Consider the following 56740-nt stretch of genomic DNA (forward strand, 5'->3'; position numbering starts at 1 on the left):
TTTTGTGGTTATGCAACCCCCGGGCGCGCGTCACCGCCCGGGGGGGTTGGCCCGGGCCCGTTCCCCCCCCCCCCGCCCCGGGGGGGGGGGGGGGGGGCGCCCACCCCCCCCCCCCACCACACACAACCGAAATAAATAAGAGAGAAATGATGAGCATGACCGACCGCGAACAGCAGGCCCTCGATGTCCTCGACGATGCCGGACGAAAGGTGCTGTTCACCGAGGCCCGCACCGCGAACACCTTCGCCGAGGTGGCCGTTGCCGACGACGAACTGGCCTTGATCTGGGAACTCGCCCGCTGGTCGCCGAGCGCCGCCAACGGCCAGCCACTGCGTGTGCTCTTCGTGCGCACCCACGAGGGCAAGGAGCGACTCGTCCGGCATCTCGACGAGGGCAACAGGGCCAAGACGCTCAGTGCACCGGCCGTCGCGATCCTGGCATACGACGTCGACTTCCACGAGCAGATGCCGACCGTCTTCCCGGCCCGCGGCGAGATGCTGCGAGCGGCGTTCGCCGACCAGATCGACAGGCGCGAGAGCCTTGCCGCCTACAACTCGGCACTGCAGACCGGGGTCTTCCTGCTCGCCGTCCGCGCGGCGGGGCTGGCGGCCGGTCCCATGGCGGGCTTCGACAAGGCCGGCGTGGACGAGGAGTTCTTCGCCGGTACCAGCTGGCGCTCGCAACTGGTGGTCAACATCGGTCACCCCGGAGCCGACCCGTGGTTCCCGCGGCTGCCCCGCGTGCCCGTCGAGGACGCCCTCGCCTGGGCCTGACGGCACTGCCGCCGCCCGGTAGGTGAGAGGCGTCATGCCGTGCGCGCCGGTGCTCTTCTGAGTACCGGCGCCCATTTTTCACCGAGCCGGCTGTGACGGATTTCCCGCAGAGGAGTCAGGACACGAGAACGAGGCCAGGGCGCCGACCGGCACCGTGACACTTCAGTGCTGGGCGTCGTTGTTGCTGCCGAAGTCGGGTACATCGGCGGACAGCAGGTGTTCGGCGCCGCCTTCGAGGGCCTTGGCCGTCTCGATGGAGCGGGGGAGCATGGTCTTCTCGTAGGTGCGGATCGCGTCGGCCACCGTGGCGGCGTTCGCGAGAGCGAGGGCGCGGGCGAGCCTGAAGAACTCGTCGAGCAGACCGGCTTCGCGCAGGGCGATCTGGCCGTTGTCGGCGTGCAGGTCGAGGGTGCCGCCCTGGTTGCGCGCATCCGGGCCCCCGTCCCGGTCGTAGACGGTGACCGCTATACCGCGCCGCTGAAGGATGCGGGCGCAGGTCAGTCCGCCGGGACCGGCACCGATGATGCTGATGCGGGCCCGGGCGGGTTCCGGGGAGTTCATGGCTGTCCCTTTCGGTCGGCGAAGAGAGGCGAGCAGACCGGGCGCCGTCGGCCTCGGCACCGGATGTGCCGCACAGAGGGGCCTCTCAGATGAACAGGCCGGCGCGGTACAGACGATGACCAGGCCGACAAAGACGTGCTGCTCAGTGCTCGCAACGCCCATAAAATCAGAGCGAGTAGAAAAGTGCAACGACTCTACTTAGCGACTGATTCGACTATCGGGTACGCTCCAGCCATGACCATGCCCCCCGCCGGCCGCCGCGACCGCAAGAAGGCGGCCACCCGGCAGGCGATCGCCGACGCCGCACTGCACCTCTTCCTGGAGCACGGCTACGACCAGGTGAGCATCCGCGACATCGCCGACGCCGCCGACGTATCGACCGCGACGGTGTTCAAGCACTTCAGCGGCAAGGAAGCGCTGGTCTTCGACCAGGACGAAGACCGAGAGGCACAGTTGACCGCCGCGGTGCGGCAGCGCCCCTCCGGCCAGAGCATCCTCGATGCCCTTCGACAGCACGTCCAGGACACCTGGCCGTCGATCGAGGCACATCCTCAAGCGGCCGAGTTCACCAACCTGGTGAACTCCACGCCGGTGCTGCGCGCCTACGCCGAACGCATGTGGACCCGGTACACCGACAGCCTCAGCGCAGCCATCGCTGACGAATTCGGCGTTGACCACGACAACCTCACATGCGTGGCGCTTGCCCGATTCGTACTCGAGATCCCGATGCTCGCTCGCGGCCGGCAGGACCGCCGGACCGCCGTCGACGCGATCTTCGACATCCTCACCCACGGCTGGAAGCCACCAAGCAAGCCACCCGCCCAGTAGCGCCTGGGCCGTTTCCCGGGCCCGACCTCGACCAGCCTCGGCCTGCCTACGCGCTTCGGTCGCAGTCACCCGCCGCGTGATCCCGGTCCTCAGCGAGCCCGCGCCAGGGCTGGCACACTGAATCTGTGGTTCCGCTGATGACCGCGACCGAGCAGGCCGCGTCCTCATCACTCACAGGCGCCGGCGTGGTGTCGGCCTGCGCACTGCTCTTCACCGTGGCGTCGTTCTGGTGGCTCAACGCCAGACAAGGGCACCTGAGGACGTGGGAGCCTCATGCCTTCGCAGCGATTGTCCACTCATCGACGACCCGTCTGCGGCTCCCGCTCGTCCTTCATAACACCGGCCCCAAGCCGATAGTCGTACAGGACCTCATCCTCACTTTCCCTGACGAACCCGCATCTCACCTGCCGCTCCTGTGGGTTTCCTCACCGTCTCGCCTCCAGCCGGGGCCGGACGAGGATGCGAAGCTGCCGGCCGGCTTCGTCGTGCCCGGCAGAGAGGCGCAACAACTCTTCCTCGAGTTCGAGGCACCGTTCTCCGGGTTCATGCCGGAAGCCCGTGACTACAAGGTCCAGCTGCAAGCCCGGGTCGGTCACCGCAAAGGGTGGCGCCGCCTGCTGACGTTCACCCTGCGGGCCGCCAACATCATCGATCCGAATCGCTACACCGTCTACAACAACGCACCGGTCGAGCTAACCAAGGAAGATCAAAAGAGGGCGGATGCCACACTCCTTGAACTGTTGGAAGAGCAAGGGGACGACTCCGCTCCGGGCGGCAGGAGACAGCGGGATTCTCCCGATGACGATGGCGATACCGGTACGAGCCGCTAATGCAGCACCAGCGACACCTGTCGCGCCGCGTCACCGGTTCGACGCATCTTCGGCGCGCAAGGCTGCCGCGTCAGTCGGTTACGAGCCGGTCTTTGTCCCGATGCCGTGGGCGAGGAGGCTCTCGGCGGTGTCCGCGATGGTGTCCTCGATGGGACGCGCTCGCCACCCGAGAAGCTTCTCCGCCTTGGTGCTGGTGGCGTCGAGGTCCCGGCCGAGCTGGTGTTTGAGCAGTCGTAGTTCCGGGTTCACGAGGCCCAGGGTGCGGGCGACCCAGACGGGCAGTTCACGGGTCGGGGCCTTCGCAGCGCGCTCCCCCAGGCGGTCATGCAGAATGCGTGCGATGTCGATGACGCGCAGGCTGTGCCCGGCGATTGCCAGGAAGCGTTCGCCGGCGGCTGCCGGATCGGTCATCGCGCGCAGATGCAGATCCGCGACGTCGCGCACGTCGACGAAGCCCATCCCGAAGGGAGGGCACGCAGGTACCTGTCCCTCAAGCATTCTGCGGACCAGACGCAGGGATGGCGGGTCGTCCAGACCGAGCAGTGGTCCAAGGACCCCCACGGGATGAACCGCTGCCAGTTCCAGACCACCACCCTCGTCTTGGACGAACTGCCAGGCCGCGCGTTCAGCGAGTGTCTTGGACCGCTGGTAGGGCGGGATATCGCTGTCGACGTTGGTCCAGTCCTCCTCGGTGAACGGGGTCGAGCGCGGGGGGTGTCCGATCCCGATGGCACCGAAGGCGCTGGTCAGGACGACCCGACGGACACCGGCGTCGCGGGCGGCGCGCAGCACCCGCAGGACGCCCTCGCGTGCCGGGACCACCAGGTCGTCGTCGTTGGCCGGCGTGTGGCGCAGGGTCGGCGAGGCGACGTGGAGGACGAATTCGCAGTCGGCGACGGCAGCGTCCCAGCCGTCGGAGTGTTCGAGGTCGGCGCGTACGACGGTGAGACGGTCGTCGTCGAACGGTGTGGCCGTGTGCAGCCAGGAGCGCAGTGCCGGCTCGCGTTGCAGGTCGCGGACCGTGGTGCGGACGGTGTGCCCGGCCTCCAGCAGAGCCTGGATGCACCAGCTCCCGATGAAGCCGGTTCCTCCGGTGACCAGTACTTGTGTCATCTGTCTCTCCTTCAGCTGTTGGCTCGTGCGGTCAGGGGTGCCAGCGGGTGCGTCGCACGGTGGCGCTGGGTGGCGGCCACGCTGCTTGCGAGGAGGGCGTGGCCGATCATGATCGGGTAGATGACGGCGCGTTCGAACAGGCCGATGTTCCACATCCAGCCGGTGAACACGTCGGTCATGAAGAGGGGGAACGCGATCAGTCCGGCGGTGCCGAGCGCGGTGCTCGCGATCGAGCGGCCCCTGGTGAGGCCGATGCGGGTTCCGCCGGCTCCGACGGCGATCGCCATGATGGTGCCGGCGAGCATGACGCCCTGCGCGCCGAAGGCGTGGAAGGCGATCAGGCCCTTGCCGACGTTGGCGTTGGAGCCCTGGAAGATGCCGACGAGTGAGACTCCGACGCCGGCGAGGACGGCGAGGATCATGATCCTGATCGGACGGGCGCCCTTGCGCGGGTCGAACAGGAGGAACGTGCCGATGATCAGGAGGGTGCCGTAGATCACCCAGCCGGTGTCCATGACGGCACCGAGGGCGGAGTTGGCGACCTGTCCGAACGCGGTCTGCGGCGGGCCGGTCAGGCCGAGGTGGCTGACCCAGTCGTACAGGGGCGAGTACGGCGGGTCCTGCCATGCGCCGGCGGTGATGAACTCGGCGCCCCAGGACACTCGGCGCCCCAGGACATGAGCGGGCCGAGGAGGATGAGGAGGGCTCCGGCGCGGGCAGCGGCGCCGGAGCGGACGACGGGGTTCAGGCAAGTGCCATTCCGGGCACGCGCTTGCGGATGGCCTCCATCTCGGCTTCGTCCGAGACGCCCTGCCAGTCGTAACGGGGGGTGTACGGGGATTCCAGGGCGCGCACTTCGTCGTCGGTGAGCTCGATGTCGAGGGAGGCCACGGCCTCGTCGATCTGCTGGACCGAGCCGGCGCCGACCAGCGGCGCGGTGACGACCGGCTGGCGTCGCAGCCAGGCGAGCGCGACCTGTGCGCGGCTGACGCCGTGTGCGGCGGCGACCTTCCCGACGGCGTCGATGATCGCGTGGTTGGATGCCTCCTGCTCGGGCGAGTAGAGAGTGTCCGCGTAGGCGCCGTCCGTCTCGGAGCGCGCCGTCGAGCGGGCGTCGTCCCACGCTCGGGCGAGGCGGCCGCGGGCCAACGGCGACCAGATGATCGTGCCCACGCCCTCGTCCAGGCACAGCGGGATCATCTCCCGCTCCTCCTCACGGGCGAGCAGGTTGTAGTGGTCCTGCATCGACACGAACCGCGCCCAGCCGTTCTCCTTCTGCAGGCGCAGCGCCTTCGCGAACTCCCACGCGTGCATGGACGAGGCGCCGAGGTAGCGGACCTTGCCGGCCTTCACGAGGTCGCTGAGCGCTTCGAGGGTCTCCTCCCAGGGGGTGGAGTGGTCGTTGCGGTGGATCTGGTAGAGGTCGATGTAGTCGGTGCCGAGGCGGCGCAGCGAATGGTCGACCTCGGTCATGATCGCCTTGCGCGACAGTCCCCGTCCGTTGGGTCCCAGCCGCATCGGATGGCGCAGCTTGGTCGCGATCACCACGGCGTCGCGGTCGGCGAAGTCCTTGAGCGCGCGGCCGAGGATCTCCTCGCTGGAACCGTTGGAGTACATGTTCGCGGTGTCGAAGAAGTTGATCCCCGCCTCCAGCGCGTGCTTGATGAGCGGGCGCGCGTCCTGTTCGCCCTTCGACCAGACGGGGTGGCCCCGGTCGGGTTCGCCGTAGGTCATCGCGCCGATCGCGATCGGGGATACGTCGAGGCCGGTCGTGCCGAGCTTGATGTAATGCATGACGCTCCTTAAAGTATGTGGAGAGCTCTCCGGATAACGTAGTGGAGAACTCTCCACTTAGCAAGGTGAGGTCCCGTGGTCCGTTCAGACGCCCGTGAGAACAGGGCGCGCATCCTCGCCGCCGCACGTGAAGCGCTCGCGGCGGACGGCAGTACGTCGATGAACCAGATCGGCCAGCGCGCGGGAGTGGGCGCGGGCACCCTGTACCGCAACTTCCCCACCCGCGAATCACTGGTCCTGGCCGTCTACCAGGACGAAGTGGCACGCATCACCGGCACCGTGCCCGACCTGCTGGCCCAGATGCCGCCACTGGAAGCGCTCCGCCACTGGACGACCGACCTCGTCGAGGCCATGCGCAGAAAACACGGCCTCGGCGACGCCCTCGGCCCGGGCGCGCACCAGGCGATCAGCGAGCAGAGCTACGGGCCGGTCATCGCCGCGATCACCCAGCTCCTCGACGCCGGCAAGAAGGACGGAAGCATCCGCCCGGACGCCGACCCAGGCGACTTCCTCCAACTCACCGGCGCCTTGTGGCGCGCCGCGTCCAGCCCCGAGGACCGGGCACCCCACATGCTCGCGCTCATCCTCGACGGACTCCGCCCGCACCGGTGAACGACGCGCACGCGGCAGGGCCCGCCAGATGAACGACTTTTCTGTGGAGTCGGATTTATCATGCTTGCGCCGCTTTGCCCCGTCGGACGTCGACGATCGGTAGGAGCTGAGCCGAGCCGAGTGCCGTGATCTGCCGGGGTGTTGGCCCGGCCGGGGTCGGGGTATCGGCGAGTCTGCCGAGGAGTTCGTCGATCGCGGTCTGACCGTCGGTGAGCGGGATCGAGGCGGCCATCTTCTGCAGGTTGCCTTTGGCATCGAGGAGTTGGGCTCTCGTGGAGTCCTTTGGCGAGTAGAGGTCGCAGCGGGCGCAGGCCATGCGGTGCTGGCACTGTTCGAAGAAGGTGTAGGTGCAGTAGCCGTGTCCGAGGTCGTAGTGCCGCTGGAGACGGTGCGTGCGCGGTGGGAGAACAGGAAGTCGACCTGTTCTCCGGTGCGTTTGTCGGTGCGTTTGGGCTGGCTGGGGCGGAGTGCCTGCCAGGCGTTGATGGCTTGTCCGAGCAGTGGGTCGACGGGCTTCGTGAACGCCGTGCCGGTCTTGTGAGCGGGCACGTCCAGGAGACAGACGGCGTCCCGCGCGAGGATCTGCGTGGAGTCGCCGGCCACGGGGTCCCCAGTTGTGCTGCCATCGGATGCAGCCTAGGCGCAGGCGCGCGATCTCGTTGCTGCGCTGACCGGAGAAGAGCCAGGTCAGTGTGACGGCACGGACCAGTTCCACGGGGTAGAGAGGACCGCCTTTGCCGCTTGGGACGTCGTCGGCCTCCAGGTTGAGCCCGGCCCACAGCAGCTTCGCCCAGACGTCGTCGGCGATCACGCACGGTCGGGGGCCGATGAGTGCGTTGATGCTGCGGGGCAGGGCGAGAGCGCGCTGCGGGTCGAACCGGCGCGGCAGCCACTCCCAGTCCTGGGTATCTCGGAAGAAGACTCGTACGGCACGCACAAGGCCGGCTTTCGATTCGGCTTGCAGCGGCTGGCCGTGGCGCTCCTGGTAGCTACTGGTGCGCAGGACGTAGTCGCCGATCTTCATGCGGTCGACGGCCGCGATCCAGGCCGCGCAGGTCTGCCGCGTCCACGCGGCCGGATCAGCGGCTTCCGGCTGCTGCGCCGCGACCCACCGACCGGCTTTCAAGAGTGCGGCCCGGCTGTTGAGACGGGGGCGGTGCGTCATGGTCGTCGTGACCGTCCACCGTTCCACCCACTCACCCCACATCGGTGGGACCCCGGCGTGGCTGGCGGCGTCGAGTGTCCGGGCAAGCCCTGTGTCTGGACGGTCAGGTCGGTCTGTGTCCACGCCCCGATCGCTTCACAGCCCGGTTCGCCCTCGGCGTGCCCCTGCCACCGCAGAGCTGACACCTCGCCGCACGCCGCAAAGCTTAAATATAGGGAGCGCATGCTGTGGACACGTCACCGCTGGAGGTGGGGCGACGTCCGCCGCCGGTTCACCACCCCCGCCGGTCGGTGGCGATCATCACGGCAGACGGGATCGAACTGTTCCGCATCGCCTCGGTCACGGTCAGCCGCTACCGATACCGGGCCAGCACGATCCTGTGCTGCTCTACTCGCCGGTGACACCGTCGGCGAGTTCGCGGACTATGTCGAGTTGGCCGACGTGGCGGGCGTACTCCTGCAGCATGTGGAACAGGATCCAGATCAGGGCCGGGTGGTGGTCAGGGGGGTTGAAGCCGCCACCACTGCGTGCGGGTTCCTGCAGTTCGGCGCCCGACACGATCTTGCGGGACCGTGCGCACTCGTCCAGGAAGAGGGCTCGGATCGCCTCTGTCGACTCGTCGGCTCCGATCTCCCACTTTTGGGTGTCAGGATCTTCCTCGCCCCAGATGGGATCCACTTGTTCGGCGGCGAACCCCCAGCGGAACCATCGCCGTTCCACGAACGCGAGGTGCTTGAGCAGGGCGAGTGGGACCCAGCCGGACGGGAGCCTGCTGTTGCGCAGGTCCTCCTCGGACATGCCGTCGAGCTTGCGCAGCAGCGCGGCACGGTAGTAGTCGAGGTAGGCGAGCACCAGCTCGCGGGGGTCGGTCAAGTTGTCCGGCGGCTCAACTGCGGGCTCAGGGGAAGCGACCATGCGTCGGACGGTAACGCCGGGCGAGCTCGGCGGACCACCCGATATCGCCGAGACGGCGGGCTTCCCACGGTACCGTGATCTTCACTGGGTTGTTTCAGGCTGCCCCGGCGAGCAGGCGGCCGCCCCAGCGGATGCCCTTCTCGCTGCGGATACGGGCGCGCTCCTTGCGCTGGGCGGCCAGCACGTCGAGGTGGCGGGCGTTGGCGTTGCGCCAGCGCAGGTACCGCTGGAGCTCGCGGGTCTGAACGGTGTGGTTGGGGTGGTGGGAGTTGGCCAGGGTGAACTGCCGCAGCGGCCCGAAGCGCGCCTCGATGGGATTGGCCCAGGAGGCGTTGGTCGGGGTGAAGCACAGCTCGACCTTGTGCTTCTTCGCCCAGCGGCGGATGTCCGCGCCGGTGTGGGCGGAGAGGTTGTCCAGAATGATGTAGATCGGGGCACCGTCCGGGCGGGCGGCCCGGATCGTCTTCAGGGCCGCGAGCCCAGGTCGTTGACCTCCTCGGCGGCCTGCCAGTCCAAGCGCTGGCGCAGGCTGCGGCGCATGAGGACGAGGACCGAGGCTGTCCAGGCCGCGTTGCCAATCCGAGGCGTCGACAGCCACCCTCGCAGCCGTCCGAAGAACAGCGCGCTGCCCCTGCCGTCCGGAACGACGACCACGGATGCCCAACCGGACGATCAGAAGCGGCCCTTGACCGATGAGTACAGGGTTTCCACACTGCGCCGGGTGCCGTCACTCCCGCCGATGAAGTTCGTACGAGGGTTCAGACGAAACGTGCTGCCGTCCGCGCGACGTATGCGGACGTACGTATTCCCGGTGTAGGCGCCGCTCATATGAAGCTCAATGGGCCTGCCGCCCAGCGCCACCTCGTCGAGCGGATCCGCCCACAGGAGCCCTTTGCCGCGGGTCGACCAATAGGCGCTCCTGACCAGGAGAACCCGGCGGTCCGTCACCCCGAGGACGGCACGCCGGAGACCGGCACCGAGGTATCCGGACAGGGCCACCTTCAGGGTCTCCTCATCCAGATAGGGGTGCAGGGCCCGCTTCAGCTCGGACTCACTCATGACTCTCCTTCGTCAACCGGTCCTCAGCTGCCTGCGGTACGAGGTGATCGCGGTCAGCGCGAAGACCAGAGGCACCACTCCCAGGGCCACGAGCGGGTGCACCATCGACGTCACCACCAGCACCGTCAACGGGATGAACGCCAGCATCGTGGCGCCCGTGCCTGCCCACAGGGCTTTCCGGCGCGCCTGCCCCTGGCCGATGAGGACTGCGGCCTCCAGATCCGGCGACCAATCCGCACCGCGCAGCTCCTGCCACGCCGTCACCAGCACCGCGAGTTCCCACTCGACATCGACGTGCAGATCGTCGACGAACGGCAGCAGCACCCTGCGGCCGTCCCGGCCGTAGACGTACACGACCACGCCAGGCGAAGGGCTCTCCGCATGCGTTGCCTCCGCCTGGATGTCCTGGACGTCCTCCCAGGCCAGCCGTCGGCGCCTGATCATGCCGCGCACATGGATCGCCTTGATGTCCGCCGCGGTGGAACAGCGCAGGAAGGCGTAGCAGAACCACCCCCCGAGCGCCACCCACACGACGGCGACGGGGAGGACCACCGAGGCGGACACGTCGTCGTCGGCCAGCATCCCCCCGGGGAGGCTCACCGTGGCCCCGAACAGCACCAAGAGGAACACGAGCATCCGGGACCGTCTCATCCGGTACTCGCGCGGCAGTAACTCGTCCCCCACATCCCACCCCCTGCTCGGCGGCACTATGGTCCCAGCCATCGCCGGGCACTATGGTGGCGCCCCAACTCCCTTATGTCGAGCGCAACTTGAGACTCACCGCCACCAGCGACTCCGTCGTCGCCCAGCACCACCCGATCAGTACCTCCGTCCGTACCGCCAACCAACACGTCCCGTCGCGCCCATGCGCGGCAAGCTCTGTAGTTGTCGGTTACGGAGAAGAGCTCAACGCATATCAGAGGGTGGTATGCGAGTTGATAGGTGATTTATCGTCACCTGAACGCGTGAGGTTGCGGCACCACAACTGGTCAGCGGGCTCGGGCGCGCTGGGCTGAACCCCGTGCGCGAGCGCAAGCCCTCCAAGACTGAACCTGTGACGAAGCAGCGGGCGCTGATCGAACCGGTGATCGCCGCGTGGAAGGCCGCGCGCCCCTCGGTCAGCGGTCACCAGGGCCGGTACGAGATACGGGAGATCCTCAGCGCGCTCCCCGACCAGGGCCGCACCGGCTGCCAGTGTCCGTTGAGGGGGTTACGGACTTTGCAGGTCAGGCGAGCAACGTTTACGGAGGGGAGCCGGAGCCAAGGCAGTGGACGAGTCTGCGTCCGCGTCATGCCTCCTGCAGGCTCGCCGCCAGCCGAACGACTGCGTCGACCTGCCTGTTCAGCGCCACAAAATCCTCCGGCCAGCCCGCGTACCGCACGCACAGTTCCCGGCCGGCCATCGCCACCGACTCCACGTCCGGCGGCAGGCCCAGTCGCTGTATCTTCCGGTATTGCACCCGTGCAGGCGAATGCTCCTCGCGGAGGCGGACCATGACCGTCATGTACCAAAAGGATTCCGCCTTGGGGTCCTCGCTCGTGGCGCAAGCGATGCCCACCTCGACGCCCTCCCGGTGGCCCACGGCCAGCAGTGCGCCGCGAAAGAGCGGGCTGGCCGGCAGCTCCCACCCTTCCCCGTCGGTGGTGAACGCAGCCGGGTCGGTCTCGCAACGCCCCCCGTTGAGGCAGGCCCAGGCGAGCAGGCTCACGCGGCTGCTCTCCCGCCGGTCCGCGTCGCGCTGTTCGTCGCCCAGCGGCACGGCGCCGAGCAAAACCCCGAACACGAGCATGCCAGCGGCGAGGGGCACTATCAGCTGCCACGGAAATCGCCAGAACAACTCGAAGACGAGGAGGAGCACCGCCCCGCCCCCTCCGACGACCGCACCCATCAACAGCGTGTCCCGCGCATCGTCCGTAAGGCGCATGTAATGCAGTAGACCACCGCTTGCCGTCAATTGCCCTGCCCTGGGCGGTTGTTGTGCCGAGGGCGGATGGTCGGGCAGCTTCGGGGCCGGCGGTGCGGGCAGGGGGATTGGACAGTTCCAGCAGCGTTCACCGGAATCAGCGCAGCGGCAGCAACACGCCCAGAGTTGACGTTGACACAGAAGTGGCGAGGAAGGAACTGCACGGCTTGGGCCGGGTCGAAGCTCTCAAAGGGGTGGGTGATCACGGGCAGGGCTCCTGCTGGAAAAGTGCGGAAGGCCGAGGCTGGGGGCGCGGCTCAGCGAGTGCGAGCGCCACTGCGTACGACCGGCGGAGCGGGAGCCGGGTAGGCGGTCCGGCCTGCGGCGCGGCTCGGCGCGGACGGGGTCCAGGCGCCGGGGAACCAGACGGCGGTGTACTGCTCGATGGCGTCGCGCAGCCCGGTGAACACGGCGCCTTCCCACGGCGGTTGTCCGGGACGGTGGTACTTGTCGAATGTGCCGTACTTGGAGCTGTTCCAGGGAGTGCTGTGGGCCTCGTCGCGGCGGTGGAAGGTGCCGTGGTCGGCGAAGCTGAGTGCCACCGTGTCCATCTCGCCGCGGTCCGGGTGGACGACCGCCAGGCGCAGGCCGCCGTAGGTGCCCGCGTAGATGGTGCGGCTGAAGTCGATCCGCAGCCGCAGGGGCGTGCCTGGGGTCGGAGTGGCGTAGTAGGTGGTGCCCACGACGGTGTGGTCGTGGAAGGGGAGGCACAGCTCGGCGAAGAACTCGGGAGCCTCCAGTCGGCCAGTGAAGCGCTGGCGCAGGCGGTGTGCGGCTCGTTCGGGGTTTTGCCGCCTGCCACAGCCATGAGGCGGCTGGTGTCGTGGTTGGCTGCGAGCGGCCAGTCTTGGGCGGCGCGACGAAGCTCGGCCGCCGTCAGAGGCCGTGTCTGCACGATTTCCAGGGCGTGGTGCATCGTCACCGATCTCCCAACCGGCGTGCCGGGGTGTACGGCAGGCGGGTGCGGATGTGTGCCGCGTGCAGGAGGGGGTCGAAGACTGCCAGTCGGCGAGGGTGAGATCGGGGGCTGTTCCGGTGGCGTGGCCGGGGCAGTGCTGGGCGCGCCAGCGCAGTTGGTGGGTGTAAGGGCAGGTGGCTGAGGTCGTAGACGGCCATCGTGGTCTCGGGGAGAGCGAGTTGGCCGTGGTGGGGGCGGTCATCGTGGCGGAGGTACCAGTCGTTGCGGTTGCCACAGTGACGGCAGCGGCCGGTCTGCCCGGCGCGCAGTAGCCGGCTAGGGCTGGTCGGGGCGATCTGCAGACCGCGGCGGCGGGGAACGTGGCGGGGGCTGCCGTCCCAGTGACGGTCCGCGGGCAGAGGGTGGGGGCGCATGGCGGTGACCGTGCCAGGTGACACGCCGAGGGCCGGTGGCGGCTTTCGGTGATGTCACACGATCAGCCCCACGCACGGGAACGCCTGCCCGACATGTGGATCATTCGTTCGATGCCGTCCCGTCCGGGCGGGTGATTCTTTCCGCGGCCGGTGAGCGGTTGGCGGTGCGGCCGGGGCAGGGCCAAGGCGTGCCAGGGACAGGGTGGCCCTCGCACAGAGCGGTGAGGAAGCGTTCGATGGGGACGTCGAAGGCGTGGGCCAGCGCGTGCCAGGTGGTGGCGGTTCCGGTACTGCGTCCGTGTTCGAGGTCGATGAGGGTGCGCCGGGCCAGGCCGCTACGTTCGGCGAGTTCGTCGTAGGTCCATCCGCGCTCGCCCCGCAACCGCACGAGTTCGACGCGCAGCGCGTTGAGGTTGGGGTCGGGCGGGATGATCGTCACCCCACTATCCGACGGTGCAGACCTCTGCCCCGCCAGTGCGGGTTTCTGCACTTTCTTCTCGTGGGCTCGCGCGACCGTGGTGCAGGAATCTGCACTACCGCGCGTCCGTCCGGAACGCCTGACCACAGGCGTTCCGGCCCTACGGCACGGACAGACAGGAGGACGGTCGGCCGATGAGGCTCGGCGGTGCCGCGGTGCGGCGCACCTGGACGGTGGAACTCCACCCGCGGGCAGGCAGGCCCAACCTCGTCTGCGCCCAGTGCACCACCCGCACGCCCGCATGCGAGGCCGCCTCCGCACGGTCCGCCGCCCTGGCCCATCTGGCCTGCCACGCGCGCGCCCACGCGCTGCCCGGGCATCTGCGCACCTGCCAGTGCCAGCCCAGGGCTGCAGCTGGCATCCGCGCCACCGCCGCTGCGCCGGCCCGGTCCTGCTCGCCCTCACCCAAGGCCGCGCCGGCCGCGCCTGGCGGCTGGCCGACACCTGCGCGGCCTGCGCGGCCGCGACCAGCCATACCGCCATCGTCCCCGACTCACCGCTCGGCAGACCTCGCTCCCCCGTCCCGCCTGCTCCTGCGCGCGGCACGCACCGGCCCGGGGTGGAGGAACGCCTGCGGGTACGGGAGACACTCACCTATCTCGCCGCCGCTCTGCCCCAGTTCACCTCCCCCGCCGCCCGCATGCTCGCCGTGCAGTGCGCGCTGCGCGCCGACACCCGAGGTCGCGCCCTTCTCCCCGCCGGCCTGCTGCGCGGCATGCGCCTGCACGGCCGCACGGAGATCTGGGAGGAACTGGCCTGCGGAGTCTGGCTGCAGCACCCCGACGTCAGGTCGGCCCCGGTGGACGTACAACTGCTCGACGCAACCGTCCTGGACCAGATTCCCGGCCGGCGCACACGCTGCTGCGCCGCGCACTGGGCACTACGCCCCACACCCTTGCACCTGCCCACGACCTCACCGCCGGCAATGCGGCTGATCACTCTGATCCTCGCCGCACACATCACCGATCTCGCCCCGCACACCGTCGACACGGAGGCGCTCACCCGCCTCAGCGGCCACTCTCGGCAGCAGACCGCCGAGCTACTCGACCGGCTGATCGCCGTCCGCGTGCTGACGGCATGGCGTCAACACCAGGACACCGACGAAGTGCTGTGGGAACCCATCACGCCTCAAACGACGACCCGGCCCTGATCGCGGCACACATCACCCGCCACCCGTTCGCGGCACTCTCCTTTCGGCCCCATGCCCACCCCAGGACAGAATGTGTCGTACGCACAGGGAAACCAGGGTTTCCCACCCGTAATATCGCTACGCCGAGGCACACAGCAGCCGACGTTTCTTTCCGAACGTGCCGCAGTATGCCCGCAGGCTTCGATCCGGCCACGCCCCGAGGAGACAGCAATGCCCGACAGCACAGCTCACATCACTGAGTTGACCTCGCAGTACATCAGCCAAGTGACCAACGACCTCGAACGCAACGTCAAGGAGCAGGAACGCATCACCGAAGAACTCGCTGTACTGCAGCAACAGTTGGCCACCCTGCAGCAAGAGCACACCGTGCTGGTCAACGTGCAACAGGCACTCGGCGCACCGGCCGCAGCCCCCGAACCGGCCGGCACCGACAGCGCCGCAGTGCCCTCCCCCAGGAAGAAAACTGCCCCCGCAACCGGCACCCGCCGGCCGGCGAAGAAGGCGCCGGCACAAGAACCTCAGGACAAGAAGGCAGTCGCGAAGACAGCTCAGACCACGCTGGTGGACCTCATCCACCAGCATGTGGCCGGGCAGGGCAAGCCGCGCTCCGCCGTGGAGATCGCGGAGGCGCTCCGGCAAGCACACACCGAGCGCACCATCGACACGAAGGTGGTGCGTACTACTCTCGAAAACCTAGTGGCCAAGGGCCGTGTCCACCGCGCCAAGCAGGGCTCCTCGGTGTTCTACACAGCCGCCGGTGCACCGGAGCAAGAGGCAGCTCCCACGGGCGAGACCCAGCCCGAAACTGCCACGGCATAGGGACATCGCCTACTTCATCACCACGGCACCGCCGCCGGCCCGATTCGCAGACACCGGAGGCGGCGGCCGTCGTGAGCCGAGCGAGCTTGCCATGGTCTGCTGGGATGCAGAAGCGGGTGATGCCGGGGGTGTCCGGTCGCGATCGCCCACGGGTCATCCTGCAGTGCGGGATGGGCGGCAGCTGGCCTACGCCCCCAGCACCATTGCGAGATCACAGAGGCGGCCGTCATCCGGGACCCCGTCCTCGTCCGTCGACGCCCCTCGCATCTAGCCGGACGCCGACCGTGGGCAGCGAACGAACCGGGTCCGACGCGATGTTGCGTAATGGCTCACGCACGTCTCCCCGTTGGAAGCCATACCCACTACCGCCGTGGGTCCCAGGGCGGCGGCACCTGGCAGATGAGCCATCCGCAGGCGGGACGTCTGAAGTTGCCGTTACGAACGGATCCTGCTCGCCAGCACTGACGGCCGACTCCTTGTTGTGCACCACGCTTGATCCGGGCATTCCATGCATGCAGGAACTGCTCCGACTCGCCGACCCCCTTCATGCGTAGCGAACCACCCCTGCCGAACAGCCCATCATCAGGCAGGTGTTCCCTGCAGAGGTGCGTGTGCCGGAAAGACGAAACGCCGTTGCTGCAACGTTGGCTTCGTGTACCGACGCAGTCTCGGCGCGGGGTCACCCTCGTCAGCTTTCGCGTCTGCTGCAGTAAGTCGCTTCGAACGACGTGCCATTCCCGGCCCTGGACGGCTGAAGAGGCGCCAGCTCTACGGAGGGGCCGGGACTCTCGCCCAGACCGTCTTTCCGGTGTTCTACGGCAGAGAAGATCCCCAGGATGAGCTGATTGCCTCGATGATGTGCAGGCCTCGCCCTGATTCGCTGAACTCGCCTGGCCGCTGGGGCTGACGAGCACAAGGGGCTCGGATCCGCCACGACGCATATGACAGCCTGGTGTCTGCGGACGAGGCCGAGCCAGGCCGTCGGAGCGGTTTCGCTTGTGGCGCTGGCCTCGAGCGCGTGGCGGGCGGCGTTGGCGATAGGTCGAGACGGCCATCAACGCCGTGCTGACGAATCCCGAGGTGCGCCGGCTGCGGGAGGCGATCGAGTGGGAGGAACGGCAGGCCGGTGCCGAACTGGCCCCCGCCCTGCGGGGGTTGCAGGACCGCTACGACCGGGCCGTGCGGGAGGACGACGTCGACATGCTCCGCCGGATCTGCCCCGGCAAGCACGGGCGCTGGGGGCGGATCTGCCTGCTGGACTCGGGACATGAGGCAGCAGAGGCGCACTGGGGGATCACGGGGGAGGGCCGGCCCATCGGGTGGGCGGGCAGCGCTCCGGACGACGTCTGACCCCTCCGGCTGTAACGCCTCACGTCAGTGGCCCCGCCGATCCCCCGTGCCGACCAGCGGCAACGCTCTGGTCTGACGCCCCGTCAATGACACCGGTCCGCTGACACCAGACCCGTCACATCGCTGCTCCCGGCGTATCCCGTGAGATCACTCGGTCGTTGGGTGAGTCATGAAGAAGATCATGCTCGCGGTACTTCCCGCTCTTGCCCTGTCCCTCGCGGCTCCCGTAGCTCACGCTGACAACGACTCCAACTTCGCGGGGCCGGTGAACGCTGCCGACAACTGGAACTTCTCGGCGGGTGTCGTCTGCATGCAGGAAGTCGCCATCGTCCCGGCCCTCGCCGGTACCCCTGGCTATGTCGGCGACCAGGACAACAACTGCTCGAACGGCAACGTGATCGACCACTCCTGAGTACCGCGTCTGATCGAGAGGACGCAGACCAAACCGGTCTCTTCGATCACGGGCTGGCGGAAGCCGAAACTGATCACCCACCCGTCGCCCTGGGCGGCGTCGCGCGCCAACTGCGAGACTTCGGAAGCGGACCGACGTGCCCGGGCTGTGCGGACGGACCTGGCCCGGTCTGTGAGCGCGGGGAGTGTCGGCGGTGCATGGGCCGCCTCGGCTCGGCATCCAGGTGCGTGTACTGCCTGCACCGGGCAGAGCCCTCGCTGCCCGGTGCACACAGGCGTGACGACGACGCCACGCCGTCGTTGAACAACACGACTCATTCGCCGGGCCCGAGGATGTCGTCACTCCCCTGGGCCCGTGGTGTGTCCGGCCGGCGTCACCGGAATGCGAGGGGCTGTACCGACCGCAGTACAGCCCGTCGGTCATCGCCTCCAGGAGCCCTGGGGGTTGCGTTCGGGCATGCGGCTGGGGTGGGTGAGTCGGCCCGTCGCCGCCTGGGCGAGCCAGTCGGCCCACCGGTTGATGAACTCGTCCAGGTCCCCGATGACGAGCGGGATGACCGGCAGCACGAGCTGGCCCCGTACTTCGCGGGTCACCGATTCAGGTCTGTGTGCACCCCGGTCCGCACCCGATGCAGAATCCCGTCGATCACCTGTCGATGATCACGCCACCGGCCACACCGACCGTTGCTCGCCGGCAAGAACGGTCGCGGCCGCTCCCATTCCGCATTCGACAGCCCACCACGCCGATCCCCACCCATGCCGGGAGCAACGACCGGATCAGCTCTTGGCTCTGTGCCGCGATGCCGGCCAGGAAGATGTCGACGCCGGTGATGAACTGATCGCGGTCGTCGTGCTCGCGCAACCGTGTCGTCGCCGCGTATACGAACGGGTACCGGCTGGGGCCCAGTTACGCCCATCGTTCGGCGGCGTTGTCCAGGAAGGCCGCTCGGTCCGTGTCGCTGCCGGCGCGGCACCGGACGTTCGCGGCGTTCTGCCCGGCTACGCCCATGACGGCTTCCACGGAGGTGTCGGCAACACCGAGGTGATCATCGACCGGAGGACCGGCACACTTCTGGAACTCGTCGAGCCGTGGCGAAGCGAGAAGGACCAGCGTCGGGCGACCTACCTGTCCGTCGGACTGACCGACAGGATCGGCTGACCGACGACGCGGCCACGGCGCACGGCCCGGTCCGGACCGTGCGCGGTGGCCCCGGGGCCTTCGCCCGTCGTGCGCACGACCGGGGCGGGCGACTACGCGCGGCCGTAGAGTGGAGCCGTGCCGGCGGGGTCCGGGACGTGCGTGAGGGCGGTGAGTGTCCTTGTGGTCAGGTCGCGGAGCCAGCGGTGGCCGGCGTCGCGGTCGTGGCGGGCGTGCCAGGCGACGACGAGCGGGACGGGCTCGGCGGGCTCCGGCAGGGGGTAGGCGCGTAGTCCGGCGGGGAGGGAGTCCGTGCCGAGCAGCGTCGTGGCGACCGTGATCAGGTCGTCGTGGGCGGCCACCGTGCGCAGCGCCAGCGCGAGCGTCGGCACCGTGAAGGCGACCTTTCTGCGCAGGCCGTGACGCTCCATCAGGTCGTCGAGCCGGGTGCGGGTGCGACCGCGCCGGGAGACCACGACGTGCGTCAGCGCGGCGAAGCCCTGCCAGGTCGTGGGGTCGTGCGGCAGGTTCCGGTGGCCGACCACGACCAGGGTGTCGGTGAGCAGGGTGACCGAGCGCGTGTCGGCGTGGTCCGGGGTCTCGTCGGAGATCTGGAGGTCGACCGAACCACGCCGTAGCTCGTCCACGGTGGCGGCGGCCTCGCCGAGCACGCGCAGGCAGACGCCGGGCGCGGTGGCGGCAAGCGGGGCGGCGAGATGCGGCAGCAGCGCGCCGGCCACGATGTCGTTGCACTGCAGGGTGAAGGTGCGCTCCAGCGTGGCGGGGTCCACCTCGGCGGTCGGGGCGAGGACGACCTGGGCGCGGGTGACCAGGTGGTGGACCTCCTCGCGGATCTGCTCGGCGTACGGCGTGGGCAGCATCGAACGCCCGGCGCGGACCAGGATCTCGTCGCCGGTCGCATGCCGGATCCGGCTCAGCGTGCGGCTCATGGCGGGCTGCGAGAGGTGCAGCCGGTCGGCCGCGGCGCCGACGCTCCCCTCGTCGAGTAGGGCGTCCAGCGCGGTGAGCAGGTTCAGATCCAGATGCATACAGGTAATCCTAGGCATCGGAAGTATGCATTTGAAGTTATCTGTTGCCCGGCCTTCACTGGATGTCGGGCGCCGACCGGTGCCTGGTAGCGGAAGGAGCGAGTCATGCGCACTGTCATCGCCGGAGGCGGCCTCGTCGGGCTCACCACCGCGGCGTCTCTCCAGTCGATCGGGCACGACGTGACGGTCCTTGAGCAGGCACCGGAGGTACGGGCCGCCGGGGCGGGCATCGGCCTGTGGCCGAATGCGCTGCGGGAGTTCGACCACATCGGCATCGGCGCGGCCGTCCGCGGCATGGGCAGTGAGATCGACACCTGGTTCTTCGACGCCGCCGGCCGCCCGATACGCGCCGCCGGCTCCAGCGCGAGCGACCACCGGTTCCTGCTCGTGCCGCGGCCCGCGCTGAACAGCCTGCTCGCCGATGCCGTCGGCCGGGAGCGGATCCGCCTCGACGCCCGCGTGGCCGGGTACACCGAGAAGGAGTCGGAGGTCGTCGTCCATCTCGCCGACGGCGAGGAACTGCGGGCGGATCTGCTGATCGGCGCGGACGGTGTGTACTCCCGCGTACGGGCCCAGCTCGTACCCGGCAGCGACCCCGTTGAGCACGCCGGGCACTACGCCTGGCGCGCGATCGTGCCCGCCGGCGACGAGCGTCCGCAGGGCTCTGTGCTCACGGTCGGCCGGGACCGCACCCGCGGCGGGTACGCCCGGGTCGCGGCGGGGCAGACCATGTGGATGGTCAACCAGTTCGAGGCCGGCCCGCTCACCGGCAACAAGCGGGAGCGTGCCCTGCACCGCGCCCGGAACCTGGCCGAGGCGGGCTGGCACGACGACCTCGTGGAGATGATCGCCGCCACCCCCGAGGACGCCATCCTGGAGAACCAGATCATGTTCGTCCCCCCACTGCCGTACTGGACGAGCAAGCGGATCGCGCTCATCGGGGACGCCGCGCACGGCCTGTCCCCGCACATCGCCGCGGGCGGCACCCTCGGCATCGAGGACGCCGGTGTCCTTCGCGCCATCCTGTCTGCCGAGCCCCATCTGCCCCAGGCACTCGTCCAGTACGAAGCCGCCCGCACCGCCCGGTTCGACGACGTCCGTGAGCACGCCGTCGCCGTCGAACAAGCCACTGATGCCGCCGAGTTCGCGCTACGGTACACCGCCTTCAGCCACTGGATGCTGACCACGGCACCCGCCACCTGAGTCGGCCCGGCCGCTGACGTGGCCGCTCGACCCAGCAGCGTACGGGCCGGCACAAGCCGGGATGCCTGCGGAACCGGTGAAGGGTGGACTGCCGACCTGGCACGTCTTCAGGAACCGGGCATGACGCGACTAGGCCTGACGAGTTGGTGCGTGATAGCGGGTGAGGCGTCGTGTCTGGGTGGTGGCGTGATCCGGCTGTGGTGATCATGGTCAATCGGGCGGTGCTGGCGCATCGACTGTTCACGGGGGTCTCTCGCCATCATCTTGCGCACCTGATCGAGGAGTTGGCGGCCCCGTGGCAGGCCGGCCTCGAGGGCCGCCGTCATGCTGCGCGAGGTGGGGTCCGGAAGCTGGCCGCGGGTGCCGGCACCCGGCATCAGCTGGTGTTCGTCGACCGACTCGTCGCCACGCTGATCCATCTGCGGCACGACCTGCCGCATTCGGTCCTGGGCCTGCTGTTCGGCGTGGACCGCTCCACCATCACGCGCGCGATCGGAGAGATAGGTCGGCTCCTGGCGGAGCGGGGACGCGCGGTCGCCGATCGCCCTGGCCTGCGTCTGCGGTCGCTGACGGATGTGTTCGCCTACGCCCAGGCCGAGGGCATCGAGCTGCGCCAGGACGCCACCGAGATCCAGGTTCGCCGGCCACCGGCCGGACGTGGCGGCCGGCGCGCGTTCGTCTCGGCCAAGAAGCAGCAGAACACGATGAAGGCCACAGTGATCGCGGACCGGCGGGGCCGCACGTTATGGACCGATGCCCTGCGCCCTGGACGTATGCACGATGCTACGGCCGCCCGTATCGAAGGCATCGGCGTCTGCTTCCAGCACTTCCCCTATGTCGAGGTCCTCCTGGACGACGGCTACTTCGGCCTGAGCCGTGACCACCGCGGGCACGCCATCACACCACCCAGAAAACCCCGGCCTGGAGCACTGCCCGACAGAGTCGAACAGTGGGAACGTGACCGCCACTGGCACTCCTGCGACCGCATCACCGTCGAACACGCCCTCGCCGACCACAAACACTGGAAGCAATTGACGCGCTGGACCCACCGCCGCGACCGCCTGCCCGACACCTACCGTGCCATAGCCAGCCTCAGCTCCGACCGCACCAGCATCACCTGAACATAGTCCACGACCAGGCGAAACGCGCCTCACCCGCTGTCACGCACCAACTCGTTAGACGACATTTCACTTGGTGAGTCTGCGGTAGCAGATGAGGCTGCAGGTGATAGCGGTGAAGGCCAGGAAGTGCTCGGCCTTGCGTTCGTAGCGGCGGTGCAGACGGCGGCAGCCGCCCAGCCGGGACATGGTGCGCTCGATCGTCCAGCGGTGCCGGCCGAGCCAGGTGGAGGACTCGAGCCTTGTGGGCGATGCGGTGCGGGATGCCTCGCTTGCGCAGCCAGCTGCGCCTGGAGAGGGACTGCAGGTCGTGGTTGCGCCACAGCTGCCGGCACTCGCGCCCGGCCTCGCATGATCTTTCGTACCGATGCCGCCGCAGCGATGGCGGGTTGAGCTTTACGCGGCCATCCGACGTGACGTTCTGCACCGGGACATCGAACCGTCGCGGAGACCCTGTGCCGACGAGATGGCGCGTGGGCCTCGCGGCGTCGACTTCATCACGATGGACGGGAGCGTGCCCGAACACCCCAACCGCTCCAAAGCATTAGCAAAGCATTAGCCAAGACAGGGCCAGGCCGCCGGGAATTGCCGTCCGTTGCGGTGACCGCCATCTGGCGTTCATACCTGTCTCACCGCTCCGGTCGACCGTGCTTCCTAGCGTCCGTGAGTGCGCGCACCGCTGACCTGTCGGAGCCTCCTGTCAGGTTCGGAGCGCTGCTGTCCGGTCGGTGTGCGACTGCACCCGACGACGCGAAAGGCCCCTGGAATGTCCGAAGAACCCAAGCAAACCAGAATCTCTCGTCGCAACGCGCTCGGCCTGTTCGGCGCGACAGTGTCCGGCGCCGCCGCCGGGCCACTGGTCCTCGGCGCCGGAACCGCCGAGGCGGTCCCGGCGAGGTCGGAGGTCACCGGCCTCACCACCGGCTCGGCCACCACCCCCGTCCAGGGCCTGCACCTGACCTTCGGCGCCGACCCGCGCAGCCAGATGGTCGTCTCGTGGGTCACCGACGCGGCCGTCAAGAACCCTCGGGTCGTTTACGGCACGCTGAATGGCGGCTTCGGCTCCACAGCGCACGCGACGACGAAGACCTACGTGGACGGCACCTCCGGGCGGACCGTCTGGGTCCATCACGCGCTGATCAGCAAGCTCAGGGCCGACACCGACTACCTGTACGCGGCCCAGCACGACGGCGCCACCCCCGACGCCGGCACCTTCCACACGGCGCCGTCCGGCCGAGCTCCGTTCACCTTCACCAGCTTCGGCGACCAGGGTGCGCCCAGTGTGACGTGGAAGACCGGAGCGAACCCGGCCGACGCCTCGGGCCGGGACTTCGAGCCCAACGCCACGCCCGCCGCTGCCGACATCGTCACCGGCGTCGAGAAGGTCGGCCCGCTGTTCCACCTTCTCAACGGTGACCTCTGCTACGCCAACACCGGGCCCGACCGCATCCGCGTCTGGCACGACTTCCTCGCCAACAACAGCCGCTCGGCGCGATTCCGCCCGTGGATGCCGGCCGCGGGCAACCATGAGATCGAGCTGGGCAACGGCAAGCTCGGTCTCGACGCGTACCAGACCTACTTCGAGCTGCCCTCGACCGAGACCCAGCCCGAGCTCGACAACCTCTGGTACTCCTTCACGGTCGGCGCGGTGAAGGTGATCTCCCTGCAGAACGACGACATCGCCCTGCAGGAGGGCGGCGACATCTACATCAACGGCTACTCCGGCGGCCGGCAGCTCGCCTGGCTGGAGAAGGAGCTCAAGTCGGCACGGGCTTCGAAGGACATCGACTGGATCGTCATCTGCATGCACCAGGTGATGATCAGCTCGGCGACCGCCGCGAACGGCCCCGATGTCGCGCTGCGTGCGGCGTACGGCCCGCTGTTCGACAAGTACGGCGTCGACCTGGTGCTCTGTGGCCACGAGCACGACTACGAGCGCTCGTTGGCGGTGCGTGGCGTCGTCCCCGGCAGCGTCACCCTCACACCCAACCCGAGTCAGACCGCACTCGACGTGATCGACAGTGCGCACGGCACGACGCACATGGTCCTCGGCGGTGGCGGCGTGTCCGGCATCACCAACAACAGCTTCACCACCGACGACGCCGACGGTCACGGGCATCACTCGGCATACGTCCAGATGGAGCACGTAGGCAAGTTCAACTCGGTCAAGGAGAAGGAGACGGCGGTCTGGATCGGCGTCCGCGACGCGGAGCATCCGTACGGCTTCGCCGAGTTCTCCGTCGACCCGGGCCGACACCCCGGTGACATGACCCGCATCCACGTCACGTACTACAACATCATCACGCCCACAGGTGAGCTGTCGGTCTTCGAGAAGTTCACGCTCCAGCGCCGTCGTAGTGACGGCGGCCACGGCCACCACTGACCCTCCGCGACCAGCAGCAGTAGTCGTCAACGCCTGGGGCCGGGACGTCGTCCCGGCCCCAGGCGTTGCCTGCCAGGAGCCCTTGGCGTGTGGATCTCGAACGCCAAATCGAGACGCGACGTGCTCACCGCAGACCAACTCGCCGCACTCGGCACGAGATGGGCGTAGCGGTGGGTGTCGAGGGCGTGGGTGGGTGTGCAGGTGGTTGATATTGGCGTATCGCGAGCTCAGGTCACCTGCGAGGGTATTCGCCTGATAGGCCGAGTACCGTCAGAGCTCTCCTCGGAGATGGGGGCGTGGGCGCTGGAGCACGGGAAGGGAATCTGGTTCAGCCCTGCAGGCGACCTTTCCTGGCCAGACTTCGAGTTCGATCGAGGGGCCCAGCGCGCGGGCGATACCGTCGTGAGCTGGGCCGTGTTCTTCAATACAGGGGACATCGCGGGATCCTCATGGGACATCAATCCAGGAGAGATCTGGCACCACTGGTAGATCGCCCCCGCTTTGGATCGCAACTGACGGCTGTCGTGGCGCTGGTTTTGCGCTCGTAGCGACGGTGCAGACGCCGGCATCCGGCGAGCCAGGCCATGGTGCGTTCGATGGTCCAGCGGTGCCGGCCCAGGCGTTGGCCGGAGTCTGTGCCCTTGCGAGCGATGCGAGGCGTGATGCCACGGGCGCGTAACCATCGGCGCAGGTGGTCGTAGTCGTAGCCCTTGTCGCCATGGAGTTTGCCCGGCTTGCGGCGTCGGCGGCCGCGTCGGGAGCGGATCGGCGGTATGCCCTTCACCAGCGGGATGAGGGCTTGGCTGTCGTGCAGGTTCGCTGCGGAGATACCGACGGACAGGGGCTGACCGCTCCGGTCGGTGATCGAATGGATCTTCGATCCGTACTCCCCCGGTCTACAGGATTCGGGCCTGTCAGCTCCCCTTTTTCAGCGCGCGCATGCTCACCGAGTCGATGGCGCAGCGGGACCGGTCCAGCTCGCCGCGGGCGCCGAGCTCGTCGTCGGACGACACCGCGCCGACCTGCGCGAACCCCTCACCGTCCGAGCCAACCAAGACGACACCTACCCGCCAGCGAGCGTCCACCCCACCACCCTGGGCGAACTGGACATGCAGGGACGACCTCGGCCGCTGGTCGCCTGCACCCCGGCGGGCCGAGCGCAAGAAGGCAACGCACACGCCCTGGTCCACGAGTTACTCGCCCAAGGCCACTCCCGCCGGGCGATCACCCGACACCTGGGCTGGGGCCTCAACACCGTGCTCCGGTAGGCGAACGCCACACGCCGGCAGGACACCTTTCGCGAGAACCGTCCCCGGCCCAGCAGGCTGGATCCCTACAAGCCCTACTGGGAGCGACGGTTCGCCGCGGGATGCACCAGCGTCACCCAGCTGCACAGCGAACTGCTTGCCGAACACGCCCCCGTCACCTACGCCATGGTCCGCCCCCCACATCGCCACCCTGCGCACCACACCGCCAGGCACGCCACCCCCACCGCCGACGATGCGGCAGGCGACCGGCCGGCTCACCCGCCACCCCACGGCCCTGAACGAAGAGGACCGCACCGATTTGAAGGACGCAAGATGATCCTGCTTCAGTAACGCTCCGCGACCACTCCCCAAGATCTGTGCCAGAACCAAGATTTAGCAACGCTGAGGGCCCGTCTCCACTGACCGGATAGCTGTCAGCCCCGGCCTCTACCATGCTCGGTCATGACCGATGACGTGCTCGACTACTCCCGGCCCGGGCCCTTTACGAGCCTGGACGTGACACAACTCCCGCTCATCGAAGGGCTGCCGGATGATCCCGTGGGCATCTGCGCCGCAGTGCAGAGCCTGGTCATTCAGCCCACGGACGCCGCAGCCTTGGGGATCTCTGAGGACCGGATCGTCGAGAAGAACATCCGGCCGGTCAACGAGCTGGTCACCGTGCTGACTGGCCTTGATCCCGCGCCGCTTCATCAGGCCCGAACGCCGAAGACGCGAGTGGTCGGCACCTGCCGTCACTTCGCCACCATGGCCTGTGCGTTCTTGCGAACGTGGGGCATACCCGCTCGCGCCCGGTGCGGTTTTGCCACCTACTTCGTGGAGGGACGCGGCCTCGACCACTGGGTCACCGAGTACTGGGACGCTGGCCAAGCCCGCTGGGTGCGTGTCGACTCCGAGATCCTCGGCAAGGGCCACGTCGACCGCCCCGAGGACCTCGCTCCCGGCGAGTTCCTGACCGGGGGCGAGGCCTGGGCCCAATACCGCAACGGCTTGATCGACCCGCACACGTTCGGGGTAGCCGGCACCGATCACGCCTGGGGATGGGCTGAAATCAGCGGCAACGCCGTCCGAGACCTTGCCTCGCTCTGCAAGCTGGAAACGCTGCCCTGGGACGAATGGGGCCGCATGACAGCAGCGTACGAAGACAGGACAGGACCTGAGTACGACCAGCTGATCGACATGGTCGCCGCTGCCTGCGCCGAAGACGATCCGCTGGCCCTGACCCGCCTGTTCGCCGACGAGGACCTGTCCGTTCCCCGGCGCATCGTCGGGTAAGGAAAGCAAGAGCACGCCCATGCTCCCTCCGTAAGCCTCTTGGTGTTGCCGAAACTCGCCGACGCCCACACCTCTCAACCCGGGGTGTTCTCGGCGCTCAGCGACACCCGTTCCCTAAACTCACCGACGTACCCACCCTCTACATGGAGGAACGTCGAGAGGGTCTGCGAGCCGGCGCAGAGCGCCAAGGCGGTTGGGGAGCGGTTCGCCGGGACACGCTCGACCGCTCGTGGTCCGCATCATCACTTGGACTCACCGATTTCTCCCCCGGTTTACGCTGACGGGACACACCGGAACCGTCGGCGCAGCCGACCGGCTCCGGGCGCTGCCCACTCCGATCACTGCGGTCGGCGACTGCCAGGACCTGTCGATCCCAGGCTGGGGCGGGCGCCCTCGTCGGCCGGGAAGGAGGTGCGGGTGAGGTTCTCGGAGATCTGCCAGATGCGTTTGGCGTCGTCCTCGCCGCGAAGCCGGGAGTAGACGGCCTGTTCGGCGGGTGAGACCGTCAAGCGCTCCGACCTGGCCGGATGGGCCCAATACGGGTATGCGCCAGTCACACACGTTACTTCTGGGGACTGCGGCTGCACCTGGTCTGCACACTGCACGGCCTGCCCGTCGCCTTCGCACTGACCGGAGCCAAGGCCAACGAACGCGAGACCCTGCTGGACCTGCTCGACGCCGAGTCCCAGCTCACGACAGAGCGCCCTGGCCACACGCTGATCGGCGATAAGAACTATTTCGGCCACGGGTTCGAACAACGGTTGGCCGAGCTGGGTGTCCGGCTGCTGCGGCCGGCCCGCAAAGGCGAGGCCGAGCGGTCCGGGTCGCAGCTGTTCAAGCCGCTGCGACAGGTCATCGAGTCGGTCAACGAAACCTTCAAGGGTCAACTCGACCTAGAACGGCACCGCAGTCGCACTCCTGGCGGAGTGGCCGTTCGCGTCCTGCAACGCATCCTCGCCCTCACCGCCGCAATCTGGCACAACGGCCACACCGACCAGCCAGTCCTGCGTGCCCTGACCGCCTACGACCACTGAACCCCTTTGGCTCCGACAGCCGTTCGTGGCCCCTCTTGACGGTCAAGGCTGGCCCCACCGGCGTTGACAGCAAGGCGATATGGGCGCGGTGTCCCGTCGGCGGCTATCAGGAACGCGACTCCCGAAACGACCGCGAGCGACCGAACGGGGTCGCACGGCCGCTGAGACGATCGCAGCCTCGGTCGGCTCCGGGCGGCATGTCGCCTCGCCCGACGCGCGGTGGCGTTGCTGCCGGTGGTCTTCTCCCGGGTTCGCCGAGGCCACCACCGCCGTCCCGGGTCGGCATCTGTCGGGCCTCTTCCCGCGTCGTGCCGTCTCTGGGATGATCACCGGTCATGGCCGGGGCGAATGAACTTCACGGGTTGTTCGAGGCGTGGGTGCGGGAGACACCGGACCGGCCCGCAGTCATCACCGAGCGGGCCCGGCTCACATACGGGGAGTTGGGGGTGCGGGCCAACCGATTGGCCTGCCATCTGCTGGAGAGGGGGCTCGGGCCCGGGGAGACCGTGGTCGTGTGCACCGACCAGGTACCGGATCTGCTGGTCGCCCTGTTGGGTGTCCTCAAGGCAGGCGGGGCATACGCCGTGGTCGGCCCACATCAACCGACCGGGGACATCGGGCAGTTGCTGGCGGAGGCGGGGGCGAGCACCGTCGTGACACATGAGAGGTTTCGGCCGAGCGTCGACGACGGTGCCGGCCGGGTCGTCGTCTGTCTGGACACCGACGCCGACGTCATTGACGCCTGCTCCCCAGAGCCCCCTGCCGCGCCCTGCGGGGCCACCGCCGCCGTGCTGTTCAGTGCGGGCACGACCACGGGGCGGCACCGGCCCGTCCCCGCGGGACACGCACGGCTGCGCGCCGTATACGGGTCCTGGGCCGAGGTGTTCGGTCTGAGGCCCTCCGACGTCCATCTGGTGACCGCGCCGGCCGACACGGCCGCCTTCACCTACGGCTGGATACGGGCCCTGTGTTCCGGGGGCACGCTGGTGCTGCCGGAGGGCGAGACCGGGCCCGCGCTGTGGGGTCGGCCCTTCACCGAGGGCGTCACGGTGCTCGACACCGACCCGGTGACGGCCCGTTCACTGCCCGACGGCTCCGTGCCGGTGGGTCTGCGGCTGGTGGCGCTCGGCGGGGAACGGCTCGCTCTCGACGAACAGGTACAGCTGCGGGGGCGGACGGCGCCGGGGGCGCGACTGCTCAATGTCTACGGGCCCGTGGAGGTCACCGGCTGCGGCACCTGGTTCGAGACGGACCAGCTCTCCGGTCCGGTGGCCGAACCCGGGCTGGTCAGCCTGCTCGGCCGCCCGTTTCCCGGCTGCCGGGCCGAGGTCCGCAAGGGCGAGATCTGGCTGACGCCCCCCGGCGGCCACGACGATGACGGCGCGCTCCCCACCGGTGATGCGGGAACGCTGTGGGAGGACGGGCTGCTGGAGTTTGGCGGACGGCTGGCACACCGGGTTCGCGTCCGCGGCCGTACCGTGGATCCGCACCGCGCCGAAGCCGCGCTGGCCGCCCACCCTCGAATCCGGGAGTCCGTGATCACCGCCGTGGACGAGGATCGGCTGGTGGCCTACGTCGTACCGACGGCTCCCGGTGCCTCTCCGGACGCCGACGCGATACGTATGCATCTGACGGGTGTGGTGCCGGATCAGGAGATTCCGGCGCAGGTGGTGACCCTGGGGGCGCTGCCGCGCAACCGGGCCGGGAAGGTCGACCGGCGTCTGCTGCCCCTGCCCGCGCAGCGTGCCGCGGCCGGCGGGGTGAACGGCAAGGCGGGTGGCGCGACGGCCCCCGGCCCGGAAGGGTTTCTGTACGGCATGGGGTGCGTGATGCTGGTCGTGGCCCTGCCGCTCGCCGTGTTCTTGACCGATGTGTTCTGGCCGGGCTCCACCGACCTCGCCGACGTTCCCACACCGTGGTCGTGGCTCTTCCGAGGTCTGTACGCCGCCGAGTTGCTGGCCTTCAGCGTGGGCCTCGCTTTCCTGGTCGCCGGGCGCCCTCTGATGCGGCGCCAAGGTCGCTCACGCGGCCTGACGACGGCGGCCCATCTGGCCATCGTCTGGCTGTTGGTCTCCTGGTGGCCGCAGGACAACTTCTACCGGCTCGCCGCGAAGACGGACTGGGAGCGGCAGGCGGCACTGGTGTACGTCTTCAATGTGCCGTTGATGATCGCGGCGGTGGTGGTGGCGGTGTACGTGACGCGGCGTCCGGGCACCGCGGCAACGGAGTGACCCCCGGCCCTGGGGCTAGGGAGTGAACATCCGCCTGGTGTCCTGGGCGGCGGCACGCACCAACGCCTCGGCCGCGTCCAGGCGTTCACGGGTGTGCGCGGCCAGGATGACGCCGAGACGGGGGGCCGGTTCAAAGGCGGCGGTCGGGATCGAGGGCACGAGGACGGCGTCGATCCCGGCGCACCGCTTCGCCGTCTCCCGCAGCAGGGCGGACAGTTCGGGGCCGGGCAGCCGGGCGCCGAGCGGGATGCGGTCGACGGTGCGGACGAGGTGGTCGCCCCCTCGGATCTCGTCGAGCCGTGCCTTGACCATGAAGGCGACGGAGGGACCCGTCATCCGGAGGTTGATCTCGGTGGGCGCCGGGCGGCCCTCGGGGCCGGCCACGAAGTCGACGTCGAACCACCCTCGATAACCGCTTGCGGCGATCCGCTCGCCCACGGCCCGGCCGAAGCGCGCCAGGAGTTCGGCGAGCGATTGCGGGACGACTCCGGGGCCGACGGTGGCGCCCTGGTAGGCGGTGCCCTCGACGTCCATGACGGCGACTCCGACCTCGTGTACCCGTCCTTCCGCGTCCACGAGGCCGTCGAAGGTCAGGTCCCTGGGCCCGGTTTCGCCGACGACGAACTCCTCCAGGAGCAGGGGCCCATGGGGCAGCGGGGACCTCAATCCGTAGTTCCACAGTCCGTAGTTCCACAGTCTGTCGTCCCGGATCACCCAGGTACCGGATCCTCCGGCGCCGTGCTCGGTCTTCACCACGGTGGCCCGCCCCGCGCGGCTGCGCGCCCTGAGCAATCGCACCGCCGCACGTCGGGTGGCCGTCTGCCACTGCTGCGGCACTCTGATCCCCGGGTGGGCGGGCTGGAGCTGTGTGAACAGTTCGTGCGCGGCCCGCTTGGACTCGTAGCGCAGAGCGTCCGGGCCCGGTGTCGAACCGGTGAGTTCGGCGAACGCGGGGGTGTGGCCCCACGGTACGAGGGGCAGGCCGAGGGACTTCAGCCGCTCGGTGAGTGCGGGGCGGGAGAGGACGGCGCGGCTGAGACCGCCGGTCGGCCCCGCCGTCGGCGCCGAGGGGGCGCGCGCCGTGCCGGGGAGCAGCCGGCGGACCGGGCCGGTGCGGCGGCCCCGATCCGCGCTCGACGCCGGGTCGGGCTCTGCCAGGCCGTCGTACACCTCCACCTGTCCCCAGCCCAGGACGCCGGCGACCATGTCGATCCAGTCGCGCGGAACCGCCCGGGGCAGGATCAGGACGGCCGGGTGCGGAGAGATGAAGGCGGCCAGGCAGGAATAGTGCCCGGCCTCGGCGGAGGCGGAGGCCGGGCCGAACTGGGACTGGAACTCGGCGACATTGCCGAGGTGGACCGCGCGACGGCCCCCGGTCCACGCGTGGGTCCAGCTGTCGCGCCGGGGCGCGAAAACCACTTCGAGGAGGGGCAGTTCACGCCCCGGGATCGAGCCGGAGGGGGTACGTCCGACGGGTCGGGCGCCCATCCGGCGGTAGAACGGTTCCGCGTTCGGGTCGGAGTCGATGGTGATCCGGGTGAACCCGAGTTCGCGGGCGGTTCCCATCACATGGGCGTACAGGAGACGGCCCACCCCGCGGCCGATGGCACCGGGTTCGACGAAGCACAGGCCCACACAGCCCTGGGGCGCCGAGCCCTCCAGGGAGGCGACGCCGAGCACTCCAAGGTTCGCGGCCTCGGCGACGACGATCCGGCGGACGTCGATCTCGTCCGGCCGGATGGTGAGTTCCGCACGGCATGCCTCAAGGAACTCCGCGTCATACCCCCAGTGCGCCTTCGAGCGCAGGACGAGTTCGGTCAGCGCCGGCGCCTCTTCGGCACGCGCGGGTCGGATCCGCACCTCCACCTCCGTACCTCCTGTTCTTACAGCCCTCAGAAGCTCGGGTTCTTCTAGGGCTCAAGTCGGTTGCCTGGAGGCCTTCGCGTCACCCGCCCCGTGCATCCGTACGGCATCATCCAAGGTGAACGGATGGAAAGACGTGGGGGCATCCGGGTGCTGGGGGGCCGGTCATTCCTCTGCGTCGCGAACCAGAAGGGCGATCTGCACCCGGTTTTCGACCGCCAGCTTGGCGAACAGGTTGCCTGTGTGCGCCTTGACGGTCGCGATGCTGATGTGCAGCCGCTCCGCGATCGCCGGGTTGCCAAGACCGTCCGCGATGGCCCGGGCCGTGTCGAGTTCTCGTTCGGACAGCGCGGACAGCTGTTGCCGCGCGGCTTCGCGGGACGAGCGGCGGGCCTCGGAGGAGCGCGGCCCGGTGGCTGCGGCGATCACTCGTGCCGTGGCCGCCGGGGACAGCACGGGGTTCCCGTCCGCGACGGTCCGCACCGCGTCGAGAATCCGCGCCGGCGGGGTGTCCTTCAGGACGAACCCGAGGGCTCCGGCGCGCAGCGCGCCGAGCACCAGGTCGTCGGAGTCGAACGTGGTCAGCATGAGCACCCGGGGCGGCGCCGGCCGGGTGAGGAGTTCCCGGGTCGTGCTGAGGCCGTCACGGCCGGGCATCCGGATGTCCATCAGGACGACGTCCGGTCGCTGCTCGTCCACCACGGTGATCGCAGCGTCCCCGCCGGCCGCCTCCGCGACGACGGTCAGGTCCGGTTCGCCGTCGATGACGAGTCGTAGTGCAAGGCGCACCAGTTGTTCGTCGTCGACGATGACGACACGCACCGGCTCCCGCTCGCTGTCCACTCAGCTTCTCTTTTCGTGGTCGTGGTTCGGCCAGGGTAGGTGCGCGGTGAGGACGTATCCGCCGTCGGGTGTCGGGTGATGGCTGAGCTTTCCGCCGGCGAGGGCGATGCGTTCGGCGAGGCCGAGCAGGCCGAATCCCGATGCCGGCGGTTGAGTGGTCGTCGTGGTGGCCGGGGTGTTGTGGACGTTTACGCGCATTTCGTCGCCGGCTGTTCCTTCGACGGTGATGTGTACGTCGGCGCCCGGGGCGTGTTTGGCGGCGTTGGTCAGTCCTTCCTGGATGACCCGGTAGCAGGTTCGTCCCACGACGTCGGACGGCTTTCCCGTCACCGTGGTGGTGAGCGTGACGTCCAGTCCGGAAGTGCGGGCGTCGGCCACCAGCTCCGGGATGCGGTCGAGGGAGGGCTGGGGCGGTTCCGGGCGGCCCGGGTCGGCGCGGAGCACACCGAGGACGTCTCGTAGTTCTTCCAGCGCCTGGTGGGAGCCGTCGGCGATGCCACGGATCAGCGTACGGTTCTGCTCAGCGGGCAGGTCGCCGCGGTGGTCCAGCACCCCGGCCTGCATGGCGACCAGGGAGATGCGGTGCGCGAGCACGTCGTGCATCTCCCGGGCGATACGGTTCCGTTCCAGGGCCCGTGCCTGCGCTTCCCGTGCGGTCTGTTCCCGCTCCGCGCTCTCCGCCCGCTCCCGCAGGGACCGCATCTCGCCGCGGCCTGCGCCGATGGCCACGCCCATGGCCACCGCAATGCCCGCGCTCAGTGTCGGGAGTGCGAGTTGGAGCCATAGCGAGCCGGGCGGGCTCTCGATCGGGTAGAGCACGAGGATGAGTTGCGACGCGGCCACGTAGCCGAGCGCGACAACTCCGATCTCCACCGGACGGCGACGAGTGGAGATCGAGCAGAGAGCCAGAAGCGCGGCACCGACGGCGAGTGTCGACGCGCCCGAGGCGATGGCGACCGCCAGGGCGACGGCGAGCGGGAACCGTCGCCGCCACAGGAGCGCCGTCAGGCAGCCGAGAGCCACCAACGGATCACCGGTGACGATCCAGGAGCACGTGTCGCTCGCGCACCCCCGCGGCAGCGCCGCACCGGTGGCGACCCAGAAGGGAATGCCCAGGGCCGCGGCCGCCATCAGCCGCCATGTCTGCTGCCACTCCCCGAGCCGTGGCGCGACGTCCGCGTTCATCCGGTCATTGTCGCGAAACCGTGCGGCCGGTGCAGCAACCCTGGGTCCAAGCCCGCCCTCTCCCAAGGTCGGATCACCACCTCGACTTTGGTCTAGGGCGACTCGGGCCGGCGGGCCGATGTGCCGGTGACGCCGGATGCCCAGACTCGTACGTGTCACCCGATCGTTTCGGCGCGCGACCTCGTGCGCATGCTCAGGAGGACACCAGATGCGCAAGACCTTGTCCCTCGCCCTCGCCGCCACCGCAGTCGCGGCGGCCGCGATTTCGGGAGCGTCGGCAACTGCAACGGCGACTCCGGGCACGGTGACTGCCACGCCGGATTCTCTGCGGTGGGGCCCGTGTCCGCAGAAGGCCGCATCGCAGAACGCCGACACGCCCCGTCTTGAGTGCGCGACCCTCGACGTCCCGCTGGACTACCGCGATCCCGACGGCCGGCAGATCGAGATCGCCGTCTCCCGCCTGGCGAGCAAGGACCCTTCGAAGCGCCGCGGTGTGCTGCTGACCAACCCGGGCGGCCCCGGTGCCTCAGGGATCGCCTACCCGGCCCAACTCGCCGACGCCGGTCTGCCCAAGGACGTCCTCGACTCCTACGACGTGATCGGCTTCGACCCGCGTGGCGTCGGCCGCAGCACGCCGGTCACCTGCGACCTGACACCGCAACAGCAGGCCCGCGGCAACTTCCCGCCATACGCGCACACCGCGGCCGACGTCGCCAAGGAGGCGCCGTACGCGCGGACCATCGCCGAACAGTGCGCCACGTCGCGGACGGCGTGGATGCTGCCCCACACCACCACCGCGAACACCGCGCGCGACATGGACCGGATCCGGGCGGCGCTGGGCGAGCCGAAGGCCTCCTACTTCGGTACCTCCTACGGCAGCTACCTCGGCGCGGTGTACACAACGCTGTTCCCCGAGCGCGGCGACCGGATCGTGCTCGACAGCAACCTGGGCCCGGGCGGCTACGCCCTCGCGAGCTTCCGCCTGCTCGGCCGCGGCATGGAGGACCGGTTCCCGGACTTCGCGGCGTACGCGGCGACGCACCCCGAGTACGGTCTGGGCACCACACCGAAGCAGGTGACCGCCAAGTTCTTCGAACTCGCGAAGCGGCTGGACGCCGAACCGGTCGGCGGCATCGACGGGAAGCTGTTCCGCGGGGTGACGTTCGAGCGCCTCTACGTCGAGGGCCTCATGCCCCAACTGGCCGAGGAATGGCAGGCGCTGGACAAGGGCAAGCCGCTGCCGACTCCGCCGCCGACCTCGGAGAACCTCCTGGCCAGTCATTTCTACGTGACTTGCGGTGACTCACGTTGGCCCGGCAAGGTCCGGGACTACCAGCGCAATGCCGCGATCGACCGGCTGAAGTACCCGATGCTGGGCGGGACCACCGGAAACATCAAGCCCTGCGCGTACTGGCCGGACAGTCGGGTCGAGTCGCCGGTGCGGATCGGTGACCGCGGCCCGTCGAACGTACTGATGGTGCAGAACGAACGCGACCCGGGAACACCCCTGTCCGGCGCCATGCAGCTGCGGCGGGCCTTCGGCGACCGGGCCACGATGGTGACCGCCGACCAGGGCGGGCACGGTGTCTACCCGTTCGGCCGCAACATGTGTGCGAACAACGCGGTGACAGCGTTCCTGGCCGACGGACAGCGCCCGGCCGAGGACCTCGCCTGCGCGGTGGAGCCGAACAAGCTGGTCGAGCCGAACAAGTAACGGGAGCGGACGCATGCTCAAGGAGTGGCGGCACCGTCGTGCCGTACAGCGTGTCATGCCCGGGGACGGGCGAGCGTTGCAGCGTTTCCGCTGGTGGCAGCTGCCGTTCCGCGCGCTGTTCCATCTGCGGCTTGCGGGCGACGACGGCCACGAGGCGGTCTACGCCGTCGACGTCAGGCACTGGCAGAACCAGTCGTCCGGCAACGTCAAGGCCCACCTGTATCTCGACGGCAGGCTGCACGCCGTGTCCAAGCTCCCTGCCGTCTTCCCCGTCCAGGGCGGCACCGTCGAAGTGAAGATGAGCGGATTCGGCCTCAAGCGCTGCCACTACGTCACCGACGAAGGCCGCGAGTGCCAGCTGGTACCGGACTCCGCCGAGGGCCGCCGGGCGCGCCTCGACCGCGCGCACCCCGCGCTGAGTCGCGCCCTCGGTCTCCTCTCGCTGTGCGTGCTCGTCGCCGCCCTGACCGTCCTCGTCCCGCAACTTGCCGAACAGCTCACCAAGTCCGAGGGCATCGCCCAGCACACCGGGACCTTCACCTCGCCCATCGACGTGCCGAAGTGGGGCAACATCGCGATCGGGGTCGCCACCGTGGCGGCCAGCACAGAACGGGCACTTCGACTGCGCCACAGCCACCTGCTGGACGGCGCAGCAGGCTGATCCACCCGACCACCCGAGCCGCCGCGGGCGAGCGGCATCCACCCCCACATCGCGACGCCCCAGCCGCCCGGCTGGTCCAGTGCCGCATCAGGCAACGTTCGCGCTGTCACCATCGACCGCATGGCTGACGTAGCCGTCATTCCGTACGCGAGGTCCTTTGATTCGGGAACTCGCGTACGGGTTCCTGCGGTCCCGCGTCCAGGAGATGGCAGCGTATGCCGGTGTGCCGCCCGGCCGAGCCTGGCTCTCCCCGCTGACACTCTGGCCCGCCGCCTCGCCTTCGTGCTGCTGTGGCAGGGCTGACATTCGTGTGCCCGGTCGGCCGACTCGGGGCCCTCTGGCTCGCCTGCTGGAACAAGCTCGGCCCGGCCGGGCGCCACTGTCTTCGAGCTCAGATCTGGTTCAGGCCGCCGTCGACGTACAGGCTCGAACCGGTGATGAAGCTGCTCTGCTCAGAGGCGAGGAAGGCCACAGCGGCGGCGATCTCCTCCGGGCGCCCGAGTCGGCCCAGTGGAACCTGCGCCGCCAGGTGTTGCCGCAGGCCGGCGGCGTGCTCCGGATCGGGAGCGAGTCCCGACAGGCCAGGGGTGTCCGTCGGGCCGGGCGTGACGGCGTTGACCCGGATGCCTCGGCCCTTGAGCTCGTTGGCCCAGGTCCGGGCGAAGGACCGGGTGGCGGCCTTGGAGGCCGCGTACACGCCGAACGCCTCCGCGCCGACGTCCACGTTGGTGGAGCCGTTCAGGATCACCGAGGCGCCGTCGTTGAGCAGAGGCAGCGCCTTCTGGACGGTGAACAGTGTGCCCCGGACGTTGATCCCGAAGAGCGTGTCGAAATGCTCCTCCGTGATCTGCTCCAACGGGACGAACTCCGCGACGGATGCGTTCGCGAACAGGACGTCCAGACCCTGTCCACGGTCCCGGACCGCCTCGTAGAGCCGGTCCAGATCGGCCAGGTCCGCGATGTCGCCGATCACGGCGGTCGCCGAGCCGATCGATTCGACGGCCGCGTCGAGTTCCGCCTTACGCCGACCGGTGATGAACACATGCGCCCCCTCGGCCGCCAGCCGCACAGCGCTGGCCAGACCGATACCCGTGCTGCCCCCGGTGACGAGAGCGGTCTTTCCTTCCAACAGTCCCACGGCGATAACCTTCCCAACTTTCCGCATCGATCGCTACAGAATTCGAACGTAGCACTTCTGCAGCGATCAATACAGAAGGAGTAGTCTGTGAAGGGTGGGCACCAGACAGAGCCGCTCCGTCGGCCGACCGCGGGGATTCGACACCGACGAAGCACTCGAGCGCGCCATGCTGGTCTTCTGGGAGCACGGCTACGAGGGCGCCAGCCTGGCCACCCTCACGGAAGCAATGGGCATCTCCACCACCAGCATGTACGCGGCCTTCGGCAACAAGGAGGAGCTCTTCCGCAAGGCCCTAGGGCGCTATACCGAGGGCCCCAGCGCCTACCTGGAGCGCGCCCTCAAGGAACCAACCGCGCTGGGCGCCGCCACTGCGATCCTGAACGGCACCATCCGGACCACCACAAGCCCGGCGCGCCCCCGCGGCTGCATGGGAGTCCAGAGCGCCCTGGCCGTCGGCGACTCCGGACGAGCAGTCCGTGACCTCCTCGCCGCCTGGCGGAACAACGGCTGCTCCTGCCTACGGCAGCGGTTCCAGCAAGCCGTCGAGGACAGCGACCTGCCTCCGCAGGCGGATCCAGCGCTCCTGGCCCGCTACGTCACCACCCTGGCCTTCGGCATCGCCGTGCAAGCCGCGAGCGGCGTCAGCCGTGCAGAACTTCAGGCGATGGCTGACGCCGCGCTGCGAAACTGGCCACTCTGCTAAGGACCTCCTGGCATCGGAGACGGAACACCTACCCAGCCGGCGCCTGCCGGGTGCCGGACCTTCATGCATGCCAGCCCTCCCCTCACGCGAGGCGACCAGGCGGGTGCCCACCCATACGCCGTCGGCTCACGGATGCCAGGTCGCCGCCACTCTGTGCCTGCGGCGGGGACGAACGCGTCTCACCCGCGCCGTCGACGGCGCGCCGTGCCGCATCGGCGACGACCGCGACCTTGTCGTGCGGTCCACGCCTGTCTCTTTCCTGAGAGCTTCGGTTCTGCGCCTGTCCGTACGGTCGGGACGTACGGGCGATGCGGGCCCGTACGGGTCGGGGTGCTTCTGACATCTGTCAACGGCGGTTGCGCTTGACGACCATGTCGGTGGGGGCGAAGTGGCGCATGAAGATCTCGCGTCCCTTGCCACCGCATCGCGGAAGGGCAACCGGCACGTCTCCCGGAGCGACTTGTTGGCCGCGATCAGGGCCGGCTCCGAGTGCCCTACGAACTGCTGCACCCACTCGACAGCGTGGTTGACGAATCCCTCGGCCGGGAGAACCGAGTTCAGCCAGCCGACCCGAGGTGAGCTTGTTGGCGTCGACCTGTTCCTCCAGCGTGGACGTCAGGTCGGCGTTGGAAGCGGCGCTCCAGCTGTCGGTGGTGCGGCCGAGGACGTCGTAGGCGATGACGGTGACGCGTCCCGCGCCGTCCTTGGTCCACGAGGTCTGGTCGAGATTGGTGTAGCCGGTGGTGGCTGTGCCCTTGTCGGGGTCCGTACCGCCGAGCCGCCGGCGACGGCGGTGGTGGCGGTGGCGGTGGCGGTGGAGTCACCGTGCAGGTGCTGGACGTGGACCATTTCTGCTCGCCGTAGACGAGCAGGGTGTTCGACGTGGGGCGCTCTGCTCCGTCGAAGACGACCTCGGTCTACGGGCGCCTCGCCGTACTCCGCCCGCGTGTAGGTGCCGGACGGATACGCCGTCGAGTCGCAGATGTCGGTTAAGGTCTCGCACGCTAGGCCGCGGATGTCGTACCGAGTGTCCGTCAGCAGCCTTCCGCCGACCGCGGTCGGTGACTGCGTCTGGAGGGCGCGCAGCATGGAGGCGTAGAGGGTGTAGGTGGTGTTGTACATGGTGCCCTCGGTCTTGAGCGTGGCCGTGGACGTCCAGGACGGGGCGTCGTTGGTGACGGAGTGGTCGTAGGTGTAGTTGGCGCTCTGCGACAGCGAGTGTGAGCGGTTGGGCAGCCAGGTGGCGGCTTCGCGGCCGAGTGCGTCCTACGTGCTCTCGGTGATCTTGTTGTTGACGTCGTAGGCCTTGGTGGGTGTGCCCCGGGCGTAGTCGGCGTAGGTGTAGATGTTCTGGGACTTGGGGTTGGTGACCTTGGTCCGGGTCAGCGGGCCGGCTGCGGTGGGGGTGTAGACCGTGGTTGTGGTGTTGCTGCCGGCGTCGGTCGAGGCGAGGACGCGGCCGAGTGTGTCGTAGGTCAGCTTGGAGAGCGTCTGCCAGGAGTTCGGGGCGCGCTCGCCGCTGGTGGCCGTGGTGTCGTCGTAGACGGTGGCCATGTAGGAGAGGACGTCACCGCGCGTGGCGGAGGAGGCCGGCAGGGACAGGGAGCTCCCGGTGACCGAGTACGCCTGGCCGACCTTGCGGGTGTGGGAGACCAGGGAGTTGACGCCCAGGTCGTCGTTGCGGGCGTACCAGGTGCGGGTTCAGGTCTCGTCGCCGGTGAAGGCGGTGTCGCCCTCGTCGTGGACCTTGGTGGGCATGCCGTAGTCGTCGAAGTCGGTGGTCGAGGTGGCGCTGGTACGCCATTTCGCCGCGGCGGTTAGATTGGTGTGGGTGTAGGTCTTCGCGGTGCGGACGTAGTACGCCTCGGTGTCGGCGTATGACGTGTGCTGGGTGGCCGTCTTCTTCAGCCAGGGGTCGTCGACCTTGACGGTCACGGGCGTCGAGCCGTTGTAGGTGATCTGTTCGCGCAGTTGACCGGTGTAGGGGTCGGTGTCGGACCGGTTTCGCTTGTGCCTCACCTCGTCGGTCTCACGCCGCCGCCGCGCGGGCCGCGCCCATCAGTGCGGCGTCCCCCGCGGGGTCGGCAGGTTTCATCTCACGAGAACGCCGTGCGCCGGCCGCCGAGGCGTGACCCGGGCCAGGGGGCGCGTCTCCTGCGGGGCGCTCCGGGGCTCTGGGAGGCAGTGAATCCGCGTCGGCACGTGGGTCGTCCGGCGTCCAGCCCCCGGTCACGAGACCGGTGGACAGGGCGGGGGCGACGAGGTCCCAGGAGCGGGCCATGGAGCCTCCGACGACCAGGGCGGTCGCCCCGAAGCCCACCAGGCGCGGGCCCAGCACGACGCCCAGTCCGGTGAAGACGTCGTCCAGCACCCGCCGGGCCCGCTCCTCCCCCGCTCTGGCTCGTCCGGCGATGTCGTGCACATCGGCGGCGGGGTCGCCGTAGCGGGCGAGGATCGCCCGTCGTGAGACGGTGTCCTCCAGTGGCCGGCCATCGATCTCGGTGAGGTCCATCCGCCCCTCGAGTGGTACGCCGGGACCGTTGTCGCAGATGCGGCCGTCGGCGAGAAACGCCGAGCCGACACCGGTGCCGAGCGTGATGCCCACGGCGCGACGGTGCCCGCGGACGGTACCCGCGGACCACTCGCCGGTCAGGAAGGCGTGGGCGTCGTTGAGGAACACGACGTCGCCGGGACGCTGCCGCAGTCCGTCGAGGAGTGCCGCTCGCAGGTCAATCCCGTACAGGGCGTCGAACTTGCCCACGCCCTTGAAGAGAGCAACCCCCCTCGCGTAGTCGAACGGCCCGGGCACCGCCACGCCCCACCGCGCACCAGGAGGTACCGACAGCCCGTCGGCGCAGTGTCGTACGGTGCCGAGGATGCCCTCGGCATCGCCGTCCGCGTCGAGCGGCTTGCGCGTACGGCTGGTGACGCGACCGTCGCGCAGGTCGACGAGCGCCGCGGTGACATGGGTGCCGCCGATCTCCAGGACAGGAATCAACGGACCAACGCCTTCACGACACGCACCGGGCCGCCACCGACCGCTCGCAGCGTGTAGCGGCCGACCGCGGCCGGCACGGTGAGCGTCTCCGCGTAGGCGAGTTCGTGCCGGTCTCCGGCCGCCGTGTGCACCGTGACGCCTTCCCCTTCCACCACGTTCAGGATGTGGAACCGTCCCTGCGTGTCGTCGGCCGCCTCGGCCCCGGCGTCGAGCACGAACCTCCTGACCTCGTAGAACATCTCGGCCAGCGCGCCGATGACCTCCTCCCGCCAACCGGTGCCCTCGCGCAGCGTGCGCGGCTTTTGAACCAGGTCACGGGCGACGGCCTCACCGCGTCGTCCGGTCTCCAGGTTGGCGAACCCGTGCTCGTAGGGCAGGGGGCGCGGGTTGCCATCGGCGCCGGGCCGCAGCCAGTCGTAGAACCTCAGGCTGTACAGATAGGGGGTGGCGCTGATCTCCAGCACGAGGTTGCCCGCGCCGCTGGCGTGCGGGGTGCCCGCCGGGATCATGAACAGCTGGCCCTGCTCGGCGGGAAAGGCCAGGACGTGGTCCTCGGGGTCCATGGGCACTCCGTCGGTGACGGCCCTCTCCACCTCCTTGCGGAAGGCGTCGACGTCGGCATCCTCACGCAGGCCGAGGTACACCTTGGTGTCGGTGCTACCGCGGGTCAGGTAGTACGTCTCGTGCTGGGTGTAGTCCCAGCCGAAACGCTCTCGCATATATGGCTCCTTCGGGTGGCAGTGCACGGAGAGGCTGCCGCCGCCGACGGTGTCCAGGTAGTCGAAGCGGATCGGGAAGGACGTGCCGAAGCGGGCGTGCACCTGTGCCCCGAGCACGTTCTCCGGTTCCAGCACGCACATGAGCTGGAACGGCACCTCGGCCTGGGCCTGCGGTCCGGTGCCGATGAGGATGCCGGCCTCGGGCGCGATCAGTTCGTAGCCGAGCGCGGTGTTGCGGGAGTCGGGGTTGAAGCCGAGCTCGCGCTGCGCCCAATGGCCGCCCCAGGGGGTGGAGTTGAAGTACGGGCGGGTGCGGACGGGCTTGCGGGCCAGGGCGCCGTAGGTGGCGCGCAGGCCTGCTCCGTCGATCCATGCCGGGTGGTCAGGGCGCTGCATGTCGAGCCAGGCGTCGAGGCGGGGTGCGAGCGCGTCGCGGTGCTGGTCGATCATCGGCCAGTCGACGTAGAACAGCCGCCTGAAGTCGGGCTTCTCGCCCGGCAGACCGAGGTTGGCGCCCGGCTCACCCGCGCCGACGGCGGCCTCCGCGTATCGCTTGGGCACATCGGCGTACCAGAGCAGGTCGTGATCCACGAGGGCGGCGCCGGGCCCGTAGACGAGCAGCAGCCCCTCCTGAGGTGGTGTGGATACCGGGAGGATCTCGAAGAGGTCGTCGAGGGGGTTGTCGGCGAGCTTGCGGAAGTAGGGGTCGTCGGCGTCTGCCGGCCGTTCGGTACGGCTCCTTATGTGCTCCGGCCGTGCGTAGTGGCTCCGTACGTCGAGCAGGGTGACGGGGGTGCCGCGCCCGGTCAGCTCGTGTGCGAGGCGATCGCCGAGAAGGGACCAGTCGACGGACGGAGGACCGTCGACGGCCACCACCGCGAGGCCTTCGGGGAGTTGGGAGGCCACTGCCTGCCATCCCGTGTGGAAGATGGCCTGCGGGGCGGGGGCGTAGCGCGGATCGAGCCGGTACACACGGTCTCCTTTGCGGACAGGGTTTCAGTGAGGCGGGAAGACGGCACGGTCGTGACGAGGACAGGCGGCCGATGACCCTCTGCGGTGGCTGTGGGCGATCGCGGTGGGCGAATGGACGGCGCCGTGGACGCACGTGGCGAAGGGAGCGGCGCAAAGCCGCTCATTCCTTGCTGGCTCCGGCGAGCATCCCGGACACCAGCGTGCGCTGCGAGAAGACGAAGAGCACCAGCACGGGCAGGATGGCGATGATGATGGCCAGGGCGAGTTCGGGGATGGTGATGTTCAGTCCGGCGCCGGCGACGGGGTTGAAGGACGGCGTCGAGGTGAGCAGTTGGTTCAGGCCCACCTGGACGGGGAACTGCTCGCTGTTCGGCAGGACGAGGTACGGCAGGAAGAAGTTGTTCCAGTTGCCCACGAAGCTGAAGAACGCGACCAGTCCGACCACCGGCTTGGCGAGCGGGAGCGCGATGCGGGAGAAGAGCTGCCATTCGGTGCAGCCGTCGATCCGTGCGGCCGACAGCAGGTCCCTGGGGAGGCTGCTGCCGAAGTAGATGTACACGAGGTACACACCGAACGGGTAGAAGGAGAAGGGCAGGATCACCGACCAGACGGTGCCGATCAGATGGAAGCGGTTGAGCTCCAGGAAGACCGGCAGCACCAGCGTGGCCTGCGGCATGATCATGGTGACCAGGGTGATCACGAGGAGCGTCTTGCGTCCCCGGAACTTCGTCAGCGCCAGCGCGTAGCCGGCCGGAACGCTGACGGCCAGCGTCAGGATGAGCGAACCGCCCGAGTAGACGGCCGAGTTACGCAGCCACTTCATCATGGCGCCGTCCTGGAAGGCGAACAGGTGCCGCCAGGCCGTGCCGATCTGATGGAACGAACCGAAGGAGAGGGGGTTGTCCCGCACCACTTCACCGGCGGTCTTCGATGGTGCCAGCAGCAGCCAGATCACCGGCAGCACGAAGAACACCAGCAGCAACGCCAGGAGGAGTCCTACGACCAGGAAGGGAAGGGTCCTGGACGGACGGACACGCCGCCTCATGGCCGTCAGGAAGAGATCGGTCTGTGTCATTTCTCATCCAACTTGAACAGGTTCGAGCGCGCGACCAGCAGCCCGGCGGCGAGGAGTCCTACGGCAAGGAGGACGACGGAGATGGCGGCGGCGCCGTTGAAGTCGCCCTGCTGAAAGGCGTAGACGTAGGCCAGTTGGTTGGGTGACCAGGTGGGGCTGACCCGGCCGAGGCTGGCGGTCTGGAGAAGCTGGGGCTCCACGAACAGCTGGGTGCCCGTCGCAAAAGCCATGATCGTCATGTAGACGATCCACTGCCGGATCATCGGGATCTGGATGTGCCAGGCGGTCCGCCACGGGCCCGCGCCGTCCATCCGGGCCGCTTCCAGCACCTCGTCGGGGATGTTGTTCAAAGCCCCGTACATCACGACCATCCAGCCTCCGGCGCCCGTCCAGAAGGCGATCAGCATGAGGATCAGTGGCAGGTTGCCGGGCGCCAGGGCGGCGGCGAACGTCTCCAACCCCATGCTGGTGAGCAGCCAGGACACCGGGCTGACGTCGGGGTCCAGCATGAACAGCCAGACCAGAACGCTCGCCACTCCGGCGAGGGCGCCGGGGATGTAGTAGAGGAAGCGGAAGAGCGCCGAGGTGCCCGGACGCACGCGGCTGCGCAGAACCACTGCCGTCAGCACGACCAGGACGACGAGGGTCACCAGCCACATGACCAGATAGATCAGCATGTGGGTGAAGGCCGGGGCGAAGCGGTAGTCCTGGATGACCTTCACGAACTGGTTGAGGCCGGTGAACTGGCCCCGGTCATTGGTGAACGCGAGGTAGAACGCGTACCCGGTGGGGAAGACGCCGAACGCGAGCAGCAGCAGCGCGTAGCCGGCGACGAAGAAGTAGCCCGCGCGACCGCGACCCTCGCGCCGCGGCGTGGTGCCGCGGCGCAAGGGGGAGACGGCGACGCGCTCGGTCTCCAGCAAGGTCACTGATCGACCACCTTGTAGCCCTGGGTCTTGGCCTCGTCGGCGATCTCCTGCTGCCAGGCCGGCAGCGTGTCGGTCAGGCTCTTTCCGGAGGTCAGAGCCGGGAGGACGACGCTGGACCAGGCGGTGGAGTCCGAGAACCTGGTGTTCGACCAGCCGGTCCACACCTCGTTCGCGGCCTGCTCGAACGGATCGCTCACATCATTGGCGAAGTAGTTCCTGTTGGCGGGGTTGGCCAGCCAGGCCTTCGCGGCCTGGGTGTAGGCCGGATAGGTGGGCGCGGTGGCCTGGTTCTCGTCGGAGGTGGTCAGCCAGGTGACCACGTCCGTGGACGCCTTGAGGTTGGCGCTGTGCGAGGACACCATCCACACGCCGCCGCCGACGTTGCCCGTGGCAGTCGTGCTCTCTCCCTGCCAGGTCAGCGGGGGCGCCGCGGCGATCTGCTTGGCGGGAGTCTTGAAGCCGGCCTTGAAGAGGTACTGGCCGTACCAGGAAGGGCCGTAGGCCATCAGGACCTTGCTGCCGCTGTTCTTGGCGAATCCCTGGCTGAAGAAGCCCTGCGTGGCGATGGCCTTGGCGCTGATCAGGTTGTCCAGCAGCTTCGCCATCCGGGTGCACTTCGGGTCCTGCAGGTCGGTGCGCAGGGTGTCGGGCTTCACCAGGTTGAACGCGGGGCACTGGCCCGACCAGAAGTACGACTCGTGGGAGTTGGTGTCGCCGACCGAGCCGACCAGATAGCCCGGATGCTCCTTGGCGACCTGCTTGCCGAGGGCTTCGTACTCCTGCCACGTCGCGGGGACCTTGTAACCCCACTTGTCCATAAGGGACTTGTTGTACCAGAGGAGGACCTGCGCGATGTCATTGCGCATGCAGTAGGTGTGACCGCTGAACTGACAGGGCGTCAGCGAACCCTTGGCGAATCCGTCCAGGGTGCTCTGCGGTACGAGCTTCTCGTCCAGGGGTGCGGCGAACGGCCGCGCGCCGGGCTTGGTGGCCTCCGACGCCCAGGTCACGTCGGTCGGCGTGCCGAACACCACGTCCGGCCAACCGCTGCCGGTCCTGTCGAACAGCTGCACCTTCGACTGCAGATACGTCGATCCGTCGGCGCCGCCGTCGTACGTGACGATCTTCATCTTCACGTCGGGGTGCGACTTCTGGTACGCCTGCACCGACGGCAGCCTGGTCGAGTCGGCCCACACCGTTATCTGCGAACCCGCCTTCTGCGCGACCGGCTTGAACGCCGACTGCTTGGAGGAGGAATCGGTGGTGGTGTCGGCGCTGGCACAGCCCGCCAGGGCGGCCGCGGTGGCCAGGGACAGCGTGATTGCCGCCGCGCGGAGCAGCGAGTGACGCCGGCCGGTTCTCGGAGATCGGGAAGACTCCATCGTCTTTCCTTGCCTTTCTGTTCTTGCGCCGCTCAGCGCGGTTGCTCGACGAACGGCAGGAGTTGGCTGCCGTAGCCGAGGTCGAGGGGAAGGGCGATGCCGGGTCCCGTGGGGGCGTGGACCAGGCCACGGTCGTCCACGTGGCGTTCGCGGACGACCGTGGTCGCGGTCACCAGGGACTCGTAGTAGGTGGTGTTGGAGATGGCCATGCACAGGTGGTGGTTGGGGATGTCCGAACCGTGCACCTCGGCCCGCAGCCGGTAGGCGTCGGCGAGATGCGCGGTGCGCATGGCGCCGGTGATGCCGCCCCGGAGGGTAGTGCCGGCGCGAACACCGAAGGTGGCGGCACCGGCCCGGATGAAGTCCGCCGCGTTCATGTGCGCTCCGTCGGAGGTCTCCGCCACCAGCAGCGGTACGTCCACGGTCTCGGCGAGCCGCTGATAGGCCGAGATGCTGAACTCGCGGATCGGCTCCTCGTACCAGAGATAGTCGGCCTCGGAGAGTGCCCGCCCCAGCCGGATCGCGTCGGGCAGGTCGAAGCCCGCCGAGCCGTCGTACATGAGCGGGACGTCCGGACCGACGTGGTCGCGCAGGGCCAGGCACAGTTCCGCGTCACGGCGGGCGTCGCCCCAGGCGTGCAGTTTGATGCCCCGGTACCCGAGAGCCAGGCACTGGTCCGCGACGTCGAGGAACTCCGCGGTACTGGCGAACGTCGAGGTGGAGGCGTAGGCGGGTATGGCGTCCCGGAAGCCGCCGAGCAGGCGCCAGACCGGCTCGCCGTGGTAGCGGCCGGCCAGGTCCCACAGTGCGATGTCGATGAGGCCCAGGGTGGGGAGCGGGAGTTCGTGGATACGGTCCAGCTCCCACACCCGGTGCCACAGCCATTCCCGCTGGAACGGGTCGGCTCCGACCAGTTCCGGGCGGAAGACCCGGTCCACCAGGTCCCGCAGGACGAGGTGGGCGCCCGGACGGGCGAACAGCGCGACTCCTTCGGCTCCCTCGTCCGTCCCGATGTGCAGGACCGCGCCGTCGCCCACCGGAGCGCTGCCGCTCAGCCCGTCGCGCCAGCGGAAGGGCGGACTGGCTGCCGGAACATCGATCCGGTGTACTTCGACATGGGTGATCTTCATCCTGGCTTTCGTCTTCTGTAGGGAGAAAGGTGTCGGCTCGGACGCGGGGTACTCGGCGGCGGAGTGCTCAGAAGCCGCCGTACGCCTGGAGTCCGTAGACGCTGCCGCCGTTGCCGCTGGAACCGGTGACGGTCAGGCGCAGGTAGCGTGCGGTGACGGGTGCGTCGGCGAAGGAGTAGACGGTCGACGACGAGGTGGCGTCGGAGGTGTGGTCCTCGAACAGGGACCACGTCGTGCCGTCGGTGGAGTACTCCAGGCGGTACTTGTAGCCGCCGGACAACTCGAAGGTGGTCACCACGCTGGAGACGGCGGTGTCCTTGCCCAGGTCGACCCGGATCCAGGACGGATCGGGCAGGCCCGCGCCCTGCGCCCAGCGAGTGGAGAGATCCCCGTCCACAGCCTTCTCGGGCGCGTAGTCCGCGGAGTACGACGACGAGGCGGTGACCGGCTTGTCCAGGGCGAGGTCGTGGTCGGCCGGCGTGGTGACGACGGCCGCCTTGCTGGGGTCGGAGGCGTTCAGCGCCTCGTCGCGTGCCACGACGGTGAAGGAGTACTCCGTGCCGGCGGTCAGGCCGGAGACCCGCAGGGTCGTGGCGTCGGTGACACCGATCCGCTTGCCGTCCTGGTAGACGACGTAGCTGGTCACGCCGGTGTCATCGGTGGCCGCGGACCAGCTGACATCCACCAGGCCGGGCAGCAGCGGCTTGACCGTGGGCTGTCCGGGTGCGGTCGGGGCCGTGTGGTCCGTGACGGTGCTGGGAGTGCCGTAGACCTGGAAGTCGTAGATGCTGCCGCCGTTCCCGCTGGATCCGGTGACGGTCAGTCGTACGTAGCGGCCCGCGACCGGAGCGTCCGTGTGGGCGTAGTCGGTCGCCGCCGTGGTGTTCGCGGCGGTGCGGTCCGCGAGTGTCTTCCAGTGGACCTCGTCGGGTGACACCTCGATGCGGTACTTGTACCCGCTGGCCTTCTCGAAGGTCGTGATCGCGCCGTTCACGTCGTACGACGCACCGAGATCGACCTGGATCCAGGACGGATCGGGCAGGCCCAGGCCCTGGGCCCAGCGCGTGGACAGGTCTCCGTCCACCGCCTTTGCCGGGGTGTTGGCCTCCGAGTACGACGAGGCGGTGATCGGCTGCTTGAGGGCGAGGTCCGTGCCCGAAGGCATGGTGACGCGCAGCGTCGGGCTGGGGCCGGACTCGTTGCCGGCGGCGTCACGGGCGGTGACCTTGAAGGCGTACGTCGTCCCGGCGGTCAGGCCCGCTACGCGCACCGAGGTGTTGCCGGTGGCGCTGATCAACTTGCCGTCCTGGTAGACGGAGTAGCCCGTGACCGCGGTGTCGTCGGTGGATGCAGCCCAGGTGAGGTCTGCCACCGTCGGGAAATCGGTGACTGCGGTCGGAGTGCCGGGCCTGCTGGGCGCCTGGTGGTCGGGGACGTCGGGGCCCGGGTCGAGGTGGCGGTAACTCGGCTGGAGGCCCGCGTTGTTGACCACGGAAGCCGGTAGCTGGGCGCAGGAACCCACGGTGGTGTTGCCGCTGATGGTGCTGCCCGTGCTGTTGGCCTGGGCGGAGTAGGCGGGCTGGGTGGTGAAGTTGCCGGTGGCCTTGATGTCCATGCCGTGGTTGAGGAACAGCCACTGGTAGGCGACGTCACACAGAGCGTTGCCGGTGTTCGTCCAGTACCGGCTGCCTTCGTCGTGGTAGATCGCGCCGTAGGCGGGCGACGGTATGCCGTGGATGTAGTTGCCGGACACCACGCCGCCGGGGTTGGTGCTGAGTGTGTAGATGGCACCGCCGTCGGCCTGCGACTTCATGATGTCGTAGATCTCGTTGTCCGTGACCTTGGTGTCGCGGCTGGTCGTGGGGGTGTCCCAGATCGGTACGCCCAGATTTCCCGGGGCGTAGTTGCTGTTGCCGCCCTGGTCGGTGAGACCCCAGCCCCAGCCGACGGAGATGCCGGTGTAGGGCAGGTCGTAGACCTTGTTGTGGGTGATCGTGGTGTGGTCGGTGTAGCCGGCCAGGATGCCGATGGAGCCGTTGTACTGGTCGGCGACCTTGGTGACCACGTTGTTGTCGACCCTGGTGTCCTTGGTGATGTCCCGGGGGTCGTCGGGGTGGGCGTCGATCACCTCGACCCCGCCGATCTGGATGCCGGTGGCGGCGATCTGGCGGAAGACGTTGCCCGTGATGTCGGTGCCCTGGGTACCGGTGTTCAGGTTGAGCCCGACCGCGCCGAGATGGGTGAAGGTGTTGCCCTCGAAGCCGATGCCGTGGCCGTAGTTGACGTTGACGGCGCCGGGCGTCTTCTGCCACTTCAGGCGGGTCGCGTCGAAGTCGGGGTCGTTGCCGACCATCCGGAAGCCGGCCTGGCCCTCGATGAGGCCCTCGGAGGAACTGGGCGCGAGCCAGGTGGAGTAGGAGAAGGTGATGCTCCGGAAGGACACGTTGCTGACCGGGGCGGTCCTGGTGCCGTTCAGGTCCACCAGGTCCTGCACCAGCGGCACGGTGACGGTCGCGGTGGACAGGTCCTGGCCGGCCTTGGGCATGTAGTAGATCTCGCCCTCGCCCTTGTCCAGGTACCACTCGCCGGGCGTGTCCAGCAGTTCGCGGGCGTTCTCCAGCCAGGTCGGGTTCTGGATCTCCTGGCCCTGCTGGAGATGCGCGTTGTGCCAGCAGGGCTGCTGCATGGTCATCTTGTTGTCGGCGATCGACTGCACGGGGCAGCGCATCAGCTTCCAGCCCCAGGAGCTGACGACCTCCAGATCCGAGGGACGCTTGTAGGCGTTGAGACTGGAGTCCGTGAAGGTGTAGCCGGTGGACGTCTTACTGAAGCCGGAAGGGTTCTTGGCGCTGCGCGCCCGGGTCTCCAACTCGCCGTCCACGTAGAGCTGGCGGGTGTCGATGTCGCCCACCTTGGCCTTGTAGACCCGTCCTGCTCCGTCGGCCGGAACCCAGCCGGTCACCCGCTCGCCCCCGCTGATCACCGGGTGAGCGCCGGGGGCGGCCTCGTAGACGATCCTGTGTCCGTCGCGGCCGGAGTCCCGGGCGGTCAGGGCGAAGGTACGGCTGAGCCGGTAGGTCCCGGACATGAGCCGGACATGGATGTCGCCCTTGGCCTTCTGCTTGACGTCGCGTACGTAGTCCCGCGCATGGTCGAGGGTCCTGAAGGGGTGGGCGACGGTACCCGAGCCCACGTCCCGGCCGGTCGGCGAGACATAGACATCGAGGTCCGGCGACCGGGGAGCCGCCTGGGCCGGTACGGCATTCAGCAGGGCTGCCACCGCGGCCACCGAGACGGCGGCCGTGAGACTTCTTCGCAGCGGCGCGAAGACGCCCCTGCGCGCAGACGGATGAGACACACGTATCCAATCGCCTGAGGGAGGTTGGTACCTGGGAGTCCCGGTCGTCCACCGGGACTGTCAGGGCGTCGGGGGGCTCGACCGCTGTGCCGCGGCACATGCGGGGTCGGCCGGATGACGAACCGCCGTCTCCGCGGACGGCGGCGGAGCCCCGGAGCTGCCGCTCCTCGAAGGCTCCGGGGGCACCTAAGGGATCGCGTCGGCGCCGGGATTGAACAGCCGGTTGCGAATCTTCTTCTCGAACTGGCTCTGTGTGGTGGCGATGTGTTCCACCATCAGCCGCTCGGCGAGATCGGCCGCCCCCGCGGCAACCGCCTCGGCCACGGCCAGATGCTGCCGCGCGGCGACTTCCAGCGATCCGGGCACGTCACCGTGGAAGAGCAGCACGTCGGACTGGGATGCCAAGCGCCTCACACCGGCGACACTCGACCGCAGGAACACGTTGTGCGAGGCGGCGCCCACCGCGTCGTGGAAGGCCGCGTCAGCCTTGGCGAAGGTGTCCACGTCGTTCTCCGTGGCCGCTGCCAGGGTGCTCTCCGCGCTCTCCCGGATGGCCCGGACCTCGATCGGGGTAGCGAGGGAGGCGGCGCGGCGCGCTGTCTCCGACTCGATCACCTTGCGGTAGTCCAGGAGCATGTGGACGTCTTCCATACTGGTCGGCCGGAAGTGCGACAGTTCGTCGTCCAGCAGCCCGCCGACCGAGGCGGCGACGAAGATACCGGCGCCTCGCCGCACATGGAGCCGGCCGATGGCGGCCAGGACCTTCACGGCCTCCCGGGTGACGTTGCGGGTTGCTCCCAGGATCTGGGCCAGGCCCTGTTCGGTGGGGAGGCGGTCGCCGGGCCGCAGGTTCTCCTGGGCGATGTAGTTCAGCAGTTGTTCCGCGACCAGTTCATACCCCGGACGGTAGGGATGTGACGTCGATGTCGCGTCATCTCCCTTGCCGGCAGCCTGTGTTGAGTCGCCCAAGGCGAACCCCCTCGTGCACCACGGATTAATCTGGTTCATTGGCGGTGGCCAATATGGCACTGCCGTTGCGTGTTGGGAAGAGATCAGACAGATCTTCAGACAGAAGACCTGCGAAGCTCTCATCAAAACCGAAGAAACTTCCCATACCTCTCAGGATGTTGCGCAGAATGGATCCCCATCCTTAAGGTCCTGCCTGCCAGATGAAGCAGATCCTTCCCTATGCGCTACGCGATGCCAGGCGGCCCCTGCACGCGGCGGCCAGTGGGACAAGGGCACCTCCGCCCCGGCACGAAGGAGACACCGTGGAAGTGGGAACCGGCGGCGGCCACCAGCGCCAGATATCCGGGCAGGCCTGACATGGGTGCGTTCGACGGACTCAGTGCCCTGGTCACCGGCGGTGCCTCGGGCATCGGCCTGGCCAGCGCCCGGCTGCTCGCCGCGCAGGGAGCGCGCGTCGCCGTGCTCGATCGGGCCGAAGCGGCGGCTGGGGGCTTCGCCGTCCACGTCCGGGCCGACATCGGCGACAACCCCTCGGTCGTGACAGCCGTGGAGCAGGCCGTCGCAGCCCTCGGCGGGCTGGACGTCCTGGTCAACAATGCCGGGATCGGTGCGCAGGGCGGTATCGAGGACAACACCGACGACGAGTGGCACCGGGTTCTGGACATCAACGTCCTCGGGCTTGTGCGGGTCACCCGGGCCGCACTGCCGTCGCTGCGCGCGTCGGCCCACGCGGCGATCGTCAACATCAGCTCGATCGCTGCGGCAGCCGGCCTGCCGCAGCGGGCGCTGTACTCGGCCAGCAAGGGCGCGGTGCTCTCCCTGACCCGGGCGATGGCCGCCGACCTGCTGCCCGAGGGAATCCGGGTCAACGCCGTCAGTCCCGGCACCGCCGACACACCGTGGGTCAACCGGCTCCTCGACCGGGCGGACGACCCGGCGGCGGAGCACGCGGCGCTGGCCGCCCGGCAACCGCACGGCCGTCTGGTCAGTGCTGACGAGGTCGCTGCGGCGGTCGCCTATCTGGCTTCGCCCGGCGCCGCATCCACCACGGGCACCGCGCTGGCGGTGGACGGCGGTATGGACGGGCTGCGGCTGCGGAAGGAGGGCTGATGAAAGTACCGATGAAAGTACAGCGCTTCGCTACCGTGATGCGGCTGCCTTCGGAGAAGGCGGCGGAGTACCGCGCACTCCACTCCGCCGTGTGGCCGGCCGTCCTGGCGGCGGCCGTGACGGACCCGTGCCGGCGGCCCCTGGACACCGCGGCCGAGGGACAGTGGAGGGCCCCCGCGGAGGAGATCTTCCACCTTGGCTGAGAGCTCCCGTACGCCGGAGCCGTCCGCGGGCCGCACCTCACGCGCCGGCCGCTGCGAGAAGGGCGCTCCGCGCCACGCTCCTCGCAGCGGGTGCGTGCGCCTTCCCCTCGCCAGTCCTTCTCGACGCTCAAGGACCCAACCGTGCGTATCGATGCTCATCACCACCTGTGGGATCTGTCAGTTCGCGACCAGCCGTGGACCAGCGACGTGCCTGCGCTGCGCCGAACCTTCACCGCCGCTGAACTGAGGCCGGCGCTGGAGCGGAACGCGATCGACGCCACCATCGTCGTACAGACCATCGCCGTGCCGGAGGAGACACCGGAACTGCTGGCCCTGACGTGTACGGACCCGCAAGTGCGGGCGGTCGTGGGCTGGACCGACCTGACCGACCCCGGCATCGCCGACCGCCTCGCGGAACTGCGGGAGCAACCCGGAGGATCCGCGCTCGTCGGTATCCGGCACGGCATCCAGGACGAGACCGACCCGCAGTGGCCGGCGCGCCCCGAGGTCCGCCGCGGCATCACGTCGGTCGCGGCAGCGGGCCTCGTCTACGACCTCCTCGTCCGCCCCGACCAATTGCCCTCCGCCGTGCGGGCCGTGCGCGAGCTGCCCGACGTCCGGTTCGTGCTGGATCACGCCGGCAATCCTGTCGTGAGCCCGGACGGCCTCGCCTCCTGGACCGCGCTGCTGACCGATCTGGCCGAGTGCCCGAACGTGACGGTGAAGCTGTCCGGCCTGGTCACCCGGACCGGCGGGGCCCCGGCTGCGGCTGCGGCTCTGCGCCCCTATGCGGACGTACTGTTCACGACGATGGGACCGGACCGCCTCATGTATGGTTCGGACTGGCCGGTCTGCCTGCTCGCCGCCGAGTACGACGAGGTCGTGGCCGTCGCCGCGTCACTCACCGAGGAGCTCAGCGCCGACGAACGGGAAGCCGTCTTCGGGACAACGGCCACGCGCTGGTACGGAATCCCCTCATGAAGGCCCGCCCGCTCGGTCGTACGAGCGTCCGTGTCAGCACCCTGGGATTCGGTGCCGCCCCCATCGGCAATCTCTACAGCCCGATCGACGACCGCCAGGCACAGGCCACCCTCGAAGCCGCCTGGGACGTGGGGGTGCGCTACTACGACACCGCCCCGCACTACGGCCTCGGACTGTCCGAACGGCGGCTCGGCGCAGCCCTCGCTCACCATCCACGGGCGGAGTTCACCATTTCCACCAAGGTCGGCCGCCTGCTGGAACCCCACCCGGCACCCACCGGATCCGACCTGACGGCAGGAGGCTTCGCCGTACCCGACACGCTGGTCCGCCGCCCCGACTACTCACGGGACGGTGTCCTGCGAAGTCTGGAAGGCAGCCTGAACCGCCTGCGACTGGACCATGTGGACATCGTCTACGTCCATGATCCCGACGATCACCTGGACGCTGCCCTCGACCATGCCCTGCCCACGCTGACGGCTCTGCGCGACCAAGGTGTCATCGGTGCCGTCGGTGTCGGCATGAACACGGTCGCCCCACTGCTGCGCATCGTCACGGAGGCGGACGTCGACGCCGTGATGGTGGCCGGGCGGTGGACCCTTCTCGACCGCACCGCTCGCCCCTTGCTGGACGCGTGCGCCGAACGCGGGGTCGCGGTGGTGGCCGCCGCCCCGTTCAACTCCGGTCTGCTCAGCCGTCCTCACCCCGCGAGTGACGCCACCTTCGACTACGGCCCCGCCTCGGAATCGGCACTGCGCCGTGCCCGGCTCCTTGCCGGGGTGTCCGGTCGACACGGCACCGCACTCCCCCACGCCGCACTGCGGTTTCCGCTGCGCGACCCCTGCGTGGCCTGCGTGGTCGCAGGTTTCCGTACCCCTGAGGAGGTCGTGTCCGCTGCCCGCTGGGCCGCCACCGATCTGACCGAGGAAGCATGGCTGGACCTCGACGCGGCAGCCGCGCAGGCGGCACAAGACCCGCCCCCGTAAACGCGGCTGACACACCATCACCCGCGCACATGTGACGCTACGTATGGAGATATCCCCTCTCTCCGTCGTCGGCGGTCGCCCGTGACGGTGAGGTGCCCGATGTGGCCGAGACAGGAGAAACGTATGAGCAGTCCCCCGGGCGCCGGTGCGCCGTTCGACCGGTTCCTCGCGTAACTGGACGCCGGCACGGCTGGCTCCCACCCCGACAACGACTCGGCGACCAGCACCGACCTGCCGTCCTGGCTGCGACAGTTGATCGCCGTGCTGTACGACGGCCAGGACGCCGCCGCAGCGAAGGGCTGGGCTGTGCGCCTTCACGGCGAACTGGAACGCCTCGGTGGCCAGGTGTTCTTCTTGTTGTGGTGCACGACTGGCACGCTCACGGCGTCCTGCCCATGCCGGCCGAGGCGAATGCCCGGCACGGCGGGTCGGCGGAGCCGCAGCAGGTGGCAGGCCGGCTGCACACCCGTGCGCCGGCGGGCGAGCGCATTTCGAAGGCCGAGTGGAACGCGGCACGCGTACCGGCGCTGCGGTACGGCTGCCGCCTTGCCTGCGCCTACGCGGATACCTTCTCCAAGGCCTACGCCGAGCTCAACACCACTGCCAGTGCCCGGACCTTCGCCGATGCCAACGCCCTAGCTGTTGCGGGACATGACGTTGGTGACACAGTCCAAAGCCGGTGAAACCGAGGTGCCTCGACTGACATCAGTCGGGTAGCGTGCGGGCCATGTCGAGTCCTGAGTCAGACACGGTGGGGGCTTTCGGTCACGCCGTCAGCCCCCTGAACCACTGAGCTCATAGCCCTGTCGTCGCGCCGCATCCTGCGGTGAGACGAGATGCCCTTGGGGGCCGGCCGCGGTGACGAGATGACTTTCTCCTGCTTCTCCTCACCTCGGAGCCACTCGATGCCTCTCCCGCTGTATCTGCTTGCCATGGCCGTCTTCGCCATGGGTACCTCGGAGTTCATGCTCGCCGGCCTCTTGCCGGACATCGCGTCAGATCTCGATGTCACCGTCGGGACAGCAGGCGTGCTTACCTCCGCCTTCGCCATCGGCATGATCGTTGGTGCCCCCCTCGTGGCCGCGCTTGCCCGCAACTGGTCCAGGCGCTTCAGTCTTCTCGGGTTCATCGTCACTTTCGCGGGAGCTCACGCCGTGGGCGCCCTCACCACGAGCTTCCCGGTCCTGTTCGCTACCCGGATCGTCGCCGCGCTGGCGAACGCAGGGTTCCTTGCCGTCGCTCTGACAACTGCCGCCACGCTCGTCCCGCCCGGCAAAAAAGGACGTGCTCTGGCCGTGCTGCTGTCGGGCACGACGGTGGCCACGATCGCCGGTGTCCCAGGTGGGTCGGTACTCGGCGCGTTGTTCGGCTGGCGGGCCACATTCTGGGCTGTTGCCGCTCTCTGCGTGCCCGCAGCTCTCGGCATTCTTAAGGGGATCCCAGCTCGACGTGTGAAGGAAGAAGCAACTGGCGGGCCGGCCTTGCGAGGGGAGCTCGCCCAGCTCGCGAAGCCGAGGTTGATCGTGGTGATGCTGCTGGGCGCGCTGGTGAACGCGGCCACCTTCGCCAGCTTCACCTTCCTGGCCCCCGTCGTGACCGACACCGCCGGGCTGAATGAGCTGTGGATCTCTGTCGCCCTGGTGCTCTTCGGCATCGGTTCCTTCACCGGGGTCACCGTCGCCGGCCGGCTGTCCGACCAGCACCCCGGCCCGGTCATCGCAGTCGCCGGTCCGCTGCTGCTGATCGGCTGGCCGGTCCTGGCCGTGCTGGCCGACAAGCCGGTCGCTCTGCTCGCCCTCGTGTTCGTGCAGGGCGCGCTGTCGTTCGCGCTGGGCAGCACCCTGATTACACAGGTCCTCTACGAGGCCGCAGAAGCCCCCACCATGGCCGGCTCGTACGCGACGGCGGCACTCAACGTCGGCGCCGCCGTCGGACCCCTCATCGCCGCGACCACCCTCAGCACCCCAGCCGGAA

At 68.9% G+C, this 56740-nt stretch carries 51 protein-coding genes and 7 pseudogenes (1 of these 58 only partly in view); 25 read left to right on the forward strand and 33 right to left on the reverse strand.

Annotation, left to right across the window (positions count from 1 at the left end; translation table 11 throughout):
- The first annotated feature begins 155 nt into the window (after window positions 1-155).
- On the forward strand, window positions 156-773 hold the full coding sequence (locus ACFWXC_RS25640; protein ID WP_384482293.1) for a malonic semialdehyde reductase: 618 nt from the start codon (window positions 156-158) through the stop codon (window positions 771-773).
- Window positions 774-1103: 330 nt separating this feature from the next.
- Here the strand turns inward: ACFWXC_RS25640 and ACFWXC_RS25645 are convergent.
- A pseudogene (locus ACFWXC_RS25645) lies at window positions 1104-1334 on the reverse strand (FAD-dependent oxidoreductase); the annotation flags it as partial.
- A gap of 234 nt (window positions 1335-1568) precedes the next feature.
- On the opposite strand from ACFWXC_RS25645, the gene ACFWXC_RS25650 reads away from it, so the two are divergent.
- Window positions 1569-2162, forward strand: coding sequence for a TetR/AcrR family transcriptional regulator (locus tag ACFWXC_RS25650; protein ID WP_384482295.1), 594 nt, complete (start codon window positions 1569-1571; stop codon window positions 2160-2162).
- A gap of 137 nt (window positions 2163-2299) precedes the next feature.
- On the forward strand, window positions 2300-2992 hold the full coding sequence (locus tag ACFWXC_RS25655; RefSeq protein ID WP_384482296.1) for a hypothetical protein: 693 nt from the start codon (window positions 2300-2302) through the stop codon (window positions 2990-2992).
- 78 nt (window positions 2993-3070) lie between these two features.
- Here the strand turns inward: ACFWXC_RS25655 and ACFWXC_RS25660 are convergent, their stop codons facing one another.
- The 3 genes from ACFWXC_RS25660 to ACFWXC_RS25670 form a co-directional block, all read right to left on the reverse strand.
- On the reverse strand, window positions 3071-4105 hold the full coding sequence (locus ACFWXC_RS25660) for an SDR family oxidoreductase (protein ID WP_384482298.1): 1035 nt from the start codon (window positions 4103-4105) through the stop codon (window positions 3071-3073).
- Between the two features lie 11 nt (window positions 4106-4116).
- Window positions 4117-4767 (reverse strand): DUF998 domain-containing protein, encoded by a 651-nt coding sequence (locus tag ACFWXC_RS25665; protein ID WP_384482300.1) that lies wholly within the window; start codon window positions 4765-4767, stop codon window positions 4117-4119.
- Between the two features lie 82 nt (window positions 4768-4849).
- Window positions 4850-5899: an aldo/keto reductase gene (locus tag ACFWXC_RS25670; protein ID WP_384482302.1), complete on the reverse strand. Its 1050-nt coding sequence runs from the start codon at window positions 5897-5899 to the stop codon at window positions 4850-4852.
- Window positions 5900-5974: 75 nt separating this feature from the next.
- Between ACFWXC_RS25670 and ACFWXC_RS25675 the strand changes: the two genes are divergently transcribed.
- Window positions 5975-6511: a TetR/AcrR family transcriptional regulator gene (locus ACFWXC_RS25675; RefSeq protein WP_384482304.1), complete on the forward strand. Its 537-nt coding sequence runs from the start codon at window positions 5975-5977 to the stop codon at window positions 6509-6511.
- A gap of 58 nt (window positions 6512-6569) precedes the next feature.
- On the opposite strand, the gene ACFWXC_RS25680 is transcribed toward ACFWXC_RS25675, so the two are convergent.
- The 9 genes and pseudogenes from ACFWXC_RS25680 to ACFWXC_RS25720 form a co-directional block, all read right to left on the reverse strand.
- Window positions 6570-7676 (reverse strand): hypothetical protein, encoded by a 1107-nt coding sequence (locus tag ACFWXC_RS25680; protein WP_384482306.1) that lies wholly within the window; start codon window positions 7674-7676, stop codon window positions 6570-6572.
- Window positions 7677-8063: 387 nt separating this feature from the next.
- A complete protein-coding gene (locus ACFWXC_RS25685) occupies window positions 8064-8591 on the reverse strand; it encodes a DinB family protein (RefSeq protein WP_384482308.1) in 528 nt (175 codons plus the stop codon).
- A gap of 94 nt (window positions 8592-8685) precedes the next feature.
- A pseudogene (locus ACFWXC_RS25690) lies at window positions 8686-9105 on the reverse strand (transposase); the annotation flags it as partial.
- 158 nt (window positions 9106-9263) lie between these two features.
- Entirely contained in the window at window positions 9264-9650 is a 387-nt protein-coding gene (locus ACFWXC_RS25695; RefSeq protein WP_384482310.1) for a hypothetical protein, read from the reverse strand.
- Window positions 9651-9662: 12 nt separating this feature from the next.
- Window positions 9663-10286, reverse strand: a complete 624-nt coding sequence (locus tag ACFWXC_RS25700) for a PH domain-containing protein (protein WP_384482312.1) — start codon at window positions 10284-10286, stop codon at window positions 9663-9665.
- 653 nt (window positions 10287-10939) lie between these two features.
- Window positions 10940-11575: a hypothetical protein gene (locus tag ACFWXC_RS25705; protein ID WP_384482314.1), complete on the reverse strand. Its 636-nt coding sequence runs from the start codon at window positions 11573-11575 to the stop codon at window positions 10940-10942.
- A gap of 296 nt (window positions 11576-11871) precedes the next feature.
- Complete coding sequence (locus tag ACFWXC_RS25710; RefSeq protein ID WP_384482316.1) at window positions 11872-12297, reverse strand: hypothetical protein; 426 nt, start codon at window positions 12295-12297, stop codon at window positions 11872-11874.
- 235 nt (window positions 12298-12532) lie between these two features.
- Window positions 12533-12946 carry a DUF6083 domain-containing protein gene (locus ACFWXC_RS25715; protein WP_384482318.1) on the reverse strand — a complete coding sequence of 138 codons (414 nt, stop codon included), beginning with the start codon at window positions 12944-12946 and terminating at the stop codon, window positions 12533-12535.
- 187 nt (window positions 12947-13133) lie between these two features.
- Window positions 13134-13385 (reverse strand): annotated as a pseudogene (locus ACFWXC_RS25720) (helix-turn-helix transcriptional regulator); the annotation flags it as partial.
- A gap of 373 nt (window positions 13386-13758) precedes the next feature.
- On the opposite strand from ACFWXC_RS25720, the gene ACFWXC_RS25725 reads away from it, so the two are divergent.
- The 4 genes from ACFWXC_RS25725 to ACFWXC_RS25740 all read left to right on the forward strand — a co-directional run bounded on the left by ACFWXC_RS25725 (window position 13759) and on the right by ACFWXC_RS25740 (window position 17155).
- On the forward strand, window positions 13759-14574 hold the full coding sequence (locus ACFWXC_RS25725; RefSeq protein WP_384482320.1) for a hypothetical protein: 816 nt from the start codon (window positions 13759-13761) through the stop codon (window positions 14572-14574).
- A 210-nt stretch (window positions 14575-14784) separates the two neighbouring features.
- Window positions 14785-15393 carry a hypothetical protein gene (locus ACFWXC_RS25730; protein WP_384482322.1) on the forward strand — a complete coding sequence of 203 codons (609 nt, stop codon included), beginning with the start codon at window positions 14785-14787 and terminating at the stop codon, window positions 15391-15393.
- 1062 nt (window positions 15394-16455) lie between these two features.
- Window positions 16456-16743: a hypothetical protein gene (locus ACFWXC_RS25735; protein WP_384482324.1), complete on the forward strand. Its 288-nt coding sequence runs from the start codon at window positions 16456-16458 to the stop codon at window positions 16741-16743.
- Window positions 16744-16912: 169 nt separating this feature from the next.
- Complete coding sequence (locus ACFWXC_RS25740; RefSeq protein ID WP_384482326.1) at window positions 16913-17155, forward strand: hypothetical protein; 243 nt, start codon at window positions 16913-16915, stop codon at window positions 17153-17155.
- 419 nt (window positions 17156-17574) lie between these two features.
- Here the strand turns inward: ACFWXC_RS25740 and ACFWXC_RS25745 are convergent, their stop codons facing one another.
- Window positions 17575-17748 carry a hypothetical protein gene (locus ACFWXC_RS25745; RefSeq protein WP_384482328.1) on the reverse strand — a complete coding sequence of 58 codons (174 nt, stop codon included), beginning with the start codon at window positions 17746-17748 and terminating at the stop codon, window positions 17575-17577.
- A gap of 20 nt (window positions 17749-17768) precedes the next feature.
- Window positions 17769-17912, reverse strand: a pseudogene (locus ACFWXC_RS25750) (transposase); the annotation flags it as partial.
- 26 nt (window positions 17913-17938) lie between these two features.
- Between ACFWXC_RS25750 and ACFWXC_RS25755 the strand changes: the two are divergent.
- Window positions 17939-18313: a hypothetical protein gene (locus ACFWXC_RS25755; RefSeq protein ID WP_384482330.1), complete on the forward strand. Its 375-nt coding sequence runs from the start codon at window positions 17939-17941 to the stop codon at window positions 18311-18313.
- 92 nt (window positions 18314-18405) lie between these two features.
- Here ACFWXC_RS25755 and ACFWXC_RS25760 read toward each other — a convergent pair whose 3' ends face one another.
- On the reverse strand, window positions 18406-19341 hold the full coding sequence (locus ACFWXC_RS25760; RefSeq protein WP_384482332.1) for a LysR family transcriptional regulator: 936 nt from the start codon (window positions 19339-19341) through the stop codon (window positions 18406-18408).
- Window positions 19342-19446: 105 nt separating this feature from the next.
- On the opposite strand from ACFWXC_RS25760, the gene ACFWXC_RS25765 reads away from it, so the two are divergent.
- Together ACFWXC_RS25765 and ACFWXC_RS25770 are read left to right on the forward strand one after the other, a co-directional pair.
- Window positions 19447-20544 (forward strand): FAD-dependent monooxygenase, encoded by a 1098-nt coding sequence (locus ACFWXC_RS25765; protein ID WP_384482333.1) that lies wholly within the window; start codon window positions 19447-19449, stop codon window positions 20542-20544.
- Window positions 20545-20750: 206 nt separating this feature from the next.
- Window positions 20751-21665 carry a transposase family protein gene (locus ACFWXC_RS25770; protein WP_384482408.1) on the forward strand — a complete coding sequence of 305 codons (915 nt, stop codon included), beginning with the start codon at window positions 20751-20753 and terminating at the stop codon, window positions 21663-21665.
- 66 nt (window positions 21666-21731) lie between these two features.
- Here the strand turns inward: ACFWXC_RS25770 and ACFWXC_RS25775 are convergent.
- Window positions 21732-21951: pseudogene (locus tag ACFWXC_RS25775) on the reverse strand (transposase); the annotation flags it as partial.
- Between the two features lie 477 nt (window positions 21952-22428).
- Between ACFWXC_RS25775 and ACFWXC_RS25780 the strand changes: the two are divergent.
- The gene (locus ACFWXC_RS25780; protein WP_384482335.1) at window positions 22429-24045 is read left to right on the forward strand and encodes a purple acid phosphatase family protein; all 1617 of its coding nucleotides are present in this window, start codon (window positions 22429-22431) and stop codon (window positions 24043-24045) included.
- Window positions 24046-24580: 535 nt separating this feature from the next.
- Here ACFWXC_RS25780 and ACFWXC_RS25785 read toward each other — a convergent pair.
- A pseudogene (locus tag ACFWXC_RS25785) lies at window positions 24581-25046 on the reverse strand (IS5 family transposase); the annotation flags it as partial.
- Window positions 25047-25154: 108 nt separating this feature from the next.
- On the opposite strand from ACFWXC_RS25785, the gene ACFWXC_RS25790 reads away from it, so the two are divergent.
- Window positions 25155-25313 (forward strand): hypothetical protein, encoded by a 159-nt coding sequence (locus tag ACFWXC_RS25790; RefSeq protein ID WP_384482336.1) that lies wholly within the window; start codon window positions 25155-25157, stop codon window positions 25311-25313.
- Window positions 25314-25754: 441 nt separating this feature from the next.
- Window positions 25755-26585, forward strand: a complete 831-nt coding sequence (locus ACFWXC_RS25795) for a transglutaminase-like domain-containing protein (RefSeq protein WP_384482338.1) — start codon at window positions 25755-25757, stop codon at window positions 26583-26585.
- 338 nt (window positions 26586-26923) lie between these two features.
- On the opposite strand, the gene ACFWXC_RS25800 is transcribed toward ACFWXC_RS25795, so the two are convergent.
- Window positions 26924-27094, reverse strand: coding sequence for a hypothetical protein (locus ACFWXC_RS25800; protein ID WP_384482340.1), 171 nt, complete (start codon window positions 27092-27094; stop codon window positions 26924-26926).
- Between ACFWXC_RS25800 and ACFWXC_RS25805 the strand changes: the two are divergent.
- Window positions 27084-27619 (forward strand): annotated as a pseudogene (locus tag ACFWXC_RS25805) (transposase); the annotation flags it as partial. The gene ACFWXC_RS25800 and the pseudogene ACFWXC_RS25805 overlap by 11 nt on opposite strands.
- A gap of 335 nt (window positions 27620-27954) precedes the next feature.
- Window positions 27955-29850 (forward strand): AMP-binding protein, encoded by a 1896-nt coding sequence (locus ACFWXC_RS25810; protein WP_384482342.1) that lies wholly within the window; start codon window positions 27955-27957, stop codon window positions 29848-29850.
- A 15-nt stretch (window positions 29851-29865) separates the two neighbouring features.
- Here the strand turns inward: ACFWXC_RS25810 and ACFWXC_RS25815 are convergent, their stop codons facing one another.
- The 3 genes from ACFWXC_RS25815 to ACFWXC_RS25825 form a co-directional block, all read right to left on the reverse strand.
- Window positions 29866-31710: a GNAT family N-acetyltransferase gene (locus ACFWXC_RS25815; protein ID WP_384482344.1), complete on the reverse strand. Its 1845-nt coding sequence runs from the start codon at window positions 31708-31710 to the stop codon at window positions 29866-29868.
- Between the two features lie 168 nt (window positions 31711-31878).
- Window positions 31879-32556 carry a response regulator gene (locus ACFWXC_RS25820; RefSeq protein WP_384482346.1) on the reverse strand — a complete coding sequence of 226 codons (678 nt, stop codon included), beginning with the start codon at window positions 32554-32556 and terminating at the stop codon, window positions 31879-31881.
- A complete protein-coding gene (locus tag ACFWXC_RS25825; RefSeq protein ID WP_384482348.1) occupies window positions 32557-33741 on the reverse strand; it encodes a sensor histidine kinase in 1185 nt (394 codons plus the stop codon).
- A 208-nt stretch (window positions 33742-33949) separates the two neighbouring features.
- On the opposite strand from ACFWXC_RS25825, the gene ACFWXC_RS25830 reads away from it, so the two are divergent.
- Window positions 33950-35455 carry an alpha/beta hydrolase gene (locus ACFWXC_RS25830; protein ID WP_384482350.1) on the forward strand — a complete coding sequence of 502 codons (1506 nt, stop codon included), beginning with the start codon at window positions 33950-33952 and terminating at the stop codon, window positions 35453-35455.
- A gap of 13 nt (window positions 35456-35468) precedes the next feature.
- Window positions 35469-36116, forward strand: coding sequence for a hypothetical protein (locus ACFWXC_RS25835; RefSeq protein ID WP_384482352.1), 648 nt, complete (start codon window positions 35469-35471; stop codon window positions 36114-36116).
- 391 nt (window positions 36117-36507) lie between these two features.
- On the opposite strand, the gene ACFWXC_RS25840 is transcribed toward ACFWXC_RS25835, so the two are convergent.
- Window positions 36508-37254: an SDR family oxidoreductase gene (locus tag ACFWXC_RS25840; RefSeq protein ID WP_384482354.1), complete on the reverse strand. Its 747-nt coding sequence runs from the start codon at window positions 37252-37254 to the stop codon at window positions 36508-36510.
- A gap of 94 nt (window positions 37255-37348) precedes the next feature.
- Here ACFWXC_RS25840 and ACFWXC_RS25845 point away from each other — a divergent pair, with 94 nt between their 5' ends.
- Window positions 37349-37957: a TetR/AcrR family transcriptional regulator gene (locus ACFWXC_RS25845; RefSeq protein WP_384482356.1), complete on the forward strand. Its 609-nt coding sequence runs from the start codon at window positions 37349-37351 to the stop codon at window positions 37955-37957.
- 1266 nt (window positions 37958-39223) lie between these two features.
- Here the strand turns inward: ACFWXC_RS25845 and ACFWXC_RS25850 are convergent.
- From ACFWXC_RS25850 to ACFWXC_RS25895, 10 genes are all read right to left on the reverse strand, one after another.
- On the reverse strand, window positions 39224-39511 hold the full coding sequence (locus ACFWXC_RS25850; RefSeq protein ID WP_384482357.1) for a hypothetical protein: 288 nt from the start codon (window positions 39509-39511) through the stop codon (window positions 39224-39226).
- A gap of 147 nt (window positions 39512-39658) precedes the next feature.
- Window positions 39659-39976 (reverse strand): hypothetical protein, encoded by a 318-nt coding sequence (locus ACFWXC_RS25855; protein WP_384482359.1) that lies wholly within the window; start codon window positions 39974-39976, stop codon window positions 39659-39661.
- Window positions 39977-39986: 10 nt separating this feature from the next.
- Window positions 39987-40955, reverse strand: coding sequence for an ROK family protein (locus ACFWXC_RS25860; RefSeq protein WP_384482361.1), 969 nt, complete (start codon window positions 40953-40955; stop codon window positions 39987-39989).
- Window positions 40952-42646 carry a class I mannose-6-phosphate isomerase gene (locus ACFWXC_RS25865; RefSeq protein WP_384482363.1) on the reverse strand — a complete coding sequence of 565 codons (1695 nt, stop codon included), beginning with the start codon at window positions 42644-42646 and terminating at the stop codon, window positions 40952-40954. The genes ACFWXC_RS25860 and ACFWXC_RS25865 overlap by 4 nt, the downstream gene beginning before the upstream one ends.
- Window positions 42647-42806: 160 nt before the next feature.
- Window positions 42807-43721 carry a carbohydrate ABC transporter permease gene (locus tag ACFWXC_RS25870; RefSeq protein ID WP_384482365.1) on the reverse strand — a complete coding sequence of 305 codons (915 nt, stop codon included), beginning with the start codon at window positions 43719-43721 and terminating at the stop codon, window positions 42807-42809.
- The gene (locus ACFWXC_RS25875) at window positions 43718-44650 is read right to left on the reverse strand and encodes a carbohydrate ABC transporter permease (protein WP_384482367.1); all 933 of its coding nucleotides are present in this window, start codon (window positions 44648-44650) and stop codon (window positions 43718-43720) included. The genes ACFWXC_RS25870 and ACFWXC_RS25875 overlap by 4 nt, the downstream gene beginning before the upstream one ends.
- Complete coding sequence (locus ACFWXC_RS25880) at window positions 44647-46032, reverse strand: ABC transporter substrate-binding protein (protein WP_384482369.1); 1386 nt, start codon at window positions 46030-46032, stop codon at window positions 44647-44649. The genes ACFWXC_RS25875 and ACFWXC_RS25880 overlap by 4 nt, the downstream gene beginning before the upstream one ends.
- 32 nt (window positions 46033-46064) lie before the next feature.
- Window positions 46065-47162: an enolase C-terminal domain-like protein gene (locus tag ACFWXC_RS25885; protein ID WP_384482371.1), complete on the reverse strand. Its 1098-nt coding sequence runs from the start codon at window positions 47160-47162 to the stop codon at window positions 46065-46067.
- A 67-nt stretch (window positions 47163-47229) separates the two neighbouring features.
- Window positions 47230-50520, reverse strand: coding sequence for a discoidin domain-containing protein (locus ACFWXC_RS25890; protein WP_384482373.1), 3291 nt, complete (start codon window positions 50518-50520; stop codon window positions 47230-47232).
- Window positions 50521-50706: 186 nt separating this feature from the next.
- Window positions 50707-51489, reverse strand: coding sequence for a FadR/GntR family transcriptional regulator (locus ACFWXC_RS25895; RefSeq protein ID WP_384482374.1), 783 nt, complete (start codon window positions 51487-51489; stop codon window positions 50707-50709).
- Between the two features lie 357 nt (window positions 51490-51846).
- On the opposite strand from ACFWXC_RS25895, the gene ACFWXC_RS25900 reads away from it, so the two are divergent.
- The 6 genes from ACFWXC_RS25900 to ACFWXC_RS25925 form a co-directional block, all read left to right on the forward strand.
- Window positions 51847-52599 carry an SDR family NAD(P)-dependent oxidoreductase gene (locus ACFWXC_RS25900; RefSeq protein ID WP_384482376.1) on the forward strand — a complete coding sequence of 251 codons (753 nt, stop codon included), beginning with the start codon at window positions 51847-51849 and terminating at the stop codon, window positions 52597-52599.
- Window positions 52599-52802, forward strand: a complete 204-nt coding sequence (locus ACFWXC_RS25905; RefSeq protein ID WP_384482378.1) for an L-rhamnose mutarotase — start codon at window positions 52599-52601, stop codon at window positions 52800-52802. The genes ACFWXC_RS25900 and ACFWXC_RS25905 overlap by 1 nt, the downstream gene beginning before the upstream one ends.
- Before the next feature lie 141 nt (window positions 52803-52943).
- Window positions 52944-53783 carry an amidohydrolase family protein gene (locus ACFWXC_RS25910; protein WP_384482380.1) on the forward strand — a complete coding sequence of 280 codons (840 nt, stop codon included), beginning with the start codon at window positions 52944-52946 and terminating at the stop codon, window positions 53781-53783.
- Window positions 53780-54766, forward strand: a complete 987-nt coding sequence (locus tag ACFWXC_RS25915; RefSeq protein ID WP_384482382.1) for an aldo/keto reductase — start codon at window positions 53780-53782, stop codon at window positions 54764-54766. The genes ACFWXC_RS25910 and ACFWXC_RS25915 overlap by 4 nt, the downstream gene beginning before the upstream one ends.
- A gap of 359 nt (window positions 54767-55125) precedes the next feature.
- Window positions 55126-55449, forward strand: a complete 324-nt coding sequence (locus ACFWXC_RS25920) for a hypothetical protein (protein WP_384482384.1) — start codon at window positions 55126-55128, stop codon at window positions 55447-55449.
- 222 nt (window positions 55450-55671) lie between these two features.
- A protein-coding gene (locus ACFWXC_RS25925; RefSeq protein ID WP_384482386.1) for a Cmx/CmrA family chloramphenicol efflux MFS transporter crosses the window boundary here: on the forward strand, window positions 55672-56740 show its 5' portion. It continues 110 nt past the right edge of the window; only the first 1069 of its 1179 coding nucleotides appear in the window; its start codon is at window positions 55672-55674; its stop codon lies beyond the right edge, outside the window.

Origin of the sequence: Streptomyces sp. NPDC058683, assembly GCF_042716195.1 — a bacterium.
Taxonomy (GTDB): Bacteria; Actinomycetota; Actinomycetes; order Streptomycetales; family Streptomycetaceae; genus Streptomyces.

Excerpts from the sequence above, each read along its gene's own strand:
- ACFWXC_RS25640 (WP_384482293.1), top strand. The coding sequence starts at position 156 with ATGACCGACCGCGAACAGCAGGCCCTCGATGTCCTCGACGATGCCGGA.
- ACFWXC_RS25650 (WP_384482295.1), top strand. The coding sequence starts at position 1,569 with ATGACCATGCCCCCCGCCGGCCGCCGCGACCGCAAGAAGGCGGCCACC.
- ACFWXC_RS25655 (WP_384482296.1), top strand. The coding sequence starts at position 2,300 with ATGACCGCGACCGAGCAGGCCGCGTCCTCATCACTCACAGGCGCCGGC.
- ACFWXC_RS25660 (WP_384482298.1), bottom strand. The coding sequence starts at position 4,105 with ATGACACAAGTACTGGTCACCGGAGGAACCGGCTTCATCGGGAGCTGG.
- ACFWXC_RS25670 (WP_384482302.1), bottom strand. The coding sequence starts at position 5,899 with ATGCATTACATCAAGCTCGGCACGACCGGCCTCGACGTATCCCCGATC.
- ACFWXC_RS25680 (WP_384482306.1), bottom strand. The coding sequence starts at position 7,676 with ATGACGCACCGCCCCCGTCTCAACAGCCGGGCCGCACTCTTGAAAGCC.
- ACFWXC_RS25685 (WP_384482308.1), bottom strand. The coding sequence starts at position 8,591 with ATGGTCGCTTCCCCTGAGCCCGCAGTTGAGCCGCCGGACAACTTGACC.
- ACFWXC_RS25695 (WP_384482310.1), bottom strand. The coding sequence starts at position 9,650 with ATGAGTGAGTCCGAGCTGAAGCGGGCCCTGCACCCCTATCTGGATGAG.
- ACFWXC_RS25700 (WP_384482312.1), bottom strand. The coding sequence starts at position 10,286 with ATGCTCGTGTTCCTCTTGGTGCTGTTCGGGGCCACGGTGAGCCTCCCC.
- ACFWXC_RS25705 (WP_384482314.1), bottom strand. The coding sequence starts at position 11,575 with ATGCGCCTTACGGACGATGCGCGGGACACGCTGTTGATGGGTGCGGTC.
- ACFWXC_RS25715 (WP_384482318.1), bottom strand. The coding sequence starts at position 12,946 with ATGCGCCCCCACCCTCTGCCCGCGGACCGTCACTGGGACGGCAGCCCC.
- ACFWXC_RS25730 (WP_384482322.1), top strand. The coding sequence starts at position 14,785 with ATGCCCGACAGCACAGCTCACATCACTGAGTTGACCTCGCAGTACATC.
- ACFWXC_RS25740 (WP_384482326.1), top strand. The coding sequence starts at position 16,913 with ATGAAGAAGATCATGCTCGCGGTACTTCCCGCTCTTGCCCTGTCCCTC.
- ACFWXC_RS25760 (WP_384482332.1), bottom strand. The coding sequence starts at position 19,341 with ATGCATCTGGATCTGAACCTGCTCACCGCGCTGGACGCCCTACTCGAC.
- ACFWXC_RS25765 (WP_384482333.1), top strand. The coding sequence starts at position 19,447 with ATGCGCACTGTCATCGCCGGAGGCGGCCTCGTCGGGCTCACCACCGCG.
- ACFWXC_RS25770 (WP_384482408.1), top strand. The coding sequence starts at position 20,751 with ATGGTCAATCGGGCGGTGCTGGCGCATCGACTGTTCACGGGGGTCTCT.
- ACFWXC_RS25780 (WP_384482335.1), top strand. The coding sequence starts at position 22,429 with ATGTCCGAAGAACCCAAGCAAACCAGAATCTCTCGTCGCAACGCGCTC.
- ACFWXC_RS25790 (WP_384482336.1), top strand. The coding sequence starts at position 25,155 with ATGCAGGGACGACCTCGGCCGCTGGTCGCCTGCACCCCGGCGGGCCGA.
- ACFWXC_RS25795 (WP_384482338.1), top strand. The coding sequence starts at position 25,755 with ATGACCGATGACGTGCTCGACTACTCCCGGCCCGGGCCCTTTACGAGC.
- ACFWXC_RS25810 (WP_384482342.1), top strand. The coding sequence starts at position 27,955 with ATGGCCGGGGCGAATGAACTTCACGGGTTGTTCGAGGCGTGGGTGCGG.
- ACFWXC_RS25825 (WP_384482348.1), bottom strand. The coding sequence starts at position 33,741 with ATGAACGCGGACGTCGCGCCACGGCTCGGGGAGTGGCAGCAGACATGG.
- ACFWXC_RS25830 (WP_384482350.1), top strand. The coding sequence starts at position 33,950 with ATGCGCAAGACCTTGTCCCTCGCCCTCGCCGCCACCGCAGTCGCGGCG.
- ACFWXC_RS25835 (WP_384482352.1), top strand. The coding sequence starts at position 35,469 with ATGCTCAAGGAGTGGCGGCACCGTCGTGCCGTACAGCGTGTCATGCCC.
- ACFWXC_RS25850 (WP_384482357.1), bottom strand. The coding sequence starts at position 39,511 with ATGGCCACCGTCTACGACGACACCACGGCCACCAGCGGCGAGCGCGCC.
- ACFWXC_RS25870 (WP_384482365.1), bottom strand. The coding sequence starts at position 43,721 with ATGACACAGACCGATCTCTTCCTGACGGCCATGAGGCGGCGTGTCCGT.
- ACFWXC_RS25880 (WP_384482369.1), bottom strand. The coding sequence starts at position 46,032 with ATGGAGTCTTCCCGATCTCCGAGAACCGGCCGGCGTCACTCGCTGCTC.
- ACFWXC_RS25885 (WP_384482371.1), bottom strand. The coding sequence starts at position 47,162 with ATGAAGATCACCCATGTCGAAGTACACCGGATCGATGTTCCGGCAGCC.
- ACFWXC_RS25900 (WP_384482376.1), top strand. The coding sequence starts at position 51,847 with ATGGGTGCGTTCGACGGACTCAGTGCCCTGGTCACCGGCGGTGCCTCG.
- ACFWXC_RS25905 (WP_384482378.1), top strand. The coding sequence starts at position 52,599 with ATGAAAGTACCGATGAAAGTACAGCGCTTCGCTACCGTGATGCGGCTG.
- ACFWXC_RS25915 (WP_384482382.1), top strand. The coding sequence starts at position 53,780 with ATGAAGGCCCGCCCGCTCGGTCGTACGAGCGTCCGTGTCAGCACCCTG.